50 protein-coding genes and 1 tRNA gene (1 of these 51 only partly in view) are annotated in these 55,953 nt (G+C 70.6%); 20 read left to right on the top strand and 31 right to left on the bottom strand.

What is annotated here, in order from left to right:
• Positions 1-597 carry the 3' portion of an NAD-dependent epimerase/dehydratase family protein gene (locus AX018_RS14660; protein ID WP_111878396.1) on the top strand. Its footprint begins 384 nt before the window's first position, so the window shows 597 of its 981 coding nt (coding positions 385-981); its start codon lies off the left edge, out of view; the stop codon is at positions 595-597.
• Here the strand turns inward: AX018_RS14660 and AX018_RS14655 are convergent.
• The 4 genes from AX018_RS14655 to AX018_RS14640 all read right to left on the bottom strand — a co-directional run bounded on the left by AX018_RS14655 (position 585) and on the right by AX018_RS14640 (position 4,737).
• Positions 585-1,277 (bottom strand): DUF4124 domain-containing protein, encoded by a 693-nt coding sequence (locus AX018_RS14655; protein ID WP_111878393.1) that lies wholly within the window; start codon positions 1,275-1,277, stop codon positions 585-587. The genes AX018_RS14660 and AX018_RS14655 overlap by 13 nt on opposite strands.
• A gap of 22 nt (positions 1,278-1,299) precedes the next feature.
• On the bottom strand, positions 1,300-1,932 hold the full coding sequence (locus tag AX018_RS14650) for a hypothetical protein (protein WP_111878391.1): 633 nt from the start codon (positions 1,930-1,932) through the stop codon (positions 1,300-1,302).
• A 173-nt stretch (positions 1,933-2,105) separates the two neighbouring features.
• Positions 2,106-3,380, bottom strand: a complete 1,275-nt coding sequence (locus AX018_RS14645) for a CaiB/BaiF CoA transferase family protein (RefSeq protein WP_111878388.1) — start codon at positions 3,378-3,380, stop codon at positions 2,106-2,108.
• A 157-nt stretch (positions 3,381-3,537) separates the two neighbouring features.
• Complete coding sequence (locus AX018_RS14640; RefSeq protein WP_111878386.1) at positions 3,538-4,737, bottom strand: acyl-CoA dehydrogenase; 1,200 nt, start codon at positions 4,735-4,737, stop codon at positions 3,538-3,540.
• A gap of 153 nt (positions 4,738-4,890) precedes the next feature.
• On the opposite strand from AX018_RS14640, the gene AX018_RS14635 reads away from it, so the two are divergent.
• The 3 genes from AX018_RS14635 to AX018_RS14625 all read left to right on the top strand — a co-directional run bounded on the left by AX018_RS14635 (position 4,891) and on the right by AX018_RS14625 (position 7,122).
• Entirely contained in the window at positions 4,891-5,790 is a 900-nt protein-coding gene (locus AX018_RS14635; protein ID WP_111878383.1) for a LysR substrate-binding domain-containing protein, read from the top strand.
• A 137-nt stretch (positions 5,791-5,927) separates the two neighbouring features.
• Complete coding sequence (locus AX018_RS14630) at positions 5,928-6,158, top strand: hypothetical protein (RefSeq protein ID WP_111878380.1); 231 nt, start codon at positions 5,928-5,930, stop codon at positions 6,156-6,158.
• 739 nt (positions 6,159-6,897) lie between these two features.
• Positions 6,898-7,122, top strand: coding sequence for a hypothetical protein (locus tag AX018_RS14625; protein ID WP_111878377.1), 225 nt, complete (start codon positions 6,898-6,900; stop codon positions 7,120-7,122).
• Between the two features lie 164 nt (positions 7,123-7,286).
• Here the strand turns inward: AX018_RS14625 and AX018_RS14620 are convergent.
• Positions 7,287-7,371, bottom strand: a tRNA-Leu gene (locus AX018_RS14620).
• Positions 7,372-7,414: 43 nt separating this feature from the next.
• Between AX018_RS14620 and cysM the strand changes: the two genes are divergently transcribed.
• The 3 genes from cysM to AX018_RS14605 all read left to right on the top strand — a co-directional run bounded on the left by cysM (position 7,415) and on the right by AX018_RS14605 (position 9,223).
• On the top strand, positions 7,415-8,326 hold the full coding sequence (gene cysM, locus AX018_RS14615; protein ID WP_111878375.1) for a cysteine synthase CysM: 912 nt from the start codon (positions 7,415-7,417) through the stop codon (positions 8,324-8,326).
• A gap of 88 nt (positions 8,327-8,414) precedes the next feature.
• Positions 8,415-8,963 (top strand): NUDIX hydrolase, encoded by a 549-nt coding sequence (locus AX018_RS14610; RefSeq protein ID WP_111878372.1) that lies wholly within the window; start codon positions 8,415-8,417, stop codon positions 8,961-8,963.
• Between the two features lie 32 nt (positions 8,964-8,995).
• On the top strand, positions 8,996-9,223 hold the full coding sequence (locus tag AX018_RS14605; protein ID WP_111878428.1) for a sulfurtransferase TusA family protein: 228 nt from the start codon (positions 8,996-8,998) through the stop codon (positions 9,221-9,223).
• 90 nt (positions 9,224-9,313) lie between these two features.
• Here AX018_RS14605 and galU read toward each other — a convergent pair whose 3' ends face one another.
• The 7 genes from galU to hemC form a co-directional block, all read right to left on the bottom strand.
• Positions 9,314-10,201, bottom strand: a complete 888-nt coding sequence (gene galU, locus AX018_RS14600; RefSeq protein ID WP_111878370.1) for a UTP--glucose-1-phosphate uridylyltransferase GalU — start codon at positions 10,199-10,201, stop codon at positions 9,314-9,316.
• Between the two features lie 110 nt (positions 10,202-10,311).
• Positions 10,312-13,197: a valine--tRNA ligase gene (locus tag AX018_RS14595; RefSeq protein WP_111878367.1), complete on the bottom strand. Its 2,886-nt coding sequence runs from the start codon at positions 13,195-13,197 to the stop codon at positions 10,312-10,314.
• A gap of 444 nt (positions 13,198-13,641) precedes the next feature.
• On the bottom strand, positions 13,642-14,277 hold the full coding sequence (locus AX018_RS14590) for a VOC family protein (RefSeq protein ID WP_111878425.1): 636 nt from the start codon (positions 14,275-14,277) through the stop codon (positions 13,642-13,644).
• 383 nt (positions 14,278-14,660) lie between these two features.
• The gene (locus AX018_RS14585) at positions 14,661-15,944 is read right to left on the bottom strand and encodes a heme biosynthesis protein HemY (protein WP_111878365.1); all 1,284 of its coding nucleotides are present in this window, start codon (positions 15,942-15,944) and stop codon (positions 14,661-14,663) included.
• A gap of 24 nt (positions 15,945-15,968) precedes the next feature.
• Complete coding sequence (locus AX018_RS14580) at positions 15,969-17,054, bottom strand: uroporphyrinogen-III C-methyltransferase (RefSeq protein WP_111878362.1); 1,086 nt, start codon at positions 17,052-17,054, stop codon at positions 15,969-15,971.
• The gene (locus AX018_RS14575) at positions 17,051-17,824 is read right to left on the bottom strand and encodes a uroporphyrinogen-III synthase (RefSeq protein ID WP_111878423.1); all 774 of its coding nucleotides are present in this window, start codon (positions 17,822-17,824) and stop codon (positions 17,051-17,053) included. Before AX018_RS14575 ends, AX018_RS14580 begins: the two co-directional genes overlap by 4 nt.
• Positions 17,825-17,926: 102 nt before the next feature.
• Positions 17,927-18,880, bottom strand: a complete 954-nt coding sequence (hemC, locus tag AX018_RS14570) for a hydroxymethylbilane synthase (RefSeq protein WP_111878359.1) — start codon at positions 18,878-18,880, stop codon at positions 17,927-17,929.
• A gap of 174 nt (positions 18,881-19,054) precedes the next feature.
• Here hemC and ppc point away from each other — a divergent pair, with 174 nt between their 5' ends.
• Both ppc and yccS read left to right on the top strand, forming a co-directional pair.
• On the top strand, positions 19,055-21,910 hold the full coding sequence (gene ppc / locus AX018_RS14565) for a phosphoenolpyruvate carboxylase (RefSeq protein WP_111878357.1): 2,856 nt from the start codon (positions 19,055-19,057) through the stop codon (positions 21,908-21,910).
• A 91-nt stretch (positions 21,911-22,001) separates the two neighbouring features.
• Positions 22,002-24,287, top strand: a complete 2,286-nt coding sequence (yccS, locus tag AX018_RS14560) for a YccS family putative transporter (protein ID WP_111878354.1) — start codon at positions 22,002-22,004, stop codon at positions 24,285-24,287.
• A gap of 94 nt (positions 24,288-24,381) precedes the next feature.
• On the opposite strand, the gene xopH is transcribed toward yccS, so the two are convergent.
• Together xopH and AX018_RS14550 are read right to left on the bottom strand one after the other, a co-directional pair.
• On the bottom strand, positions 24,382-25,533 hold the full coding sequence (gene xopH, locus AX018_RS14555; RefSeq protein ID WP_211322442.1) for a type III secretion system effector XopH: 1,152 nt from the start codon (positions 25,531-25,533) through the stop codon (positions 24,382-24,384).
• Between the two features lie 239 nt (positions 25,534-25,772).
• Entirely contained in the window at positions 25,773-27,077 is a 1,305-nt protein-coding gene (locus AX018_RS14550) for an AI-2E family transporter (RefSeq protein WP_111878349.1), read from the bottom strand.
• Positions 27,078-27,274: 197 nt separating this feature from the next.
• On the opposite strand from AX018_RS14550, the gene AX018_RS14545 reads away from it, so the two are divergent.
• Together AX018_RS14545 and AX018_RS14540 are read left to right on the top strand one after the other, a co-directional pair.
• Positions 27,275-28,018, top strand: coding sequence for a hypothetical protein (locus AX018_RS14545; protein ID WP_111878346.1), 744 nt, complete (start codon positions 27,275-27,277; stop codon positions 28,016-28,018).
• The gene (locus AX018_RS14540; protein ID WP_111878344.1) at positions 28,015-28,638 is read left to right on the top strand and encodes a FlgO family outer membrane protein; all 624 of its coding nucleotides are present in this window, start codon (positions 28,015-28,017) and stop codon (positions 28,636-28,638) included. Before AX018_RS14545 ends, AX018_RS14540 begins: the two co-directional genes overlap by 4 nt.
• Positions 28,639-28,847: 209 nt before the next feature.
• Here AX018_RS14540 and flhC read toward each other — a convergent pair whose 3' ends face one another.
• The 8 genes from flhC to AX018_RS14500 form a co-directional block, all read right to left on the bottom strand.
• On the bottom strand, positions 28,848-29,396 hold the full coding sequence (flhC, locus tag AX018_RS14535; RefSeq protein ID WP_111878342.1) for a flagellar transcriptional regulator FlhC: 549 nt from the start codon (positions 29,394-29,396) through the stop codon (positions 28,848-28,850).
• A 51-nt stretch (positions 29,397-29,447) separates the two neighbouring features.
• Positions 29,448-29,777, bottom strand: coding sequence for a flagellar transcriptional regulator FlhD (gene flhD / locus AX018_RS14530; RefSeq protein ID WP_013595547.1), 330 nt, complete (start codon positions 29,775-29,777; stop codon positions 29,448-29,450).
• 509 nt (positions 29,778-30,286) lie between these two features.
• Positions 30,287-31,186 (bottom strand): sulfurtransferase, encoded by a 900-nt coding sequence (locus AX018_RS14525; RefSeq protein ID WP_111878339.1) that lies wholly within the window; start codon positions 31,184-31,186, stop codon positions 30,287-30,289.
• 235 nt (positions 31,187-31,421) lie between these two features.
• On the bottom strand, positions 31,422-32,333 hold the full coding sequence (locus tag AX018_RS14520) for a DMT family transporter (protein ID WP_111878336.1): 912 nt from the start codon (positions 32,331-32,333) through the stop codon (positions 31,422-31,424).
• Positions 32,334-32,542: 209 nt separating this feature from the next.
• Positions 32,543-33,826, bottom strand: coding sequence for an APC family permease (locus AX018_RS14515; protein WP_170146266.1), 1,284 nt, complete (start codon positions 33,824-33,826; stop codon positions 32,543-32,545).
• 329 nt (positions 33,827-34,155) lie between these two features.
• Positions 34,156-35,304, bottom strand: a complete 1,149-nt coding sequence (locus AX018_RS14510; protein ID WP_111878331.1) for a serine hydrolase domain-containing protein — start codon at positions 35,302-35,304, stop codon at positions 34,156-34,158.
• A 28-nt stretch (positions 35,305-35,332) separates the two neighbouring features.
• Positions 35,333-36,559: a serine hydrolase domain-containing protein gene (locus tag AX018_RS14505; RefSeq protein ID WP_111878328.1), complete on the bottom strand. Its 1,227-nt coding sequence runs from the start codon at positions 36,557-36,559 to the stop codon at positions 35,333-35,335.
• Between the two features lie 89 nt (positions 36,560-36,648).
• The gene (locus AX018_RS14500; protein WP_111878327.1) at positions 36,649-37,431 is read right to left on the bottom strand and encodes an alpha/beta fold hydrolase; all 783 of its coding nucleotides are present in this window, start codon (positions 37,429-37,431) and stop codon (positions 36,649-36,651) included.
• A gap of 199 nt (positions 37,432-37,630) precedes the next feature.
• Here AX018_RS14500 and AX018_RS14495 point away from each other — a divergent pair, with 199 nt between their 5' ends.
• Positions 37,631-38,284, top strand: a complete 654-nt coding sequence (locus AX018_RS14495; RefSeq protein ID WP_111878325.1) for a response regulator — start codon at positions 37,631-37,633, stop codon at positions 38,282-38,284.
• Complete coding sequence (locus AX018_RS14490) at positions 38,281-39,651, top strand: sensor histidine kinase (RefSeq protein ID WP_146749324.1); 1,371 nt, start codon at positions 38,281-38,283, stop codon at positions 39,649-39,651. The genes AX018_RS14495 and AX018_RS14490 overlap by 4 nt, the downstream gene beginning before the upstream one ends.
• A 77-nt stretch (positions 39,652-39,728) precedes the next feature.
• Here AX018_RS14490 and AX018_RS14485 read toward each other — a convergent pair whose 3' ends face one another.
• Complete coding sequence (locus AX018_RS14485) at positions 39,729-40,868, bottom strand: aromatic ring-hydroxylating oxygenase subunit alpha (protein ID WP_111878320.1); 1,140 nt, start codon at positions 40,866-40,868, stop codon at positions 39,729-39,731.
• A 278-nt stretch (positions 40,869-41,146) separates the two neighbouring features.
• Here AX018_RS14485 and xseB point away from each other — a divergent pair, with 278 nt between their 5' ends.
• From xseB to AX018_RS14465, 4 genes are all read left to right on the top strand, one after another.
• On the top strand, positions 41,147-41,395 hold the full coding sequence (xseB, locus tag AX018_RS14480) for an exodeoxyribonuclease VII small subunit (protein ID WP_111878317.1): 249 nt from the start codon (positions 41,147-41,149) through the stop codon (positions 41,393-41,395).
• Positions 41,395-42,315, top strand: a complete 921-nt coding sequence (locus AX018_RS14475) for a polyprenyl synthetase family protein (RefSeq protein WP_111878315.1) — start codon at positions 41,395-41,397, stop codon at positions 42,313-42,315. Before xseB ends, AX018_RS14475 begins: the two co-directional genes overlap by 1 nt.
• A 151-nt stretch (positions 42,316-42,466) precedes the next feature.
• The gene (dxs, locus tag AX018_RS14470; protein WP_111878312.1) at positions 42,467-44,335 is read left to right on the top strand and encodes a 1-deoxy-D-xylulose-5-phosphate synthase; all 1,869 of its coding nucleotides are present in this window, start codon (positions 42,467-42,469) and stop codon (positions 44,333-44,335) included.
• Positions 44,336-44,538: 203 nt separating this feature from the next.
• Positions 44,539-45,618 (top strand): TRAP transporter substrate-binding protein, encoded by a 1,080-nt coding sequence (locus tag AX018_RS14465; protein WP_111878309.1) that lies wholly within the window; start codon positions 44,539-44,541, stop codon positions 45,616-45,618.
• Between the two features lie 699 nt (positions 45,619-46,317).
• On the opposite strand, the gene AX018_RS14460 is transcribed toward AX018_RS14465, so the two are convergent.
• The 7 genes from AX018_RS14460 to AX018_RS14425 form a co-directional block, all read right to left on the bottom strand.
• Positions 46,318-46,836, bottom strand: a complete 519-nt coding sequence (locus AX018_RS14460; RefSeq protein ID WP_111878306.1) for a hypothetical protein — start codon at positions 46,834-46,836, stop codon at positions 46,318-46,320.
• Positions 46,833-48,413, bottom strand: a complete 1,581-nt coding sequence (locus AX018_RS14455; RefSeq protein WP_111878304.1) for a TRAP transporter large permease — start codon at positions 48,411-48,413, stop codon at positions 46,833-46,835. The genes AX018_RS14460 and AX018_RS14455 overlap by 4 nt, the downstream gene beginning before the upstream one ends.
• Positions 48,414-48,457: 44 nt before the next feature.
• Entirely contained in the window at positions 48,458-48,997 is a 540-nt protein-coding gene (locus AX018_RS14450) for a TRAP transporter small permease subunit (RefSeq protein ID WP_111878301.1), read from the bottom strand.
• Between the two features lie 473 nt (positions 48,998-49,470).
• Positions 49,471-50,589 (bottom strand): molybdenum ABC transporter ATP-binding protein, encoded by a 1,119-nt coding sequence (gene modC / locus AX018_RS14440; protein ID WP_111878298.1) that lies wholly within the window; start codon positions 50,587-50,589, stop codon positions 49,471-49,473.
• Positions 50,586-51,263, bottom strand: a complete 678-nt coding sequence (gene modB / locus AX018_RS14435; RefSeq protein ID WP_111878295.1) for a molybdate ABC transporter permease subunit — start codon at positions 51,261-51,263, stop codon at positions 50,586-50,588. Before modB ends, modC begins: the two co-directional genes overlap by 4 nt.
• A gap of 85 nt (positions 51,264-51,348) precedes the next feature.
• Entirely contained in the window at positions 51,349-52,122 is a 774-nt protein-coding gene (gene modA, locus AX018_RS14430) for a molybdate ABC transporter substrate-binding protein (RefSeq protein WP_111878293.1), read from the bottom strand.
• A 143-nt stretch (positions 52,123-52,265) separates the two neighbouring features.
• Entirely contained in the window at positions 52,266-52,958 is a 693-nt protein-coding gene (locus tag AX018_RS14425) for a hypothetical protein (RefSeq protein WP_111878290.1), read from the bottom strand.
• Between the two features lie 288 nt (positions 52,959-53,246).
• Here AX018_RS14425 and AX018_RS14420 point away from each other — a divergent pair, with 288 nt between their 5' ends.
• Positions 53,247-54,098 carry a TOBE domain-containing protein gene (locus AX018_RS14420; protein ID WP_111878421.1) on the top strand — a complete coding sequence of 284 codons (852 nt, stop codon included), beginning with the start codon at positions 53,247-53,249 and terminating at the stop codon, positions 54,096-54,098.
• A 77-nt stretch (positions 54,099-54,175) separates the two neighbouring features.
• Here the strand turns inward: AX018_RS14420 and AX018_RS14415 are convergent, their stop codons facing one another.
• The gene (locus tag AX018_RS14415) at positions 54,176-54,544 is read right to left on the bottom strand and encodes a hypothetical protein (RefSeq protein ID WP_111878287.1); all 369 of its coding nucleotides are present in this window, start codon (positions 54,542-54,544) and stop codon (positions 54,176-54,178) included.
• Positions 54,545-54,693: 149 nt separating this feature from the next.
• Between AX018_RS14415 and AX018_RS14410 the strand changes: the two genes are divergently transcribed.
• Positions 54,694-55,365, top strand: a complete 672-nt coding sequence (locus AX018_RS14410) for an ABC transporter ATP-binding protein (RefSeq protein ID WP_111878285.1) — start codon at positions 54,694-54,696, stop codon at positions 55,363-55,365.
• Between the two features lie 325 nt (positions 55,366-55,690).
• A partial coding sequence (locus AX018_RS14405; protein WP_146749323.1) for a hypothetical protein occupies positions 55,691-55,953 on the top strand: 263 nt, incomplete at its 3' end.

The following is a 55,953-nucleotide window of genomic DNA, read 5'->3' as shown; positions in this document are numbered from 1 at the left end:
TCCACGAGCGGGGTGTACGGCGACTGCGGCGGCGCGCGGGTCCGTGAGAGCCGGCCCGTCGCGCCCGCCACGCCCCGCGCCTGGCGGCGCGTGCACGCCGAGCACACGGTGCGCCACCTGGGCCGGGCCGGCGTGCGCGCGAGCGTGCTGCGCATCCCCGGCATCTACGCGCCCGACCGCGAGGGCGGCACGCCCGAGGCGCGGCTGCGCCGGGGCACGCCCGCGCTGGTGGCGCAGGAGGATGTGCACACCAACCACATCCACGCGGATGACCTCGCCCGCGCCTGCGTGGCCGCGCTCTGGCGCGGGCGGCCGCAGCGCACCTACCACGTGAGCGATGCGAGCGAACTGAAGATGGGCGACTACTTCGACGCCGCGGCCGACCTCTACGGCCTGCCCCGGCCGCGGCGCATCACGCGCCGGGAGGCGCAGGCCGAGCTGTCGCCGATGCTGCTGAGTTTCATGAGCGAGTCGCGCCGGCTCGATGCCACCCGCCTCGCGCGGGAGCTGCGTGTGCGGCTGCGCTACCCCACGGTGGCCGAGGGCCTGCGGGCGGCCCCGGAAGGGGCGGGTGCCGCCGGCATTCAGCGCGGGTAGATGTTGCCGTTGCGGTCGTAGCAGCGGAACACGTTGCACTGCGTTCCGGGCGGCTTGGTGACGGGCACGGCGGGCTGCACGACCACGGGCCGTTGCGGCACGACGACCACCGGGGGCGTGTAGAGGTCCTGCGTGCCGTAGGAAGAGCCCCCGCCGCGCGCGCGCTCCACGTCGGCATAGCCCGACGAGCCCAGGCAGTCCAGCTCCATCTGGCGCTGCGCGGCCGACAGGCGCGCCTGCGCCTCGTAGGTGCCCTGGCCGGGCTCGGCGGCCACGCGGTCGAGCTGGCGGCGGGAGCGGGCGCACTCGGGCGAGCGGGCCGGGTCGGTGGAGACCTCGCGCCCGGCCCGCGCGCGCGATTCCTGTGCCTCGCGCCGGGCCTGCTGCTGGTCCGCCAGGGCCTCGGTCTGCAGGCGCTGGCGTTTGAGTTCGAGCGCCTCGCGGGCCTGCTCGCGCTCCTGCTGGATCTCCTCGGGCGTCTTGCGCGGCTCCACTTCGCGCGCGGCGGTGCCGCGGTCGCAGTTGCCATCGGTGTAGGTGATCCGGCCCGTGGCCGGGTCGGTGCAGCGCATGACCTGGGCCTGGGCCGAGCCGCCGGCCAGCCACAGCGCCGCGGCGAGGCCGGCGATCGGCAGGACGCGCCATGCCGGGCGGGGGAGGGTGGGGTGGGGTGTGTGCATGGCCGGTGTCCTCTGGAAAGCCTCAGGGCCGGTTCGGATTCTGCTCCTGCCGCCACATCGGCGGGCCGAAGGGGCGGTTGGGCGCTTCCTGGCGTGGGTTGGCGCGGTTCTGCGCCTCCTGCTCCCGGCGCTGGCGCTCCTGTTCCCGCCGCTGCATTTCCTGATCGCGGCGCTGCATCTCTTGGTCCCGGCGCTGGCGGTCCTGGTCGGCGCGCTGGCGTTCGCGCTCCCGCTCGCGATCCCGGGATTCGCGTTCCCGGTCGCGGTCGGCGCGTTCGCGGTCGCGTTCCTGGCGGCGGCCGGCCTCCCAGGCCTCGCGGTCGCGCCGCTCGCGCCAGGCGCGCTCGCGTTCCTCGCGCTCGCGGCGTTCCCGCCATGCGTCGCGCCCCGGGTCGTAGGGGTATCCACCCTGCCAGCCGTAGGCCGGGGGTGGTGGAACCACGACCGGATAGGCGGGCCGGGGCACCCCGTAGACGGGGGGCTGCTCGTAGACCGTGACCGAGCCCGCCGGCGGGTAGGCCGGGCCGGAATAGACCGGCTCGGAGGGATAGCCGGTCGCGCCGCCGTAGTACGGATCGCCCGGCACCACGGCGCAGCCCGCCACCAGTGCCGCCAGGGTGGCGGTGGACAGCAGTTTCAGGAGGAGTGGGGGCATCGCGGGTCTCGCTGGCGTGGCCGGCGCGGGCGGGGCCGCGGGCCGGGTTGGAAGGGGCCGCCCGCCAGGGTGGGCGGAGGCATGTGACGGGTGTGTGACGCTCCGCCCCCCATTTTGGTTGACCCCGCGCCCCCGGCCGTCGGAGAAGCCCCCCCGCCCGGCGGGCCGCGTGTCTACACCACGCCCGCCGCGCGCAGGCGCTGCACGGCCGCCGCGTCCAGGCCCAGCTCGGCCAGCACCTCGTCCGTGTGCTGTCCCAGCGCCGGCGGCGCGCGCCGCAGCACCGGCGGCGTGGCCGAGAGCCGCAGCGGGCTGGCCACGCCGGCGATGGTGGCGATGCCGTCGGGCGCCGGCTGGCCCTGCGGCCAGCGCGGCAGCTCCACCGCCAGGCCGCGCGCGCGCACCTGCGGGTCATCGAACGCCTGGGCCACGGTGTGGATGGGGCCGCAGGGCACGGCCTTGTCTTCCAGCAGCGCGATCCACTGCGCGGTCGAGCGGGCGCGGGTCACTTCCTCCATGAGGGGGATCAGCTCCGCGCGGTGCCGCACGCGCAGCGTGTTGGTGGCAAAGCGCGCGTCCTGGGCCCACTCCGGCCGGCCGGCCGCCGCGCAGAAGCGCGCGAACTGCCCGTCGTTGCCGATCGCGAGCAGCATGGCGCCGTCGGCCGTGGGGAAGTCCTGGTAGGGCACGAGGCTCGGGTGGCTGTTGCCCTGGCGCCGGGGCGATTCGCCGGTGGCGAGGAACCCCGCCGCCTGGTTGGCCAGCACCGCCATGCCGACGTCCAGCAGCGCCATGTCGATGTGCTGGCCCTCGCCCGTGCGCTGGCGCGCGTGCAGCGCGGCGAGGATGGCGTTGCTGGCGTACAGGCCCGTGAAGAGGTCGATCACCGCCACGCCCACGCGCAGCGGCCCGCCGCCGGGCTCGCCGTCGGCGCGGCCGGTGATGTCCATGAGCCCGGTCATCGCCTGCACCATGAGGTCGTAGCCCGCGCGGGCGGCGTAGGGGCCGTCCTGCCCGAAGCCCGTCACCGAGCAGTAGATGAGCCCCGGGTTCGCGGCCCGCAGGCTCTCGTGGTCGAGCCCGTACTGCCGCAGGCCGCCCACCTTGAAGTTCTCCACCACCACGTCGGCCTGCGCGGCCATCGCGCTGACCAGGGCCTGGCCCTCGGGGTGGGCGATGTCGATGGTGACGGAGCGCTTGTTGCGGTTGCAGGCGGTGAAGTAGGCCGCCTGGTCGGTGTCGCGGCCCTCGGCGTCGCGCAGGAAGGGCGGTCCCCAGTGGCGGGTGTCGTCGCCGGTGCCGGGGCGCTCCACCTTGGTCACGTCCGCGCCCAGGTCGGCCAGCACCTGCGTGCACCAGGGGCCGGCGAGCACGCGCGAGAGGTCGAGCACCCGGATGCCCGCGAGGGCGCCCGCCGCTGCCGCGGATGGAGGAAAGGAATCGTTCATGGGCCGTATTTTGCTATCAAATAAATAGCTGTTCGCATAGCGGCAACGCCGACATGGAGCCTGAAAGGCATCCAAATGCATCCATGGGGGCCGTTGCGGGCCCCCGGAGGCCCCTTGCGCAGCCGCGTGCCCCGGCGGCGGGTTCGTGGGGGCCCTTTCAGTTGGCGAAGGCGGCGATGCCCGTCTGGGCGCGGCCGAGGATCAGCGCGTGCACGTCGTGCGTGCCCTCGTAGGTGTTCACCACTTCGAGGTTGACCAGATGGCGGGCCACGCCGAATTCGTCGCTGATGCCGTTGCCGCCCAGCATGTCGCGCGCCAGTCGGGCGATGTCCAGCGCCTTGCCGCAGCTGTTGCGCTTGATGATGGAGGTGGCCTCCACGGCGGCCGTGCCCTCGTCCTTCATGCGGCCCAGGCGCAGGCAGGCCTGCAGGCCGATGGCGATCTCGGTCTGCATGTCGGCCAGCTTCTTCTGGACGAGCTGGTTGGCGGCCAGGGGGCGGCCGAACTGCTGGCGGTCCAGCGTGTACTGGCGGGCCGTGTGCCAGCACGACTCGGCCGCGCCCAAAGCGCCCCAGGCGATGCCGTAGCGCGCGCTGTTGAGGCAGGTGAACGGGCCCTTGAGGCCCTGCACCTCGGGGAAGGCGTTCTCCTCGGGCACGAACACGCCGTCCATCACGATCTCGCCGGTGATCGAGGCGCGCAGGCCCACCTTGCCGTGGATGGCCGGGGCCGTGAGGCCCGGCATGCCTTTTTCGAGCACGAAGCCGCGGATCGGGCCCACCGCGCCGCCCTCGCTCACCTCCTTGGCCCAGACCACGAACACGTCGGCGATGGGGCTGTTGGTGATCCACATCTTGGCGCCCGAGAGCCGGTAGCCGCCCGCCACCTTGTGCGCGCGCGCGGCCATGCTGCCGGGGTCGGAGCCGTGGTCGGGCTCAGTGAGGCCGAAGCAGCCGATCCACTCGCCGCTGGCGAGTCGGGGCAGGTATTTCTGCTTCTGCGCCTCGGTGCCGAATTCATGGATCGGCACCATCACCAGCGAGCTTTGCACGCTGGCCATGGAGCGGTAGCCCGAATCCACGCGCTCGATCTCGCGGGCGATCAGGCCATAGGCCACGTAGTTCAGGCCCGGGCCGCCGTATTGCTCGGGGATGGTGGGCCCCAGCAGGCCCAGTGCGCCCATCTCGCGGAAGATGGTCGCATCGGTCTTCTCGTGGCGGAACTGCTCCAGCACGCGCGGGGCGAGCCGGTCCTGGCAATACGCCGCGGCCGCGTCGCGCACCATGCGCTCGTCGTCGCTCAGTTGCTGGTCGAGAAGGAAGGGGTCGTCCCACTGGAAGGCGGCGGCGCGGGCCATGGTGGTCTCCTGGAATCTTTGCGTGGCGGATGATTTGCCGTATGTGCATGTCATGCGGCAGTGGAGGCATGCTATTGCGCGGTGTTCTCTGTAGGCAAGTGAGAATGTCTCATCCAGAAATGAGTTTGTGGAATACATGGGTACCATCAGGCCATGCGACGCACCCTGCCTTCCACCCAAGCCCTGGCGTGCTTCGAGGCCGCCGCCCGCCACGAGAGCTACACGCGCGCCGCGCAGGAGCTGTTCCTCACGCAGAGCGCCGTTTCGCGCCAGATCCTGGCGCTGGAGGATTTCCTCGGCGTGGCGCTCTTTCGCCGCACGCGCCACGGCGTCGCGCTCACGCCCGCCGGCGTGCACTACGCCCGCCAGGTCGGCCGCTGGCTGGAGGGGCTGGAGCGCGACACGCTGGACGTCATGGCGCACCAGGGGCAGGGCGGCGCCATCACCCTGGCGGCTGTGCCCACGTTCGCCACGCGCTGGCTGATCCCGCGTCTGCCCCGCCTGGCCGAGCGCCACCCCGACGTCGTGGTCCACATCGAAACCCGCGTGCGGCCGTTCCTCTTCGCCGACACGGGCTTCGATGCCGCGCTCTATGCCGGCACGCCCGAGCAGGTGGCCAACTGGCCGGGCACCCAGGCCCTGCGGCTCATGCAGGAAGACGTCGCGCCCGTGTGCAGCCCCGCGCTGCTGCCGCACGGCCGGCCGCTGCCGCCCGAGGCCCTGGCCACCCTGCCGCTGCTGCAGCAGACGACCCGTCCCCACGCCTGGCGGCAGTGGTTCGAAGCCATGGGCGTCCATGCCCCGCAGCACGCCCTGGACGGGCCGCGCTACGAGCTGTTCTCGATGTCGGCCGTGGCCGCCGCGCACGGCCTGGGCGTGGCGCTGGTGCCCCTGATGCTGACCGAGGCCGAGCGCGCGCGCGGCGAACTGGTGCCGGCCTGCGACCAGCCGCCGCGCGGCGGGCGGGGCTATTACCTCGTCACGCCCGCGCAGCCGCAGCCGCCCGTGGTGGCGGCCTTCGCCGCCTGGTTGCAGGACATGGCCGCGACTTGAGCAGGGCGGCACCGCCGCCGATTGCGCCCGCGCGCCGCCCCGGCTAGGCTGATCCGCACCCGCCGTTCCATGATCCGGCCCGTGGCGCCGGCACGGCGGGGGCCTTCCGCCACCGCAAGAAAAAGGAGCATCGCACCATGAACAGCCATACCAACGGCACCTACCGCGCCCCCCATTTCGACCCGACCGTGGACGAACTCGAAGCGCTCAAGCAGATCGAGATCGGCCGCGCCATCAGCGTGCCGCAGGCCCTGCGCCACCACCTTTCCGGGCGGCTCTACGAGCGGGGCTACATCGCCAAGAATGCCGCGGGCGATCTCGCCATCACCGACAGCGGCCGTGCGCTGATCCGCCGCCAGGACTCCTGACGCCGCCCGCCCGCCCCCCGGACCGCCGCCGGGGCGGATCTCTCCCGGCGCCACTTCCGGGCTTCGCGCCGTCCGACAGCGGTTTCGCCTTCGTCCTACACCGCGGAATTTTGTTATTTTCTATACTGGCGTTTGTGCTTTCGTGAGACGGGAATTGATCCCCTCCTCGGCGGGAGCGCTCGAGGAGCCGCAGATGCCGAGGGGCAGCGCACCGGCCTCCGTGTGAAGACGACATGGAGCCGGCCGCATGCATCCCGGGCCGCGTGCACCGGATTCCCGGCAAGGCCGCCACGATGGCGCGGCGCTTGCCGCCGGCCCGAAGCCCTGTCCCCTGCGTTTCCCGACAAATGAATTCCATACCGTGCCGTTTGGGCGCCGATGGCAGCAAAAGACCTGCCATGGCCTGCTTCCGGTAGTCCGTTCTCGTCGAAGGATGAACATGAGAGAGACCTTGACTGTCGTTGCTGGATTCGTGCTGTTTTCCAGCCTGGGAATCGCTTACCTGGCCGCTTCGATGATGAGCGGCTTCTGAGCGCGGCGGCCAGCCACCGTCCGCGGCCTTGGCCATTCACTCCGTCCCATGCTCCGGCTCCACCGCATTCCCGCCGACAAAAGCGATCCGCCCGCGGAGCCCGACGTGCCCGCGCCGCCTCCGGAGCCGGCGGACCAGCCTCCCTATTGCACGTCTGCGCCGGTGCGTAGCCGTTGCTGATCGCACCCCCGACGAGGAGCCGCAACCATGCTGTCCAGACATCCCGCCCCCGCCACGCAAAAGCAGGTGGATGCCGCCGAAAAGCGGGTGGACAAAGTGCTGGAGCAGTTGGAGGCGGAGACGCAAGGCGAGGTGAGCAGGATCGCCCTCGAAGACGTGGTGGGCACGAACCCCGAAACCGGCCGCCCGGAAGTGCAGAAGCACGTGGACATCACCCTGGCGCACAAGCCTGGCCGGCAATGGCCGCGCTGAGCCGGCGCGTGGCATGGGGCGTCAGCCCCATCGGGCATGGCGGGCGCACGAGGGTGGCGCGGTCACTGATGTAGAGGAAAGCCTTGTTCCGAAAGCCTGCGCGGGTCGGCAGGAGCGGGGGGCAAGACCTTTGGCGTCGTGACCATGGGCGGGCCATGGTGCCGTGGTGCCCGGGGCCGGAATCGAACCGGCACGCCTTGCGGCGGGGGATTTTGAGTCCCCTGCGTCTACCAATTTCACCACCCGGGCGACGCAATGAAGTAAGCGGCGGATTATGGCACAGTAGCGCGCTATGCCTACGACGACCTACCCAACCATCGAAGACGCGATCGGCCGCACGCCCCTGGTGGCATTGCAGCGCATCGGCGCCGAGGAAAACACCGCGCGCGGCAATGTCGTGCTGGGCAAGCTGGAGGGCAACAACCCCGCCGGCTCCGTGAAGGACCGGCCCGCGCTGTCCATGATCCGCCGTGCGGAGGAGCGCGGCGACATCCGCCCGGGCGACACCCTGATCGAGGCCACCTCGGGCAACACCGGCATTGCGCTCGCCATGGCCGCCGCCATCAAGGGCTACCGCATGGTGCTGGTGATGCCGGAAGACCTCTCGGTGGAGCGGGCCCAGACCATGAAGGCCTTCGGCGCCGAACTGATCCTGACCCCCAAGAGCGGCGGCATGGAATACGCGCGCGACCTGGCCGACACGATGGTCAAGCAGGGCAAGGGCGTGGTGCTCGACCAGTTCGCCAACCCCGACAACCCCCGCATCCACTACGAGACCACCGGCCCCGAGATCTGGGAGCAGACCGGCGGGCGCATCACCCATTTCGTGAGCGCCATGGGCACCACGGGCACGATCACCGGCGTGTCGCACTTCCTGAAGGAGAAGAACCCCGGCATCCGGATCATCGGCGCGCAGCCCAAGGAAGGCTCGCGCATTCCCGGCATCCGCAAGTGGCCGCAGGAATACCTGCCCAAGATCTACGATCCGAGCGCTGTGGACGAAACCATCAACGTGGGGCAGGACGACGCCGAGGACATGTGCCGCCGCCTCGCGCGCGAGGAGGGCATCTTCGCAGGCATCTCCGCCGCCGGGGCCTGCTGGGCCGCGCAGGAGATTGCCCGCCGCGAGCGCGAGGCGACCGTCGTGTTCGTGGTGTGCGACCGCGGGGACCGCTACCTCTCCACGGGCGTTTTCCCGGCCTGAATGCCGCCCGGACGCAGGGTTGAAGGTCAGATAGGCTCCATGTCGCTGTACCCTGGTCTTTTGTTGCTATTAAAGATATAGCAAACCGATGATTCCAGAACCCCGCTTCTGCCTGCAGTGCGCCACTCCTCTGGCATGGGCCGTGGCGTGGGAGGACGGGGGCGAGCGCCAGCGGCTGCGCTGCCCGGCCTGCGGGTGGACGCACTGGAACAACCCCACGCCGGTGCTTGCCGCCGTGGTGGAGCTGGAGGGGCGCGTGCTCCTGGCCCGCAACGCCGCATGGGAGCACCAGGACGCCTACGCCCTCATCGCCGGCTTCATGGAGGCCGGCGAGACGCCCCGGGACGGCATCGTGCGCGAGATCCGGGAAGAGACCGGCCTGGGGGTGGGCGCGCTGTCGCTGATCGGGGTGTACGACTTCCAGCGCATGAACCAGGTCATCATCGCCTACCACGCGCTGGCCCATGGCACGGTGCGGCTGTCGCCCGAACTGGCGGACTACCGGCTGGTCGCGCCCGAGGCCGTGCGGTGCTGGCCGTCGGGCACGGGGCCGGCGCTGGCCGACTGGCTGCGCGGCCGGGGCATCGAGCCCACGTTCATGGAATGGCCGGCCCGGGGGGCCGCGCCCGCTGCGTAGAATCCACCTTCTTCGCCAGGAAGCAGACGACGATGCACATCCACCAGGAAATCGACACCCGCGGACTCAATTGCCCGCTGCCCATCTTGAAAGCCAAGAAGGCCCTGGCCGCCATGGCCAGCGGCGAGGTGCTGAAGGTGGTGTCCACCGACAACGGCTCGCTGCGCGACTTCCAGGCCTTCGCCAAGCAGACCGGCAACGAGTTGCTGGACCAGACCACGGCGGGTGAGGAATTCATCCACGTGCTGCGCCGCCGCTGAGGGGCGGCCGCCGCGCGGCTTGCGCGGCCCGTGCAAAAAAGAAAAGGCGCCTCCGTCGGGGCGCCTTTTGCGTTGGGGGCTGCGGGGCCGTCAGATTTCCACGGTCTTCAGGTATTCACGGAACGCCGCGCCCACCTGGGGGTGCTGGAGCGCCAGTTCCACCGTGGCTTCCAGGAAGCCTTCCTTGCTACCGCAGTCGTAGCGCTTGCCGTCGTAGCGGAACGCATAGACCGCCTCGCGGCCCATGAGGCGGGCGATGGCGTCGGTGAGCTGGATCTCGCCGCCCACGCCCTGGGGCTGGTTGCGGATCTCGTCGAACACGCCGGGCGTGAGGATGTAGCGGCCGGCCACGCCCATGCGCGAGGGCGCGTCCTGCGGCGCGGGCTTCTCCACGATGCGGTCGATGCGGATCAGCGGGCCGCCGGCGGGCTCGCCCGCGACGATGCCGTAGCGGCGCACATGGTCTTCCGGCACTTCCTGCACGGCCAGCAGCGAGCGGCCCTGCTTGCGGAAGGCGGTCGCCATCTGCGCCATCACGGGCTGGCTGCCGGGCGGGCCGACCATCAGGTCATCGGCGAGCAGCACGGCGAAGGGCTCGCGGCCCACCAGGGGCTCGGCGCACAGCACCGCGTGGCCCAGGCCCAGCGAGCGCGGCTGGCGCACGAAGGCGCAGTCCATGTCGTCGGGCGCGACCGAGCGCACGAGTTGCAGCAGGTCGTTCTTGCCGGCAGCCTCCAGTTCGTTCTCCAGCTCGTAGGCGGTGTCGAAATGGTCCTCGATGGCGCGTTTGCTGCGGCCGGTGACGAAGATCATGTGGCGGATGCCGGCCGCATAGGCCTCTTCGACGGCGTACTGGATCAGCGGCTTGTCCACCACCGGCAGCATCTCCTTCGGGGATGCCTTCGTGGCTGGCAGGAAACGGGTTCCCAGGCCGGCCACGGGGAAGACGGCTTTGCGGATCACGGAGTTGTCGCTCATGAAGTTCCTCGGGTTCAGATGTGGATCGTTATCGAAGGAGGGTGGGGGCGGTGCCGCGGGCCTTCAACCCGCGGAGCATCCCGTTACACACCCGCGCCGGACGCGGCGGCTCAGCCGAGGCGCGCGAGCTGGTCCTGGAGCCGCGAGAGCGTGGCGCCGAAATCCGCCACGCGCTTTTGCTCCTGTTCGATGACGGCGGCCGGCGCCTTGGCCACGAAGGCCTCGTTGCCGAGCTTGCCGCGCGCCTTGGCGATCTCGCCCTCGATGCGGGCGATCTCCTTGGCCAGGCGCGCCTTCTCGGCCGCCACATCGATCTCCATGTGCAGGCACAGGCGCGCCTCGCCCACCACGGCCACGGGGGCGGCCTGCGCGGCGGCGGCCCAGGCGGCCTCGTCGTCGAACACCTTGACCTCGCTGAGCTTGGCCAGCGCCTGCAGCGCGGGCGCGGCGGCGCGCATGAAGTCGGCATCGCCCACGGCATAGAGCGGCAGGCGCGTGGCGGGCGAGACGTTCATCTCGCCGCGCAGGGTGCGGCAGGCATCGACCAGGGCCTTGAGGCGGCCCACGTGGGCGATGGCGGCTTCGTCGATGCGTTCAGGCTGGGCCTGCGGGTAGGGGGCGATGCTGACCGAGGCGCCGGCGCGGCCGGCCACGGGGGCGACCTTCTGCCACAGCGCTTCGGTGATGAACGGGATCAGCGGGTGCGCGAGGCGCAGGATGGTCTCCAGCGTGCGGATCAGCGTGCGGCGCGTGGCGCGCTGCTGGGCCTCGCCGCCGGTCTGGATCTGCACCTTGGCGATTTCCAGGTACCAGTCGCAGAACTCGTTCCAGACGAATTCATAGAGGGCATGGGCCACGTGATCGAGGCGGAATTCGGCGAAGCCCTTTTCCACGTCGGCCTCCACCTGCTGCAGCGCCGAGACGATCCAGCGGTCGGCCTGGCTGAACGCGAGGTATCCGCCGTCGCAGTCGGCCTGCGTGTGCTCGGCCAGGCCGCAATCGTGGCCCTCGCAGTTCATCAGCACGAAGCGGCTGGCGTTCCAGAGCTTGTTGCAGAAGTTGCGGTAGCCCTCGCAGCGCTTGGAGTCGAAGTTGATGCTGCGGCCCAGGCTGGCGAGCGCCGCGAAGGTGAAGCGCAGCGCGTCGGCGCCGTAGGCGGGAATGCCCTCGGGGAATTCCTTCTGCGTGTTCTTGCGCACCTGGGGCGCGGTCTCGGGGCGGCGCAGGCCGGTGGAGCGTTTCTCCAGCAGCGGCTCCAGCGCGATGCCGTCGATGAGGTCCACCGGGTCGAGCACATTGCCCTCGGACTTGCTCATCTTCTTGCCCTGCGCGTCGCGCACGAGGCCGTGGATGTACACGTGCCGGAACGGCACGCGGCCCGTGAAGTGCGTGCTCATCATGATCATCCGGGCGACCCAGAAGAAGATGATGTCGTAGCCCGTGACCAGCACGGAGGAGGGCAGGTAGAGGTCGTAATCCTTGGTGGCGCTGGCGTCGCCCAGCGCGCCGGGCCAGCCCAGCGACGAGAACGGCACGAGGCCGGCCGAATACCACGTGTCCAGCACGTCCGCATCGCGCGAGAGCTTCACGCCCGCGCCGGCCTGCGCCTGGGCCTCGGCCTCGCTGCGCGCCACATAGACGTTGCCCGCGCCGTCGTACCACGCGGGGATCTGGTGGCCCCACCAGAGCTGGCGGCTGATGCACCAGTCCTGGATGTTGTGCATCCACTGGTTGTAGGTGTTGACCCAGTTCTCGGGCACGAACCGCACTTCGCCCGAGGCCACGGCGTCGATGGCCTTCTGGGCGATGCTCTTGCCCGTGGGGTCCTGGTCGCTGACCTTGCTCACGGCGACGAACCACTGGTCGGTGAGCATGGGCTCGATCACCTGGCCGGTGCGCGTGCAGATGGGCACCATGAGCTTGTGCTTCTTCGTCTCGACCAGGGCGCCCGCGGCCTCCAGGTCGGCCACGACGGCCTTGCGGGCCACGAAGCGGTCCAGGCCGCGGTATTTCTCGGGCGCGTTGTCGTTGACCTTGGCCGTGAGCGTGAGCACCACCACCATCGGCAGGCCGTGGCGCTGGCCCACCTGGTAGTCGTTGGGGTCGTGCGCGGGCGTGACCTTGACCACGCCGGTGCCGAATTCCTTGTCCACGTAGGCGTCGGCGATGATGGGGATCTCGCGGCCCACGAGCGGCAGCGTCACGGTCTTGCCGACGAGGTGGGCGTAGCGCTCGTCCTCGGGGTGCACCATCACGGCCACGTCGCCCAGCATGGTCTCGGGGCGGGTGGTGGCCACGGTGAGGTGGCCGCTGCCGTCGGTCAGCGGGTAGGCGATGTGCCAGAGGGAGCCGTCCTTCTCTTCGCTCTCCACCTCCAGGTCGGAGACGGCGGACTGCAGCACCGGGTCCCAGTTGACGAGGCGCTTGCCGCGGTAGATCAGGCCCTGCTCATAGAGGCGCACGAAGGTGTCGGTGACCACCTTCGAGAGCTTGTCGTCCATGGTGAAGTATTCGCGCGTCCAGTCCACGCTGTCGCCCAGGCGGCGCATCTGCGTGGTGATGGTGTCGCCGCTCTTTTCCTTCCATTCCCAGACCTTCTTCACGAAGTTTTCGCGGCCCAGGTCGTGGCGGCTCACGCCCTGCTCCTGCAGTTGCCGCTCGACCACGATCTGCGTGGCGATGCCTGCGTGGTCGGTGCCGGGAACCCAGGCCGTGTTGTAGCCCCGCATGCGGTGGTAGCGCGTGAGGCTGTCCATGATGGTCTGGTTGAAGGCATGCCCCATGTGCAGCGTGCCCGTCACGTTGGGCGGCGGCAGCTGGATGGAGAAGTTCTCCTGGCGGGCGGCGGCGCCCGCATCGGGCGCCGAGGTGCCGCGATAGCCCGCCACGCCGTAGCCCCGGCGTTCCCACTCGGGGCCCCAGTGGGCTTCGAGGGCGGAGGGTTCGAAGGACTTGGAGAGGCTTTCGAGGCCGGGCTGTTGAAGGGGCGAACTCATGGGTGTGGAAAAGAGGAATGCGGCACCCTGGCAGGGCGCGGTGGCAGGAAGGGGGGATTGCGCAGACCGCAGATTCTACGGGCCCGATTCCGCGCGGGCCGGCCGGCGCGGTGGCCAGGGTTCTTGCGGCGCCAGGGGCGGCGCGCGGATGCCGCTATCTTTTTGTTGGCTGACGGGGATGGGCCGCAGGCGCCGCCCTGCCAATCACCCGCCGCTCGCAAGGGCCTGCGGTCTGGGGAGGTCGCTTGCGCGCCATACCGTGCACATAGATCGAGGAGGAAAAGCGCCTGCTGCGGCACCGCACCGCCAACAGATCGCGCTGGCGGGCATGAAGTCCGGGAAGACCCGTTTCAAGGCCGTGATGGGCGAACGCTGGCAGCGCCACCAGGCCATGCGCATGCACCGTGTGCGCTCGATCGGTGCTTGGCCGGGGTCGGCCCTCGTTCAGCCGGCGGCGTGGCCGGGCACGTATTCCGGCCGGTCGTTGGCCTGCGGCTTGAGCGGCTCGGCAGCCCGGCCCTCGGCGCGCTCGCGGCGCCACTGCGCCTTGCGCGCCGTCCAGGCCGCGAGCCGCTCGTGGGCCACGGTGCTGTCCCGGGCCATGTGCTCTTCGTCGGCCAGCTGGGCGGCCAGCTCCAGGCGCACGCCGTTGGGGTCGAAGAAGTAGATGCTCTTGAAGATGTGGTGGTCGGTCACGCCGAGCACCTCGACGCCGTGCGCCTCCAGCCGGGCCTTGGTGTTCGCCAGCTCCTCCACCGTGTCTACCCGGAAGGCGACGTGGTTCACCCACAGCGGGGTGTTGGGCGAGGGCTCGGCCTTGACGTCGTCGCCCAGGTCGAAGAAGGCGATGAACGAGCCGTCCTTGAGGCGGAAGAAGAAGTGCGTGTAGGGGCAGTACTCGCCCGTGCTGGGCACATAGTCGCTCTGGATGATGTGGTAGAGCGGCAGGCCCAGGATGTCCTCGTAGAAGTGGCGGGTCTCCTCGGCGTCGCGCGCCCGGTAGGCGTAGTGGTGCAGCTGCTGCACGGCGGCGGGAGGGGGGAGGGCGGCCAGTGCGGCCTGCGGAAGGGCGGCAGTCATGTGCATGTCTCCTGGGTGTGTTTTGATGTTTCACTAATCGTAATGCATTTACGTTGGTGGAATTCATAACCGCACTCGGGACGTGTGATCTGCGTCACGGGAGCCTGGGGCTGGAAGGGGGAGCGCCGGGGATGGACGATGGCCTACGCCAGGGTGGCACAGGCGTGCGTGTCCGATGCCCCGCAAGTTTGGGGCCGGGGCAGTGCGAGTGGATGCGAGCGAAAGGGACGGGGGCAAGATGCCCGGTGCGGACGGCAGCGGCGGGATCACTGGGCTGTTGCTTCGCCTCGTCGCTTGCCCCCGGCTGCGACCGCGATAGTGGGAGTGCGGGCCGTGCGGGTCATTGGGCCCGGGGTGAAGGCGTGCCGCCTCCCCGGCCCGGGTCAGGAGGCGAGCGCCGCGTTCTTCCAGGCCGAGGCCGCCGCGTCGGCGTCGCCGCGCTGCTCGGCCAGTTCGGCCAGGTGGCGCCACGCGCGGCAGCGCAGGGCATCGTCGTCCAGCTGCTGCGTGGCCTGGGTGAAGAGCTGCTGGGCCTTGCCCCAGAGCTGCCGGCGCAGGCAGGCCATGCCGGAGAGGTACTGCAGCCGCGCATCGCGCGGATTGGCCTGCTGCGCTGCCTCGATGCGCGCGAGCCAGGCGGGGTCGAGGGCATCGAGGCTGCCCTCCAGCACGCGCACCAGCTTGAGCGCGTGGGCATCGGGCAGGCCGCCCTCGGGGCCGTGGCTGGCCATGTGCTCCCACGCCGGCAGCAGCCAGGAGCGGACCTGGACCGGGTCGCCGCCCAGCGTGGCGAGGCGCTGCGCGGCATGGATCGCAAGCTCGGGCATGGCCCGCTCGGCGGGCTCCAGCGACATCCAGGCCTGCTGCAGCTGCGCGGGATCGTGCGCGCCGTTGAGCAGCTCCATGGCCAGCCCGCGCACGATGCTCTGGGCCGCCGCGGGCGAGAACGCGCGGTGCTTGCCCAGCAGGCGCGCGGTTTCGAGCGCCTCCTGGGTCTGGTGCGACTGGCGCGTGGCCTTGAGCCGGGCGCGCAGCGCGAGCGTGCGCCGGGCCGCGCCCTGGGGCAGGGCGGCCAGGTGTTCGAGCGCCGCGGTCGCGTCGCGTTCGTCGAGGGACCAGCGCGCGGCGCGCAGTTGCGCGCCCTCGCGCAGCTCCTGCTCGCTCACCGTGGCGCGCGCGGGGATGTTGTCGAGGGCGTTGCGCAGATGGGCCTCGCGGGTCGCGCGGTCCTGCAGCGCGTGCGAGCTTTCGGCGGCCACGAGGTGGGCCAGCGTGCGCAGCTGGCGCCCGTGCGGCACGGCCTCGCCCGCGGCTTCCAGGGCGCTTTCCTGCGCCAGCGAGGCCATGGCGGCCTTGCGCGAGCGCAGGAAGCGCCCGGCCAGCAGCTGCGAGAGGGCGTCGAGCAGGGCCGCGTGCATCGCGCGCTCCTTCTGCTGGACGCGCCAGCGCCGGGCCTGTCCGGGCAGCTCCAGCAGCGCCGAGAGCGCCCGCAGCGCGGCATAGACCGTGGCGAAGCCGCCGACGAGCAGCAGCAGCACGAAGTTGAGCGAGAGATCGACGCGGTAGGGCGGCCAGAACAGGGTGATGGTGCCCTGGTTGTTGCCCGCGAAGAGGGCCGCCGCGACGGCGACGCCGAAGAGTGCCAGGAACCAGAGGGCTGCGCGCATGGGTCGGTGTGTCTCCTGTGCGCGTCAGCGGCCGGCGGCGGCCGTGGCCAGCGCGGCGAAGGTTTCGTCCAGCGCGGGCAGGGCCGCGCCCTTCAGGTGGGTCTGCGCCTGCTGCAGCACGGTGGCCGCCGACTGGGTGCGGCGGGCGGCGGGGTCGAAATACTTGCTCAGCGCGCCGCTGGAGGCGGCGAGGTCGGCGCGCGCGGAGTCGTACTGCCGCGCCAGCACCGCGAGGCGGGCGTTCATGAGCTGCAGCTTGAGGTTCTCGCGCAGGAAGAAGGCCTGGTCGGGCGCGATGAGGATCGCCTCGGGCCGGTCGATGCGGGTGACGCGCAGTAGCTGCCGCGCCTCGTCGCGCACCACCTCCCAGCCGCGCTGCAGCGTGGCCTGCCACCAGGGCAGGGCCGCGCCGGGGGCGGCCGTGCCGTTCTCGGGGGAGCGGCTGGCGGCGGCCGCGTTCATGCGCCGGGTGGCCGCGGCCTGGGCCACGGCGTTCTGCAGGGGCAGCTCGTCCACCTGCCGCATGAGGTCGTCCAGGCGCGAGAGCAGGCCGGCCGTGTCGGTGACCTGGGCGGCGCCCACGCGGTCGAGGTCGCGGCCGATGGCGCGCGCCACGGGGGCGAGGCGGGGCTGCGCGGAGCGCTCGATGCGCTGGCCGGCGCTCTTGAGGGCGGCCACCACGGGCTCCAGGCTGCCGGTGAGCTGGGCCTGCTGCTGCGCGAGGCGCAGCGCGGATTCGATATCGACGACGAGGTTCTCGTCGCGCGAGCGCGAGAGGCTCTGCATCAGCTCTTCGAGCTGGCTGCGCTGCAGCGCCACTTCGCTCACGCGGGTTTCGTTGACGGCCAGGCGTGCCGCGATGTCGCGCGACATGTCCAGCGACTGGTTGGCGAGGGTGCGGGCCTCGATGGACTGCGCGCCCGCGTCGGCCGACTGGCGCGCAAGCTGCTCCTGGATGCCGGAGAGGCGCTGCCACAGCATCACGCTCGTCGCGAGGCCGGAGATGGCGACCACGCCGAGCAGGAGCAGCACGGCCCGGTGCACGCCGGACGCCGCGCCGGGGGTTGCGGCCGCCGGGGCGGAGGGTGCGAGGGATGGCTCGGAACTCATGGGTGGGATTCTATCGATGCGACCACGTCGTCCAGGGCGGGCCGGCATTGGCGCACGGCCCCGAAACCCGCGTCCTGCGCGGCCTGCGCGATGCGCGGGTGGGTGGCGAGCGCGCGCGCGCCGTGCCAGTCCTGGCCGGGCAGCGCCTCGCGCAGGTGGGCCACGGCCTCGGAGCTGCTGAAGATCCAGAGCGAGCCGTCGGCGGCGGCCGCGCGCGCCAGGGCCTGCTGCGGCGGCGAGAGCTGCGGCGCGGCGCGCTCGTAGGCGGCCACGAACTCGGCGCGCCCGCCCGCCGCGGCGATCTGCTGCGCGAGCCATTCGCGGCCGTGGCCGGCCGAGGCCTCCGCTTCGCCCGTCTCGGCCTGGGCACCGCGCACGATCAGGATGCGGTCGCCCGGCTGCACCTGCGGCGCCACCTGCTGCCAGAGCGATTCGGAGTCGAACTGCGCCGCACCGGGGTCGGGCTGGTCGATGGCCGCGGCCGGCACGCCGGCCTGCCGCAGCGCGCGGGCGGTGCCGGGGCCCGGGGACCATACTCTTGTTTTGATAGCAGACTCTTCAGCAAATTCGGCGACATGGAGCCCCTCGGGCTCGAAGAAATGGTGCGCGGCGTTGCTGCTCACGAACATGACCGCGCGCCATCCGGCCCAGGCCTGCCGCGCCGCGCGCAGCGCCGCACGGGCCTCGGGGTGGGCGCAGGGCCGGATCGCGATCAGCGGCAGCGCCACCGCGTCGATGCCCCGGGCGTGCAGCTGGACCACCCACTGCATGGCATCGCGCTCGGGCCGGGTGACGATGGCGCGCCGGGGCGTGGGGGATGCGTGGGGGGCGTGTTGCACGGCGGAGTCCCGGTGAAGGGGGGCAGGCGCTGTTCAGCCCGCGGCCCGCGCGCCGCCCGCGCGCAGTTGCGCGGCCACGGCGGCGCCCAGGGCCTCGGCCTGGTCGTGCGCGGCCACCGGCGCGTCGGCGCTGGCGCGCACCAGCGGCAGGCGGCCTTCCGGGTCGCCCCAGGCCGCGTCGATGCGCAGGCGGGCGCCGCCTTCGGTCCAGCGCGCGTGGGCGGCCAGGGGCATGGAGCAGCTGCCGCCCATCGCGCGGCTCACGGCCCGCTCGGCGGAGACGGCGAGCCAGGTGGGCGCGTGGGCGAGCGGCGCGAGCGCGTCGATCAGGTCGCGCCGTTCGGCGCGCACTTCCAGGCCCAGGGCGCCCTGGCCGGCGGCCGGCAGCATCTCGTCGGGCCCGAACAGGGCGCGGATGCGCTCCTGCAGGCCCAGGCGCTTGAGCCCGGCGGCCGCGAGCACGATGGCGTCGTACTGGCCTTCGTCGAGCTTGCGCAGGCGGGTGTCGAGGTTGCCGCGCAGCGGCTGGATCACGAGGTCGGGGCGCAGCGCCTGCAGCAGCGCCTGGCGCCGCAGGCTGGAGGTGCCCACCACCGCGCCGTGCGGCAGCCCGGCCAGGTCGGCGTAACGGTTGGAGACGAAGGCATCGCGCGGGTCCTCGCGCTCCATCACGCAGGCGAGCGCGAAGCCCTCGGGCAGCTCCATCGGCACGTCCTTGAGCGAATGCACGGCCACGTGGGCGCGGCCTTCCTGCAGGGCGATCTCCAGCTCCTTCACGAACAGGCCCTTGCCGCCCACCTTGGAGAGCGTGCGGTCCAGGATCTGGTCGCCCTGGGTGGTCATGCCCAGCAGGGCGACGTCGTGGCCGCGTGCGCGCAGCAGGGCCTGCACGTGGCCGGCCTGCCAGAGCGCGAGCCGGCTCTCGCGCGTGGCGATGACGATGGGGGCGAGGGGGGGCGTGGGGGAGGAGGGGACGGGTGGATGCATCGCGGTGTTCGGGGCCCTGCCGGCAGGGGCGCCTGGGGCCCGGGGGATGCTAGCATGCTGCGCCGCAGCAGCCGTCGCCCCGCCCACCCTTCTCCCTTCGGCGCGGGGCCCTGCCGGGCCTGCGGCGCATCCCATGAAAGAACCGCGCGAGCGCTTCCAGGAGACCTCCCCCGCATGAACGCGACGACATCCCGCAAGACCGATCCCGCTCCCGGCGCCGAGCCCGCGCTGCCCCCGGCCCGCCGCGCTGACAAGGACCAGCCGCTGATCCAGGACATCCGCCTGCTGGGCCGCATCCTGGGCGACGTGATCCGCGAGCAGGAGGGCGTGGCGGCCTACGACCTCGTCGAGCAGGTGCGCAAGCTCTCGGTGGCCTTCCGCCGCGATGCCGACCAGGAGGCCGACAAGGCGCTCAAGAAACTGCTCAAGGGCCTCTCGGGCGACCAGACGGTGAGCGTGATCCGCGCTTTCACGTATTTCAGCCACCTCGCCAACCTGGCCGAGGACCGGCACCACATCCGCCGCCGCACCGTGCACGAGCGCGCCGGCAGCGCGCAGGAGGGCAGCATCGAGGTGGCCCTGGCGCGCCTGCGCTGGGCCGGCATCGCGCCGCGCGCGGTGGCGCAGACGCTCGCGCGCAGCTACGTGGCGCCGGTGCTCACCGCCCACCCCACCGAGGTGCAGCGCAAGAGCATCCTGGACGCCGAGCGCGACATCGCCGAGCTGCTGGCCGAGCGCGACGAGATCCAGGCCCGCGCGCAGCTCTACAAGTCCGCGCGCGATGCGCTCACCCCGCGCGAGCTGGCCGCCAACGAGGCGCGCCTGCGCGCCCGGGTGGCGCAGCTCTGGCAGACGCGGCTGCTGCGCTACTCCAAGCTCACCGTGGCCGACGAGATCGAGAACGCGCTCTCCTATTACGAATCGACCTTCCTGCGCGAGATCCCCAAGCTCTACGAGGAGCTGGAGCGCGCCCTGGGCAGCCAGCCCGTGGCGAGCTTCCTGCGCATGGGCCAGTGGATCGGCGGCGACCGCGACGGCAACCCCAACGTGAGCGCCGGCACCCTGTCGCTCGCGCTCAAGCGGCAGGCCGAGGTGGCGCTGCGCCACTACCTCACCGAGGTGCACTACCTGGGGGGCGAGCTGTCGCTTTCGGCGCGGCTGGTGCAGGTCTCGCCCGAGATGCAGCAACTGGCCGAGCGCTCGCCCGACACCAGCGAGCACCGCCAGGACGAGCCCTACCGCCGCGCGCTTACCGGCATCTACGCGCGCCTTGCGGCCACGCTGCGCGACCTCACGGGCGGCGAGGCCGCGCGCCACGCGGTGGCGCCGCAGAACCCGTACGCGGTGGCCGAGGATTTCCTGGCCGACCTGCGCGTGATCGAGGCCTCGCTGCGCTCGCACGGCGGCGCGGCCCTGGCATCGCAGCGGCTGCACCCGCTGGTGCGCGCGGTGGAGGTGTTTGGCTTCCACCTCGCCACGGTGGACCTGCGGCAAAGCTCCGACCAGCACGAGCGCGTGGTGGCCGAGCTGCTCGCCACGGCCCGGCTGGAGGCCGACTACGCGGCCCTGCCCGAAGACGCGCGCCAGGCCCTGCTGGTGCGCCTGCTGTGCGACGCGCGGCCGCTGCGCGTGGTGGGCGCCGAGTATTCCGAGCATGCGCGCGGCGAGATCGCCATCTTCGAGACCGCGCGCCGCATGCGCGAGCAGTACGGCGCCCAGGCCATCCGCCACTACATCATCAGCCACACCGAGACCGTGAGCGACCTGCTGGAGGTGCTGCTGCTGCAAAAGGAGGTGGGCCTGATGCACGGCACGCTGGATGCGCCCGACGCGCGCGCCGACCTCATCGTGGTGCCGCTTTTCGAGACCATCGGCGACCTGCGCAACGCCCAGCCCATCATGCGCGCGCTCTACGAGGTGCCGGGCTTCGCGGGGCTGGTGCAGCGCAGCGGGGCCGAGCAGGACATCATGCTCGGCTACTCCGACAGCAACAAGGACGGCGGCATTTTCACGAGCAACTGGGAGCTGTACCGCGCCGAGATCGCCCTCGTGGAGCTGTTCGACGAGCTGGAGACCCGCCACCACATCCGCCTGCGCCTCTTCCACGGCCGGGGCGGCACCGTGGGGCGCGGTGGCGGGCCCAGCTACCAGGCCATCCTGGCGCAGCCGCCCGGCACCGTGCGCGGGCAGATCCGCCTGACCGAGCAGGGCGAGGTGATCGCCTCCAAGTACGCCAACCCCGAGATCGGCCGGCGCAACCTGGAGACGCTGGTGGCCGCCACGCTGGAGGCCACGCTGCTGCAGCCCACCAAGCCCGCCACGAAGGCCTTCCACGACGCGGCGGCCGAGCTTTCGCGCGCGAGCATGGCGGCCTACCGCGCGCTGGTCTACGAGACGCCGGGCTTCGCCGACTATTTCTTCAACGCCACGCCGATCCGCGAGATCGCGGAGCTGAACATCGGCTCGCGCCCGGCCTCGCGCAAGCCCAGCCAGAAGATCGAGGACCTGCGCGCCATCCCCTGGGGCTTCAGCTGGGGCCAGTGCCGGCTCACGCTGCCCGGCTGGTACGGCTTCGGCTCGGCGGTGGAGGCCTTCGTGAAGGCGCCCGGCGAGAGCCCCAAGGCCCGCATGGCGCTGCTGCAGAAGATGTACCGCCAGTGGCCGTTCTTCCGCACGCTGCTCTCCAACATGGACATGGTGCTGGCCAAGAGCGATCTGGCCCTGGCCTCGCGCTACAGCGAACTCGTGGCCGACGCGCGCCTGCGCCGCAAGGTCTTCGGCGCGATCGAGGCCGAGTGGCAGCGCACCGTCGATGCCCTGGCGCGCATCACCGGCGACCGCCAGCGCCTTGCGCACAACGCGGCGCTGGCGCGCTCGATCCGCCACCGCTTCCCCTACATCGATCCGCTGCACCACCTGCAGGTGGAGCTGGTGCGTCGCTGGCGCGCGGGCGAGGGCAGCGAGCGCGTGCAGACGGGTATCCACATCTGCATCAACGGCATTGCGGCGGGGCTGCGCAACACCGGGTGACCGGCGGTGCGCCGCGCGGGGCTCGCTTCTTGCTTGCCCCGGCGCGCGGCGCCGTGCCGCGCGAGCATGAGGTGGCCTGGAAGGCGGGGTGATGGAAACGACGACAACAACGACGGCGGCAGTGGCTACCGGGCCGGCCGACGGCGGCGCGGGATGGCTGCGCCGGCTCTGGGCCCAGGACGCCTTCGTCTATAGCCTGCGCGTGTTCATCGCGCTCAGCGGCGCGATGGCGCTGTGCTGGTGGCGCGACCAGGTGGCGCTGGTGACGCCGATCTTCCTGGGCATCATCGCGAGCGCGCTCGCCGAGACCGACGACAGCTGGCGCGGCCGGCTGCGCGCGGTGCTGGTGATGCTCGGCTGCTTCGCGCTCGCGGCGTTCTCGGTGCAGATCCTGCTGCCGCGCCCGGCGTGGTTCGTGGCGGGGCTCGCGCTTTCCACCTTCGGCTTCACGATGCTGGGCGCGCTCGGCGAGCGCTACCGCGCCATCGCCTCGGCCACGGTGATCCTGGCGCTCTATGCGGCCATCAGCGCCTCGCCGGGCACGCCCTCGCACGCTCCGGCGGGCGCCTGGCAGGTGCCGCTACTGCTGCTCGCGGGCGCCGCGTGGTATGCGCTGCTGTCGCTCGCCTGGTGCGCGCTCTTCCCGCACCAGCCGGTGCGGCAGAACCTGGCGCGGCTCTATGAGCAGCTGGGCGCTTACCTGCGGCTCAAGGCCAGCCTGTTCGAGCCCGTGCGCGGGGTGGACGTGCAGCGCCGGCGGCTGGCGCTCGCCCAGACCAACGGCCGCGTGGTGGCGGCCCTCAACGCCACCAAGGAGAGCATCTTCAGCCGCCGGGGCGCCGGCGCGCGCGCGCTGCCCACGGGCCGCATGCTGCGCCACCTGAACCTCTACTTCATCGCACAGGACATCCACGAGCGCGCCAGCTCCTCGCACCACCACTACAACGAGTGGGCGGACGTGCTCTTCCACAGCGACGTGCTCTACCGCTGCCAGCGCGTGCTGCAGCTGCAGGGCGTGGAGTGCACGCGGCTCGCGCAGGCGCTGCAGATGCACGCGCCCTTCGTGCGCGACGGGGCCGTGGCGCGCGCCATGGCCGACCTGCGCGATGCGATCGCCTACCTGGAGGCCCAGGCCCGGCCCGGGTGGCACCGGCCGCTTCGCAGCCTGCGGGCGCTGGCGCGCAACCTCGCCACGCTCGATGCCCAGCTCGACGCGGCCGCCCACCCCGAGGGGGGCGAGCGCGCCGGCGACAGCAGCCTGCTGGACCGCTCTCCGCGCTCGCTGGCCGATGCCTGGGGGCGCGTGCGCTCGCAGCTGCACCCGGGCACGCCGCTCTTCCGGCATGCCGCGCGGCTTTCGCTGGCGCTGGCGGCGGGCCACGGCGCGATGCAGCTCATCGACCCGGTGCACGGCTACTGGATTCCGCTGGCCACGCTGTTCGTGTGCCAGCCCACCTACGGCGCCACGCTGGCGCGCGTGTCCCAGCGCGTCGCCGGCACAGCCGTGGGGCTGGTGGTGGGCTGGGCGCTGCTGCGGCTTTTTCCGAGCCTGCCGCTGCAGGCGCTGTTCGCCGTGGCGGCGGGCGTGCTGTTCTTCGTCACCCGCACCACGCGCTACCTCACGGCCACGGCGGCCATCACGCTGCTGGTGCTGATGTGCTTCAACCAGGCCACGGGCGAGGCGCACGCGCTGATCCTGCCGCGGCTGCTGGACACGATGATCGGCAGCGCGATCGCGGCCGTGGCCATGCTGATGGTGCTGCCCGACTGGCAGGGGCGCAGGCTCGCCGCGGTGGCTGCGCAGGCGCTCGCGTCGCACGCCCATTACCTGCGCGAGATCCTCTCGCAGTACGCCACGGGCAAGGCCGACGACCTGGACTACCGCCTCGCGCGGCGCAACGCGCACAACGCCGACGCGGCGCTGTCCACCACGCTCTCGCACATGCTGCAGGAGCCGCGCCACGTGCGCTTGCATTCGCTGGCGGGCATGCGCATGCTGGTGGCCTCGCACACGCTGCTCAGTTACCTCTCGGCCATGGGCGCCCACCGCGCGGAACCGGCAGGGCCTGTTGCGGACCTTGCCCAGGAGGCGGGTGCCCACGCGGCGAACCGGCTGGACGCGTTGGCGGCTGCGTTGCGCCGGCAGGGCGATGCCGTATCGGACGATTCGGGCCGGGCCGAGGCGTTGGCGGCGGCGCTGGAGCAGGCGGCAGACACCCTGGCCCAGACTGATCCCGCTTCTGCTCCGGGCGGGGCGGAGATGTTACGCACCTTGCAGACCCAACTGGCGCTTGTGTGCCGGCAGCTCGGGGCCCTCGAAGCCGCAGCGCGGCAATTGCGGGGCAGCCCTGCGGACACTGCAGCGGCTTTTGCCTGACAGCCTCTTTTTGTTTGGGACGCCGGTCTTGGGTTCGGTTGCGTGGCTTCGCCTTTGCGAGTCATGGCGGGGCTTGTTGAAGGGCGCCCCGCATTTATTGGAGTTCCCGACCTCCGTGGGCAACGCGCTCGGCATCTCCGCTACTTTGTGTGTCCAGCCATTCGGACCACAACTGAGGAGACCCCTTCGGGTTGACCTTCGCGTATTCGTAGAACAGGGTGATGAATTCCAATCGATCATTGCGAAATTCGCCGCGCCCCTCGTGCGTGACGTCTTTCCCGAAGTCCAGCGCGCGTCCGGGATTAAAGGCCAGCTGTCGCGCGATGATGTCGTCAAGCGGCACCTTGGACGCATTGCGCAGCATGTCGTGCATCGCGATAAAAATGCCAGTACGGCCTTGGCCGACCCCACAGTGCACATGGAGCCTTTCGTGGGCAGCCATGGCCCGTTCCATCTTGACGAAGGCATCGACATGTTCGCTGCGCGGCCCGAGGTGGTCCGTCACCGTGAGCCGGACGTAGTCGGCTCCTGCCTTCTTGACCAATTCTTCTTCGCTCATGATCTCCGGCCTGACCAAGGTCACCGAGCGTGGATTTTCGACGCCTTCCTTGGCGTCTTTGCGATGCGATAACTGTATGGTTTCCTGTGATCGCAACTGTTGAATCCTTGCGCGCTCGTCCGCCAGTACTTCGCTGCTGGGCTTTCCGACGTTCCCCCAGTTGTTGGGTGCCCGCCACGTGCCCGGATAGCCGCCGACGATGACGTGAGACTCTTCCCGGACGTCCAGGACGGTCACAGGTCGTTGCGGCGATGGGTCGAGCTTCGCGACTTGGTCCAGCGACGCGATGCTGGCGCTACCCGACACATGCAGTTCGTGCCAGCCTGCTGGATTGCAGCTTTCAGGCAGTTCGAACTCGTCTGAAGAACGGAAGTTTTCCTTTGTCCCCGGGGTTCTGTCGTACTGGAGGACTGGGGTGGAATCCGGCCGCGGCGGCATCGGCAAAGTGCCTCTGAATTTGTGGATGAGTGCGGAACGGCGATCCGTTGTCGGCGGCATCTCGCCGAAGGCACTCGGCTTCGAAGACGCAGTAGGTTCTGCACGGGTCGGCAAGGCATCGAACGAACCGCGAGCAGTTTGCTGGTGCCTGCCCGTGGCACCTTCTGCTGACGAGGGAGGTGGTTCCGAGACAGCCCGGTTGGGGTCCCTATGGCTGATACCGGCATGACCTGAAACGTTCTTGACCATGAGAACTCTCTGTGCAACTTTGGTATGGTCGACAGAGTTTCCGCGCCGATGGCGCCATGCCCTGGCGCATAGCCGAAGCGGTGGCGCCGCTGGCGAAACAGAAGTGCGTGAAAGGTGCCTCAGTCGCCGCGCAGAGATCCCGGCCCCGAAAGGCAACATCAGAAAAACAAGACCCCGCCACGGCGAAAAGACAGCAGACGCCATGGACCGGGCTTCGTCCAGAGGTGACTCCGGGGGCGTCAATCACTCATCAGTTCTCCGATCGGCCGCAAATCCTCCACCCGATCACACACCGCCTTCACCATCATCATCACGGGGATGCCGAGCAGCACTCCCCACAGGCCCCACAGCCAGCCCCACACCAGCACGCTCACGAACACGGCCACCGGGCTCATGCGGCTGGTCTTGCTGGTGAGCCAGGGCGTGAGCAGGTTGCCCACCAGCGTGTGGATCAGCAGCGACGCGCCGCCGATGGCCAGGGCCATGTCCACGGTGCCGAACTGCAGGAAGGCCACGAGCGCCGAGGCGCCCGTGACCACCACCGAGCCGATGTAGGGCGCGAGGTTCAGCACGCCCGCCACCACGCCCCACACGGCCGCGTTCTCCAGGCCCAGCAGCGCGTAGGCCGTGCCGGTGGCCACGCCCACCAGCACACTCGTGGCCACCTGCACGAGCAGGTAGCGCTGGATCTGCGCGGTGATGTCGTCCAGGGCCGCCATGGTGATGTGGCGGCGCTCCAGGCTCTCGCCCGCGATGCGCACCAGCTTGCGGCGGAACAGGTTGCCCGAGGCGAGCGAGAAGAACGTGAGGAACACCACCACGGTGAGCTGGCCGGCGGCCGACATCAGGCCCACGGTGCCGGTCCACACGTAGTCGCGGATGTTGAAGGGCGGGCGCTCGATCACCACGCGCTGCACGCCGCGCCGCGTCTGCGGCGGGATGCTGTCGGTGGCGGCCTGCTCGATCTGGCTGGCGGCTTTCTGCATGGTGTCCAGCGGGCTTGGGCCGCGCACATTCTGGCGCACGGCGTCGCGCACCTTGCGGGCGGCCACGGGCAGCGAATCGACCAACTGGGCCGCGCCGTCCGAGAGCGACCACGCCGCGCCGCCCAGCCCGCCCACGAGGCCCATCAGCAACACGCCGGCGCCCAGCCAGCGCGGCACGCACCAGCGCCGCAGCGCGGTGACGGCCGGCTGCAGCGCGATGGTGAGCAGCAGGCTCAGCATGAGCGGAATGAACACGGCGCTGGCCCAGTGCAGCAGCGCGATGCCGGCGAAAAGGGCGAGCAGCGCCAGCGACAGGTTGCGCACGTCCACCGGCATGTGCAGCAGCACGCGGGGCGAGGCGTCTCCTGCGGGCGGCGGCGTGGCGGGGGCCGGCGGATCGCCGGCCGGAAGCGGATCTGGCGGGGGATCGCCCACGGGGGGCGGGGCGGGCTCGGCCGGCGGGAGGACCGCAGGCGTGTCGGGGGCCGGGGCGTCGGCGGGAGAGGGGGCCGGAGCGGGGGCGGGAGAGGGGGCCGGAGCGGGGGCGGAATGCTGCATGCGCGGATTGTGGCGTGGCGCCCGGCCCCACGCCTGCAGGCGCAGGCCCCGATTGCGGAACGGGCGCGAAACGCCGGGCTGGCCCGGCCGGCCGCGCGGGGCCGAGCAGGGCGGGAAAAGCGCCGCTGTTCGGGCGATGCCGGCGGCGGGCCGCCGCTAGCATCCAGTCCATGCAATCCGAGGAAAGGCGTGCGCGCATGACCCCCGCTGCGGAATCTCCGCCGAACGTTCACCACAGGCCGTGGCGCGGCCTGCTGGCCGCGCTGGGCTGCGCGGCGTGGCTCGCGGGCTGCGCGGCCCCCCCGCCGCCGGACCTGCCCCAGCCCCAGGCCCATGAGCCCTCCACGCAGAAGACCGCCCGCGCGGTGCACCACTGGGACGTGCTGGCCGCCGACGTCGCGGCGCGCACAGCCTCCCGGCTGCGCGACTGGCCGCCGGGCGCGCACCCGATCTACGTGGTGCCGGCCGAGGGCGAGGGCGGCGGCTTCGGCCCCGGGTTCCGGACCCTGCTGGTCACCCATCTGGTGGAGCGCGGCCTCGCGGTGTCCACCCAGCCCTCGGGCGTGCGGCTCGTGGTCGGCGTGCAGCTCGTGCAGCACGTGGCGCTGCCGGCCACGGGCGCGCGCCCCGTGCTGCTGGGCGAAGGCGTGAGCGTGGCGCGCAATGCCTCGATGGAAAACGGCGACTATCTGCTCGCGGCCACGGCCGCGCCCGTGGCGGCTCCGATGGCTGCCGCGTCCCGCCAGGCGCTGGCGCGCGGCCCGGCCCGCACCGAGATCCTGGTGACCACCTCGCTGGAGGGCGAGGACCGCTACCTCGCGCGCACGAGCGACGTGTATTTCATCGACCAGGCCGACGCCGCGCTCTATCTGCCCGCGCCGCCGGCGTCCGTGGGGCCGCCGCCCGTGGCGGTCAAGACCTGGCAGGTGGTGGCGCCATGACGGCCCCCGAGCAACACATCCCGCACCCGGGCCGGCGGGCGCGGCGCGCCTGGCTGCAGGCGGGGCTGGCGGGCGCCGCGGCCCTGCTGCTGCCCGGTTGCGCGCGGTACTACTACGGCAGCGCCGCGCCCGGCGGCGGCAGCGGCCCGCTCGCCGCGCTGGGGCTGGGTTCCCCGGCGGCGGACCTGCTGGAGGCCAACTACCTCGCGGCCGACACGCTCCTGCAGCAGGCGCCGCAGCTCGACCCGAGGCAGCCCGTGCTGGTGGCCACGCTGGTCCACATCGACCGGCTCGATGAATCCTCGCGCCTCGGGCGCCTGTGCTCCGAGCAGATCATGGGGCGGCTGGTGCAGCGCGGCGTGCGGGTGACCGAGCTCAAGATGCGCCAGAGCCTCGCGATGCAGCCCGGGCAGGGCGAACTGCTGCTCTCGCGCGAGGTGCGGGAGGTGAGCCGCGCGCAGTCCGCGCAGGCCGTGGTGGTGGGCACCTACGCCGCCACGGCGCAGTCGGTGTTCGTGAGCCTCAAGCTCGTGAGTCCCGAGGGCAACACGGTCATCGCCGCGCACGACTACGTGCTCCCGGTGGATGACAACGTCCGCATTCTCCTGTCGGTGCGATGAGCCGCGGGCCCGGCCCGGAGAGCGCGGTCCGGGGCGGGAGAACGGGGGCGGGGGGCGCCCGGACGGGGTTCCGGGCGGGGAAGCCGGGCAAAAAAGACCCGGCGCGAGGCCGGGCAAGGGGGAATTGATTTGCTACTGAAAGTATAGCTACTGAATCAGTGTTTTCACCGACATGGCAGCGCCTGGAATGCCCAAATGCTTGATCTGGATCAATGCAGCATCAGTGCGCCGGCCGATTTGCTCTTGCCGGCGCGGGCGGGCGGGTTGCACAGGCCGCAGGTGAAGGTGCGCGCGTTCTCGTACAGCTCGGTCACGAAGCGGCCGCCGCACTGGGTGCATTCGGTGCGCGTGAGCATGCCGGCGTCCACGAACTTGATGAGGCGCCAGGCGCGCGTGAAGGACAGCAGCGGCTCGATCTCGGCCGTGGCCACCTGCTCGCTGTAGAGGCGGTAGGCCTTGGTCAGCAGTTCCACCGAGTCCAGGTCCACGCCCTTGGAGAGGTACTCGTAGATGTTGAGGAACAGCGAGCTGTGGATGTTTTCCTGCCACGTGAGGAACCAGTCGGTGGAGAACGGCAGCTGGCCCTTGGACGGCGACTTGCCCGCGATTTCCTTATAGAGGCGGATCAGCCGCTCATACGACAGCGTAGTCTCCGACTCCAGCACCTGCATGCGTGCGCCCATCTGGATCAGCATGGCGGCGCGTTCGATCTGCTTGGACTCGTTGAGGACGCTCTTGGCGGGTGCGGCTGCGGTCATGGCGGTCTTTCGGAGGCGGGTGGACGGGAGGCGGGAGAGGGCGCGAGGGGCTCAGAGCACCTCGGACACGCGGCTGGCCATCAGGATGTTGGCGTGCAGCGTGTTGGTGGCCTCGTTGCCGACCTTCTTGGGGGTGTTGTGGTTGGTGAGCAGGCTCCAGACGAGGTTGTCGTCCACGCGGAAGCTGCACAGCAGGGTGTTGCGCGAGGCCAGCTTGAGCACCTGCGCGGCCGAGAGGGACGCGAGGATGTCGGCGGCGTCTTCGTTGATGCCCAGGCGGAACACCGCTTCGGCCTTGTCCTGGCGGATCAGGGTCTGGGCCAGCATCAGGTAGGTGAGGTTGGCTTCGCGGATTTCGGCGAGAAGTTGTTCCGAGGTCATGGTGCAATCCTTTCCAGTACCAGATCCCGAGGTTCCTTGCGGTCTGCAGGTTTGTCGCGATCCGTTGAAATGGATTGTGAATTCGGCCCAATCGGAAATTAAGTCGGGGTTTGGATGTGCGTCGTGTCTCGCCGGCACGCCGGGTTTGTAGGAATTTGCCTTACACGTGGGCAGGTGCCCTGGGGGCTGCTCGCCCGGCGCGCTTGCTGCGGCGGGCGGCATGGACCGTATCGGTGATCCACGGCGCCGCGCGCCATCCGCGATGCATGACACCGGCGCTGCGTCCCCGTCCGGTGGCCACGGAGCAGGCCACGCCCGCAACCGCCGTGGAGCGAGCTTGGCTCGGCCACCGGCGGTGTCCCCCTTCCCGCCGAGCGCAGCGCGGCGAGAGAAGGGGCTGAAGGCCGCGGCTCCAGGCCTGCCTGCACAGGCTTGGACGGCCCTGAAGAGCTGCCACCTCTGGCGGTTGCACCGAGGCGCGAAGCGCCACAGGGGGTTGTCGTTTGACTTCAGCCGCGCTCGACCGGGCGGGCCGGGTCGCTGCACCATTCGCTCCAGCTGCCGGCGAAGAGCGTGGTTTTTCCGAGTCCCGCGACCTGCATCGCGAGCAGGTTGGGCACGGCGCTCACGCCGCTGCCGCACTGGTGCACGATGGTGGCGGGCGGGCGGCCCGCGAGCAGGGCCTCGAACTCCGCGCGCAACTGGTCGGCGGGCTTGAATCGGCCGTCGGGCCCCAGGTTCTCGCTGAACGGGCGGTTGAGCGCGCCCGGGATGTGGCCCGCCACAGGGTCCAGCGGCTCCACCTCGCCGCGGTAGCGCGCGGGGGCGCGCGCGTCCACGATGGTCTGGCCGGCCTGGCCCAGCGCGGCCTGCACCTCGGCCGCCGTGGCGAGCCGCTGCAGGGGCTCGCCCAGCGCGAAGTTCGTGCGGAAGTGCGCGGGCTCCTCGCCGCTCGCCACCTCGCCGCCGGCCCCGGTCCAGGCCTGCAGGCCGCCGTCGAGCACCGCCACCGCCCCGTGCCCGGCCCATTGCAGCATCCACCACAGGCGGCCGCAATAGTTGGCGCCGTTGCGGTCGTACACCACGGCCTGCATGCCGTTCGAGAAGCCCACCGACGACAGCCACGCGGCGAAGCGCTCGCGGCGGGGAAGCGGGTGGCGCCCGCCCGAAGCCGGCGCATCGCCCTCGGCCGCGACGATCGTGCCATGTGCGCCGTGCGCTCCATGCTTGGCGCTCAGCGCCTCGTCGAGGTGGGCATATACCGCGCCGGGGATGTGCGATTCGAGGTACTGCTGGGCCCCGCGCGAGGGCTGCGAGAGATCGAAGCTGCAGTCGAAGACCATCAGCGGAGCGCCGCTCGCGCGCAGGGCCTTCAGTTCGGTGGCGGAGATCAGGGTCGTATAGGGCATGGTGCGGATGGAAGAGAAGACAACGGGGGAAAGCGGGAGCGCCGTGCCGCGGCCCGCGCGCCGCCTATTGTGCGGCGCCGGGAAGGGGCCGCCGCGTCGGCGTGGGCCGCATCCGCCGGGCCCGCCCGCTCATACGGTTTCGCAATCAAAAAGATAACTGCGTTGCTTCGCCTTGCCGTGCTACAGCACTGTCTGCGGCTTCGCGCCTTGTTCTCTCTTTGATTGCAAACCCGTATCAATGCTCCTCGGCCGGGGCGCCGGGCGCTGCGCGGGCGCGCAGCACCGTCGCCACGATGCCGCTGGCCACGATCAGCGCCATGCCCGCCCAGCCGATGGGGGGGATGTTGTCCCCGAAGAGCAGCAGGCTGTAGAGGGCGGCGAACACGATGCCCGAATACTGCAGGTTCGCCACCACGAGCGTGCCGCGCTGGGTGAGGGCGCGGGCGTAGGCGCGCGTCATGCAGAGCTGGCCGAGGGCGGCCAGGACGCCGATGGGCAGCAGCCACAGGGCCGGCCAGCCGGGCCAGTCCGAGGTACCGGTGAGCACCATGGCCCCGCCTCCCCCCACGGCCGAGCCCACGGCGAAATAGAACACCGTGCGCGTCTCCGGCTCGCCGATGCGCGAGAGCGCCATCACCTGCATGTACGCGAACGCGGCCGACAGGCCCGAGAGCAGGCCCACGAGGCCGGCGAACATCTGGTGGGCGTCCAGGCTGGGGCGCAGCATCATGACCACGCCCGCGAACCCCGCCAGCACGGCAAGCACCAGCGGCGCCTGCAGCGGCGGCCGCGCCCCGCCCGCCACGGGTCTCCAGGCCAGCAGCGCGCCGCCCACGATGAAGGCCGCGATCCACACGCTGCTCATGTAGTTGAGCGTCATGGCCGTGGCCAGCGGCAGGTGCGCGATGGCGTAGAACCACGCGCCCAGCGACGCCACGCCGATGAGGCTGCGCCAGGCGTGCATGCCCGGGTACCGGGTGCCCAGCGAAACCCCCTGCTGCCGCGCCAGCGCCCAGAGGATCAGCATGCCGATCAGGCCCCGGTAGCACACCAGTTCGGCCGCGTTGAAATAGGCCGACGCGAGCTTCACGCACACCCCCATGGTCGCGAACAGAAAAGCGGCCAGGACCATCCAGAGAGCTTGCATGGGCGTAGAAAAGAGAAGGGAGAAGGGCGACGAGGGAGGAGCGGCGACGCGCGCCGGCCCGGGGCGGGACTGGCGCGCGGTGGACCGATGTTAGGCCAAGCCCGGGCTTCCTCCCGCGAAGGCGGCGCGGGTGCGGGCCATCGCACCCGCGCGCAACGGGCTACGGCCCAGTGGATGGGATGCGCCGCGCCGCGCCGTGGCGCTGCCGTTCACCGCAGGCCCGGTGCGGCGCCGCCCGGCTGCCGGCGCCGCGCGCCGCGGCTTTCATGCCAGGCCAGCCCGGCGAACAGTGCCGCAGCGAGCCCCAGCGACACCAGCATCATTTTGCCCAGCAGGGGCACCAGGCCGATGCTGGCCAGGATGGCGATCCAGGCGCACGCGCGCATGCGCGCCGACTGGAAGACCTTGAGCGCGGCGCCGAAGGCGAACAGGTAGATCAGGATGAAGTTGGCATTGGCGAACTGGATCAGCCATGCCTCCGGGATGTGGAAGACCGAGAGGCACAGGGTGAACAGGCCGTAGATCACGGCCATGGCGGCCAGCGCGTTGCGGGGCGCGCCGTGCGCCGAACTCCAGCGGCCCAGGGCGCCGGGCAGCAGCCCCTTGCGGGCCAGCGAGAAGATTTGCCGCGACGCGCCCATCACCCACGAATTCACCGCCAGGAGCAGCAGCACGACCGCCACCAGGCTGCCGGCGGCGGCCGCGGAATCGCCCAGCACGATGCGCAGGATGGGCGTGAGCACGGTCGGCGCCGCGGCGCGCTCCTGGGCCGGCACGACGGAGACGTAGGTCAGCGCGATCAGGCCGTAGAGCCCGCTCACGATCACCACCGCCCAGGGAATCACGCGCCGGAAGGTGCGCTCCGGATTGCGCACCTCGCCGGCGATGGAGGAGACGTTCTCCCAGCCCAGGAACGCGAAGAAGCACACCACCATCGCCCCGCCGATGGACGAGACGCCCTGCGGCATGAACGGGGTCATGGTCTGCACGCTGCCGTGGGGCAGGGCCACGGCGATCACCGCGATCAGCCCCAGCACCAGCACGAACACCGCGATGGACTGGATTTTTCCGCCGATTTTCATGCCGATGGCATTGAATCCCAGCGCGGCCAGCAAAAATGCATAACCCACCAGCGGAATCCATTGTTTATCGAATTGCAACAGGGCGTGAAGATAATGCGCGGCGGCCAATCCCATGATCGGATCGCTGACCACGATGGACAGCGTGAGCAATAAGGAAAGGGTTTTGCCGAGGCGGGGGTGCAGGGATTTTTCGATGAAGGCCGGCACACCGCCGCTCTCGGGCGCCAGCATGGCCATCTTGGCGAAGCAGACCGCGATCGGCGCGGTGATCAGCGCAAGCAGCATCCAGGCCACGAGCGAGGCAGGGCCTGCGATCTGGGCGGCGATGCCGGGAATGATCAGCACCCCGGCACCGACGACGGACGAGATATAGAAGGCCAGCAGTTCTCGGCTGCCGATATGGCGTTGCATTTGCACAAGGAGCTCCCAAAAAGAACGAGGCTTTTTGTCTCCTGGCGCATGCATGGCAAACGGGCAATGCCATGGGATATGCGGGTATTTTTATTTGATTTTGATTCTAGGTGGCGTTGCCTCGGTATTGGGTTGGGTGGCTATTCGTTTGTTTACTGCGATGCTGTGGTTTGTTTTTATTATGTGCGGGATGGTATTTTTTATGCGAATTTTTTATTGATGCGTAATGTGAATATGGTCCGGGTATTTTGTGCATAACCCCAAGGCCGCGTGGGTGCGGGATGGCACGGTGGTCCCCCCCAGGCCCTCGCGGGGGGCGCAGCGATTCGTCAGAGGCACACGCGCAGGACGTCGCAGAGTGTGTCCAGCACGCCTGCCGTCAGGAAGGGCGACTGAAAGACCTTGTGCTCCCCGGGCAGCGTGGCTTGCACGAGCGGCTCGGCCAGCTTCAGGCCGCCGTCGCTGTTGGTCAACATGACCAGCCCGTCTCCCGAGCCCGGCAGGGCCATCACGAATGCGCGGTAGCCCGGGTTGTTTCCCCATTGCCAGAGGTGCACGCCGGCGGTCGACCGCTCCATGCCCCAGCCCAGTCCCCAGCTCAGATTCAAATGTGGATCGACGTCGACCGGTGATTCGACGGTCTTGGCCAGCAACGCCTCGTCGCGCAACAGCGCGACGAGGAAGCGGGCGTAGTCGCCAACGCTGGTGTAAAGGCTGAAGGCCGCCACGGGCTGTCGCAGCGGTACCTCCTTGCGCGGCGCCCCGTTGGCCTTGGTGCCGGGCAGCAAGTGCTCGCCGACCTGGGGAGTCCAGCGGTAGCTGCTGTGCCCCATGCCGAGCGGGGCGAAGACCTGCTCCTGCATGACCTCGTCCAGCGGTCGCCCCATCACCGTTTCGACGGCCCGCTGCAGCAGCACGTAGCCTTCTCCGGAATAGGCCCAGCGGGTGCCGGGTGTGCTTTCGAAGCGCAGTGGCCCCGAGGCCCAGTTGGGCAGCCCGGCGGTGTGCTGCAACAGCATGCGCACGGTGACCGCTTGGAGCCGAGGGTCGGTGACCTCGTCGGTCTGCGCGGCCGGCCCTGGCTGCAGCGGATCGAAGGCGTGCCGATAGCCTTGCGGCAGGTACTGCAGTACCGGAGCGTCCAGCGCCAGACGGCCCTGTCGCACCAGCTTCAGCACGGCATACGCGAACACCGGTTTGCTCAGTGACGCGGCCTGGAACACGCTGTCGGGTTGCACTTCCAGGGCGGGGTCACAGCCCGACGCGGTCGATACCGTCTGCAACTCGCGCTGCCTGATGACAGCTACCGCGGCGCCGCAGACGTGGTGGCGCTGCGCCAGGTGCTGGAGCTGTTCGGCCGGCGCTGCCGTTCCAGGGGCAGCGTATGGCGGCGATGCGCAGGCCGCCATCAGTACGAGCGCCGCGAGCCCGGCAAAGCGGCCGAAGCCGCGCACAGCAGAAGTCTTGTATCGAATCATGGGGTCAGTTTCAAGGGCATTCGGGAAATCACAGGGAAATGGACTGCTGCTTCAGCACGTCGGCCAGGGCTTGGTCGATACGGCTCAAGACCCAACTGGTGCCATCTTCGGCGAAGTAGCCCGTGTTGCTCTGGCCGAACATGGCGAAGTCGCCGGCCCGATCCAGCACCGCCTCGGCCATGAAGCCGGGGACATGGCCGGTGTGCGTCAGCAGCACGCGGTTCGGCGTGGCCACGCTTTGCCAGCCCCAGACGTACCGATTGCCAGACGCCGCGCGCAGGTCGCGCACATAGGCCAGCGGCAACGGCGTGCGCTCCCCCCGCTGCGCCAGCACATGCCAGTGCAGCCAGCGCGCATAGGCCGCACCCGTACAAGCCCAGTGCCCGGCAGGTGCGAGGATGTCCTGCCAGTTCTTCGTGGCCCGTGATTCTGCCGTGGCCTCGACCACGGCCAGCGCATTGGCCGGGCCCTCGTGCCCCCACAGAACATCCCGTTCGCCAGGCACCTGCGAGCGCCATGCGCCTTCCAGCCCGAGCGGCTGCACCAGCACCTCGTCGAAAATCGCTTCGAAGGTCTTGCCCGTGCGGGCCTCCAGCAGGGCGGCGGCCAGCGCATAGCCGGCGTTCGAGTAGAGGAAGTCGCGCCCCGGCATCACGCCGGCCACGGGCGCCCGGGCCAGCAGCCAGCGGGCGAAATAGGCACGCCGGCCCGCCATCGTGGTCGGCAATGGGTTCGTGTCTGCCCCGACGGCCGCCATGAAGGCGTCCTCCTCCGGGCCGCTGCCGTTGAAGGCCGGCAAGCCGCCACGGTGGTGCAGCAGATCGGCCAGTGTCACCCGGGCGTAGGCGGGGTGGATCTCACGGGCCCATTCGGTGAAGGCTTGCGGCAAGGTCAGCGACAGGGCCGGACCACCGCGCTCGGCCAGCGCCACGGTGGCGGCGCTGGTCATGGCCTTGGTGTTCGAGCCGATGGCAAAGCGGTCCTGCGGCTCCACCGGGGCGCCCTGGCCCAGGCGCCGCTTGCCGGCCACGGCCACGCTGCTGGCCTTGCTTGTCACCTGGCCCAACACCAGCCCCACCAGGCCCGAAGCGACGGCGGCATCGGCCTGGGTCTTGAGCAGGGCCGCGGTTGCGTCCGGGTTGGGTTCGTCCGATCCGCCACCGCAGGCGGCCAGGTTCAGCCCCAGTCCGGTGGACAGGAACAATTGCAGCACCGTGCGGCGGCGCAAGGAGGAATCAGCGGGGCGAATCGACATGCAGGAGCTCCGAAGTGGGGGTGCGAGGCAGTGTGCGAGGCGCCACCCAAAGAGAACCCAAAGCCAGAAGACTCGAAGGCCCTGGCGTTTCAGCGGCGTGGCGGCGCGGCGGCGGCATCCAGCAGGCGGTCGAGCGCCTGCACCACCCGCTCGGGCGCATCGCGATGGAGGTAATGCCCCGAGATCGACACGGTCTCGGCTGGCACCCCCAGGCGTTGCTGCCAGTCCAGGCGCAGCCGCGACAGCGTGTGCTGGTACGCCTGGGTTTCCAGCGGGCCGAAGCGGCCCGAGAAGAGCAGCCTGGCGGGCACGCCGGACGGCCACGGCGGCAGCCCGTCCAGGCATTGCGCCTGGGCGTCGAACTCGGCGCGCATGGTGGGCGTGAACAGCGTGCTGCGCAGGCCCCACAGTGTCGCGGCCGTCTTGGGTGTCTCGCGCTGCAGCGTGGCCCAGTGCTCGGGGTGGGTGGGGTCCAGCAGCAACAGGCCGGCGGTCTCATCCGGGTACAGCCGCGCGAACACGACCTGGTACAAGCCGCCCAGCGAATGGCCCACGAGCAGATACGGCGGCGGGACATGCGCGTCGCGGAGCGCGGCGTGCAGTTCACGGGCCACCTGGCAGGGATCTCGGGGCGCGGATGTCGAAGGGCTGTCACCGTAGCCTGGGCGATCCAGCGCGAAGACGCGGTGCCGCGCGGTCAGGGCGGGCCAGACTGTGTTCCAGGTCGAGCGGCCGTCGCCCAGGCCGCTTTGCAGCACGACGGCGGGGGTCTTTTCCGGGCCGGCCAGGGCGTACGCCATGGCGCCCCCGGCGGTCGATGCATAGCCCTGCCGGGGTACCTGCGCGCAGGCAGTCAGAAGCAGTGCGCCCATGAGTGCGGCCACGCACCGGCAACGCGCAAGGAATGGAGCCGAGTCAAGATGCATGGTGATCGGGTGATGAAGTGTCAGGCGATGGGGCTCGCGCAGGCCGCCCGGGATGCATCGGCAATGGCCTGGCCCCGGCATGGCCCGCAGTGTCGCGTCTGACAGCTTTGGCTTTCCCAAAGGTCGGGGCGCTACAGTGGGCGCCATGCACATCCTGCTGGTCGAAGATGACCTTGATCTGGGCCCTGCGCTGTTGGCCGCCTTGAAAGCCGAGGGCATCAGCGCGCAATGGGTGCGGCGCGCCACGGATGCCCGGGCCGCGCTCGGGCCCGAGGTGGATCTGGTGCTGCTGGATCGCGCGCTGGCCGGCCAGGAAGGGCTGGACCTGTTGCGCCATTGGCGAGCGAAGCGCATCACGACGCCTGTGATCGTCATCACCGCACGATCCGCGCTGACGGACCGGCTCGAAGGCCTGGACGAAGGGGCCGATGACTACCTCGTCAAGCCCTTCGAGATCCCGGAGCTGCTGTCGCGCGTGCGGGCCGTGCACCGCCGCCATCGGCAGCAGGCCAGTGAGTTGTGGGAGCTGGGCGATCTGGCGGTGTCGCCGCGCTCGCACCAGGCCTGGCTGAAGGGCGAGTTGCTGGCCCTGTCGGCGCGCGAATTCCAACTGCTGGTGGCGCTGGCCAAGGACACCGGCACGGTGGTCCCCAAGCAGGTGCTGGGGCAGTTGCTGGAGCCGCTGGGCGATCCGGTGGATGCCGCGACCATCGAGGTGCACCTGTCCAACCTGCGCCGCAAGATCGGCGCCGAGCGCGTCCGCACGGTGCGCGGCGTGGGCTACCAGCTCAGGCCATGAGACGGCAGGCGTCGCTGCAGGGTCGGCTGCTACGGGTGCTGCTCCTGGCCGTGGGGCTGGTCGCCGGCCTGCTGGTGGCCATGGACTATCTGGCGTTCCAGTCCGGCATCGCCGATCGGGTGGCGCAGCGGTCTGCGGCCGAAGGCCTGGGCGAGGCGCTGGCCGACGTGGACGAACCCGTCGCCGCCGCCATCGTGCGGGCCACGGAGCTCCAGTTCAATCGATCGCGGCGTGCCGCCGGCTTGCCGGACATCGAAGACTTGGCCTTCGAGCTCCAGACGATCGAGGGGCGGCAGGTCTATGCGTCCGGCGCCCTGAAGGGCCAGGGGGCGCTGGCGCCGGAGCAGGCGCGCCAGGAGGTCATCCACATGCGCGGGCACGCCTACTGGCCCTACCTGCACGAAACCGCCCGCTGGCGGGTCATCCTGTACGAGCCGGTGGTGCAGGACAGCCTTTTGCTGCGCTGGCTGGGTGGCGGACTGCTGCCGTCGATCCTGGTGGCCGTGCCCCTGCTGATGCTGCCGCTGTGGTGGGCCGTCCGTACCGGGCTCGCGCCGTTGCGCCGGCTGGTCTCCGCATTGGCGAAACGCGATGCCGCCGCGCTGATGCCCCTGGAGGTCGACCTGCGCTATGCGGAGCTTCAGCCCATCGTGAGGGCCATCGACGACCTGCTTGCACGCGCGCGCCAGCATGTGGCGCAGGAGCGTGCGTTGACGAACAACACCGCGCACGAACTGCGCACGCCCCTGGCGGTGATTGCGACCCATGCCCACGCGCTGGCGACCGCGCCCGATGCCGCCTCGGCCGACGTGGCACGCCAGGGCATCCAGCGCGGCGTGCAGCGCACCTCGCACCTGGTGGAGCAGTTGCTGACCTTGGCACGGCTCGAATCCTCCGGGGTGCCGAGGGCCACCGAGTCCGTCGATCTGGTGGCGGTGTGCCGCCAGCACCTGATCGACCTCACGCCGCTGGCGGACGCCCGCGGCATCGAGATGGCCCTGGTGTCGCCGGACCAATGCCAGGCCACGGTGGTTCTGCCGGCCGTGCACTCCGTTGTCGACAACCTGCTGCGCAACGCCTTGAGCCACTGCCCGCCCGGTTCGCACGTGGAGGTGCAACTGCTGCGGCAGGACGGACAGGTCCGGGTCGTGGTGCTGGACGATGGGCCGGGCATGCCGGCCGAGGAGCGCGCGCAGGCGTTCGAGCGTTTCTTCCGCGGACAAGGGGCCGGCCCCGGTTCGGGCCTGGGACTGGCCATCGTGGGCGAGGCGGCACGCCTGCTGGGAGGGCGGGTGTTCCTGGAAGCGCAAGAGGGGGCGGGCCTTCGCGTGACCGTCGAGTGGCGCGACGGCGCAGCGGTGGCCTGATCAATGGCTCTTGCGGTCCCAGGCCCTGGGGATGGTCTTGGGGTGGCCCGGCTGGCAGGGAGCACCGGGCCCGCGGATCAGCGCTGCGGCACGGCCTCGCCCATGGCCTCGCGGTACCACTCGTGGAAGTGCTGCATGCCGTCTTCCATGGGGCTCTGGTAGGGGCCGACCTCGTTGTCGCCGCGCGCCAGCAGGGCCTTGCGGCCGGCGTCCATGCGTTCGCCGATCTCGTCGTCCTCGATGCAGGTCTCCATGTAGGCGGCCTGCTGGGCCTCGACGAATTCGCGCTCGAAGGCGGCGATCTCCTCGGGGTAGTAGAACTCCACCATGTTCAGCGTCCTCGTCGGGCTGATGGGGTGCAGGGTGGACACGGTGAGCACGTGCGGGTACCACTCCACCATGATGTGCGGGTAGTAGGTGAGCCAGATGGCGCCGCGCTCGGGCATGCGGCCCTCGCGGTAGTTCAGCAGCACCTCGTGCCACTTGCGGTACACGTCGGAGCCGGGCTTGCCGAAGGTGGAGGCCACGCCCACGGTCTGCACGGAGTAGTGCTTCTGGAACTCCCAGCGCAGGTCGTCGCAGGTGACGAAGTTGCCCAGCCCCGGGTGGAACGGGCCCACGTGGTAGTCCTCCAGATAGACCTCGATGAAGGTCTTCCAGTTGTAGTTGCACTCGTGCAGCTCGACCTTGTCGAGCACGTAGCCGTCGAAAGAGAGTTCCGAGCGCGGGCCCATGCCGGCGAGGTCGGCCTGGATGTCGCGGCCGTTGTCCTCGAAGAGGAGGCCGTTCCACTCGCGCAGGGCGTAGTTGTTCAGGTTCAGGCACGGGTCGTGCGAGAAATGCGGCGCGCCCAGCAACTCGCCCTGGGGCGAGTAGGTCCAGCGGTGCAGGGGGCAGACGATGTTGCCCGCCGCGTGGCCCTTGCCATGGGTGTGCAGGTTGCCCCGGCCCTGGAGCATCACTGCCTGGCGGTGGCGGCACACGTTGGAGACCAGCTCCACGCCGCCCTGGGCGTTGCGCACCAGGGCGCGGCCCTGGCCTTCCTGCGGCAGCGCGTAGTAATCGCCCGGTTCGGGCACGCTCAGCTGGTGCCCCACGTAGCGGGGCCCGCGCTGAAAGATGGTGTCCAGCTCGCGCCGGAACAGCGCATCGTCGAAATAGCTTGAAACTGGTAGTTGGCTTGCGGCCTGCTGCAGTTGAAGACTTAAATCAGACATGGGTGACCTGACCTAAAGACTCCCCACAGGGAGGGTGCGCGTGCGCACGGGACGTGGAAAAAACGAAACCGGCCGAGCAAAGTACCCACAGCCGGTTCGACGAAAGGAAAGGGATTGTAGCCAATGGGGTTATTTCCGCTCCTCCCGTGCGTGTATTGCCTTTGCGCGGCCCGGGCGCAGGCAGGGGCGGCCCCGTGCGCCGCTGCCGGCAGGGCTTTGGGGGGCTGCGCCTAAAATCGCCGGTTTTACCCGCTCGCCCCGTCCCGGTGCCGCCGTCCATGCCCAAGGCCTCCCCCCCCGTTTCCGCCCCCCCTCCCGCCGAACCCGCCAGCTACGAAGCGGCCCTGGAAGAGCTGGAGCAGCTGGTGGGCCGCATCGAGTCGGGCCAGTTGCCGCTGGAGCAGATGCTGGCGGGCTACCAGCGCGGCGCCGAACTGCTGGCGTTCTGCCGGGGCCGGCTGGAGGCCGTGCAGGACCAGATCAAGGTGCTGGAGGATGGCGCCCTGCAACCGTGGACGCAGGACTGATGGGCGCCCCGCTGTTTTCCCGGCCCGAGGGGGCGGCCGGTTTCGATCTGTCCACCTGGAGCGCTTCGGGCCTGCAGCGCGTGGAGAATGCGCTCTGCGCCTGGGTGCCTGCCGATGCGCCGGGCGGCCTGGGCGATGCCATGCGGTACGCGGTGCTGGGCGCCGGCAAGCGCCTGCGCCCGCTGCTGGTGCTGGCCGCGGCCGAGGCCGTGCAGGGCCATGCCGAGGCCGCCCTGCGCGCGGCCTGCGCGGTGGAGCTGATCCACGCCTATTCCCTGGTGCACGACGACATGCCCTGCATGGACAACGACGTGCTGCGCCGGGGCAAGCCCACGGTGCACGTGCAGTTCGGGCAGGCGCAGGCCCTGCTGGCGGGCGACGCGCTGCAGGCGCTGGCCTTCGAGCTGCTCACGCCCGAGGGCGTGGTGCCGGATGCGGTGCAGGCCTGCCTGTGCCGACTGCTGGCGCGCGCGGCCGGGGGTGACGGCATGGCCGGCGGGCAGGCGATCGACCTGGCGAGCGTGGGGCAGGCCCTGTCCGAGGACGAGCTGCGCCGCATGCACCGCCTCAAGACCGGAGCGCTGCTGCAGGCCAGCGTGCTGATGGGCGCGGCCTGCGGGGCCGTGCCGCCGGCCGCGTGGGAGGCGCTGTCGCGCTATGGTGCCGCCCTGGGGCTGGCCTTCCAGGTGGTGGACGACGTGCTGGACGTGGTGGCCGATTCCGCCACGCTGGGCAAGACCGCCGGCAAGGACGCGGCGTGCGACAAGCCCACCTACGTCTCCCTGCTGGGGCTCGATCGGGCCCGCGCCTATGCGGCCGCGCTGCGCGACGAGGCGCATGCCGCGCTGGGCGTGAGCGGCCTGCCGTGCACCCAGGCATTGGCGGCCCTGGCCGACATGGTGATCGACCGATCGCACTGACACTGGCGGACCTGGGCGGCATGCGGACCGAGACGAGACACCGGCATTTCCGCCCCGCCCGCCGCGCCGCCGAGCCACCGCGCCGCAATCCCACCAATATGGCCCCATGTCGGCGTCGAATCTACGCTGGTAGCTATCAAAAACAGAGCATATGTCCACGACTTCCTTCCCCCTCCTGCAGACCGTGAACGATCCGGCCGACCTGCGCCGCATGTCCCGCGCCCAGCTCAAGGAACTGGCCGTGGAACTGCGCGCCTTCGTGCTGGACAGCGTCTCCAAGACGGGCGGGCACCTCAGCTCCAACCTCGGCACGGTGGAGCTGACCGTGGCGCTGCACGCGGTGTTCGACACGCCGCGCGACCGTCTCGTGTGGGACGTGGGCCACCAGACGTATCCGCACAAGATCCTCACGGGCCGGCGCGACCGCATGCCCACGCTGCGGCAGCTCGGCGGGCTCTCGGGCTTCCCGCTGCGCACCGAGAGCGAGTACGACACCTTCGGCACCGCGCACTCCAGCACCAGCATCTCGGCGGCCCTCGGCATGGCGCTCGCCGCCCGCCAGCGCGGCGAGGACCGGCATGCCGTGGCCATCATCGGCGACGGCGCGATGACGGCCGGCATGGCGTTCGAGGCGCTCAACAACGCGGGCGTGGCCGACGCCAACCTGCTGGTGATCCTGAACGACAACGACATGAGCATCAGCCCGCCCGTGGGCGCGCTCAACCGCTACCTCGCGCAGCTCATGAGCGGGCATTTCTACGCGGCCGCGAAGAACGTCGGCAAGACCGTGCTCAAGCCCGTGCCGCCGCTGCTCGAATTCGCCAAGCGCTTCGAGCAGCAGGCCAAGGGCATGGTGGTGCCGGCCACGCTGTTCGAGAAGTTCGGCTTCAACTACATCGGCCCGATCGACGGGCACGACCTCGACTCCCTCATCCCCACGCTGGAGAACATCAAGGGCCTCAAGGGCCCGCAGTTCCTGCACGTGGTCACGAAGAAGGGGCAGGGCTACAAGCTGGCCGAGGCCGATCCCGTGGCCTACCACGGCCCCGGCAAGTTCGACCCCAGCGTGGGCCTGACCCAGCCCGCCACGCCCCCGAAGCAGACCTTCACGCAGGTCTTCGGCCAGTGGCTCTGCGACATGGCCGCGCAGGACGAGCGCCTCGTGGGCATCACGCCGGCGATGCGCGAGGGCTCGGGCATGGTGGAGTTCGAGAAGCGCTTCCCCGGCCGCTACCACGACGTGGGCATCGCCGAGCAGCACGCCGTCACCTTCGCGGCGGGCATGGCCTGCGAGGGCGTGAAGCCCGTGGTGGCGATCTACTCCACCTTCCTGCAGCGCGCCTACGACCAGCTCATCCACGACGTGGCGCTGCAGAACCTGCCCGTGGTGTTCGCGCTCGACCGCGCCGGCCTCGTGGGCGCGGATGGCGCCACGCACGCCGGCGCCTACGACATCCCCTTCATCCGTTGCGTGCCCAACATGAGCCTGGCCTGCCCCGCCGACGAGCGCGAATGCCGCCAGCTGCTCTCCACCGCCTATGCGCAGGACCATCCCGTGGCCGTGCGCTATCCGCGTGGCAGCGGCGCGGGCGTGGCGCCGCTGGCCGGCCTGGAGGGCCTGCCCTTCGGCAAGGGCGAAGTGCGCCGCACGGGGCGGCGCATCGCCATCCTGGCCTTCGGCACGCTGCTCTACCCGGCCTTGCGGGCAGGCGAAGCGCTGGACGCCACGGTGGCCAACATGCGCTGGGCCAAGCCGCTGGACACTGCGCTGCTGAGCGAGATCGCGGCCAGCCACGATGCGCTGGTGACCGTGGAGGAGGGCGCCGTGATGGGTGGCGCCGGCAGCGCCGTGTGCGAGGCGCTCAACGCGGCCGGCATCCTCAAGCCGGTGCTGCAGCTCGGCCTGCCCGATGCGTTCATCGAGCACGGCGACCCCGCGCGCCTGCTGGCCCTGCAGGGCCTGGACGCGGACGGCATCGCGCGCGCGATCACCGCGCGCTTCGGCCCGGCGGGCGCCTGACCCCCGCAGCCTGCGCAGGCCTGCCGGCGCGCAAGCTTGCAGAAGGCTGAGGCCCTGGCGGCCCCGCCGTTCTTTCGCGGGAAAACCCCCAAGAGCCCCCTGGGGGGCATTCCTACAATCGTTTCCGGCTGAAACTGTCCGGCCGCGCGCCCCGCCCGCCGGGGCCCCGCGGCCCGTTCGCAATCACAACCGGAGACCACCTCATGGATCGTCGTTCCATCCTCAAGCACGCGGGCGTTGCCGGCGTGCTGGCGGCCGGCGCAGCACCCGCCGTGCACGCCCAGGCCAGCATCCGCTGGCGCCTCGCGTCCAGCTTCCCCAAGTCGCTCGACACCATCTACGGCACGGCGGAAGTGTTTTCCAAGAAGGTCCACGACGCCACGGGCGGCAAGTTCCAGATCTCGGTGCATGCCGGCGGCGAGCTGATGCCGGCCTTCGGCGTGGTGGACGGCGTGCAGAACGCCGCCGTCGAGATGGCGCACACGGCGCCCTACTACTTCTACGGCAAGGACCCCACGTTCTGCCTGGGCTGCGCCGTGCCCTTCGGCCTCAACGCCCGCCAGATGAACGCCTGGATGTACGAGGGCAACGGCCTCAAGCTCATGCGCGAGTTCTACGCCAAGTACAACATCATCAACCTGCCCGGCGGCAACACGGGCGCGCAGATGGGCGGCTGGTTCCGCAAGGAGATCAAGTCGGTCGCCGACCTCAAGGGCCTGAAGTTCCGCACCAACCCCTTCGCGGGCAAGGTGCTGGAGCCCTTCGGCGTGATCCCGCAGTCCATCCCCGGCGCCGACCTGTACCCCGCGCTGGAGAAGGGCACCATCGACGCGCTGGAGTGGGTCGGCCCCTACGACGACCAGAAGCTGGGCTTCAACAAGGTCGCGCCGTTCTACTACTACCCCGGCTGGTGGGAAGGCGGCCCGCAGCTCGACTTCTACATCAACACCAAGGCCTGGGAAGGCCTGCCGGCCGAGTACAAGGCCGTGGTGGAGGCCTCGGCCTCGCACGCCAACATCTCCATGCTGGCCAAGTACGACGCGCGCAACCCCGTGGCCATCAAGCAGCTCGTGGGCTCGGGCACCAAGCTGCGCCCGTTCACGCAGGACGTGATGAACGCGGCCTTCAAGTCGGCCCAGCAGATCTATGCGGACCTGAACAACTCCAACCCCGAGTGGAAGAAGGTGTACGCCGACTACTCCAAGTTCCTCGCCGACCAGAACGCCTGGTTCCGCTTCACCGAGGGCACGTTCGACCGCTTCATGCAGGCGCAGAAGCTCTGACGCCGGCCATCAAGGCCCTGGCATCCAGGCCCCGCTGTGTAAACGGCGGGGCTTTTTTCTGGACGGAGGCTGGTGGATGCGCTCCGTGCCGGCGCGGGGGGCGGAAGGGGCGTTCTGAGCATGATGTCGTGCCTTGCCGGGGCACGTGGATTGAAATATGGGTACCGGTATCACCACCCTGTGGGGTGGCAGGTCGCGCTCTGCGTGGGCGCGTGGATTGAAACACCCTTGCCGACGTGCGCAAGCTCCAGCTTGAGACAGTCGCGCCCCGTGTGGGCGCGTGGATTGAAACTCCACGAAAACCCGAGAGAGCCGCAGATGCGCCTCGTCGCGCCCCGTGTGGGCGTGTGGATTGAAACGTTGTCCGATTCCGCAACTAGCTTCTTGTACTTGTCGCGCCCCGTATGGGCGCGTGGATTGAAACTCCCTCATCATCACTGTCATCTCCATCGCTTTGGTGTCGCACCCCGCGCGGGTGCGTGGATTGAAACGGGAGCGAGAGATCCAAGGTTTGAATCTTGATACTGGTCGCGCCCGAGTGGGCGCGTGGATTGAAACACCTTGAAGGCGGTCTGTTCGCCCGGCTTCGTGTTGTCGCGTCCCGTGCGGACGCGTGGATACGAAACCTCGGAAACCCGCACACGTCCATGGCCCGCAGCGCGTTATGCCCGCTGCGGGCCCTTGGCCGTACAGCTCTGCTCAACGCGCGGCAGATTCCCCTGAAGTGCCTCGCTGCCCATCGATCCCCTGCCGCACCACGCATTCCGCGAACCCCGTGAGCAGCGCCGGGTCGGCCGAGTGCACCCAGGTGATGCCGCCGCCGCGCCGCCGCAGGAGGATGCGGGGCGCGATGACGGCCGAGAGGCCGGGCCAGTGCACGATCTTGAAGCTGGCCACGTCGGCGGCGCGCACGTGCTTGTCCCACAGCCACGTCTGCACCAGCGTGCCGTCCGCGGCGAGGAGGCGCGTGCGGCTGAAGACCATCCACCAGCCCACCCAGCCGATGAGCACGGCCGCGAGGGCGAAGGTGGCCAGGCTCGCGAAGGGCCAGTGCGCCCCGCGCAACTCGGGCAGGGAGCGGAGCGCGAAGGCCGCCAGCCCCGCTACGATGACCACGGCGAGCGCGCGCACCAGCGGGGGGTAGGCGGCGCTCTCCAGGGCCGCGGGCACGGCGCCGCCCGCGTCCGGGGGCGCGCCGGGTGCGGGGCCGTCCGTCATCGGGGCGCGCTGGCTGCGCTGCCACCCTCGGGCGCCGGCTCGGGCACGGGCATGGCGGGCTCGGGGGGCTGCGCGCCGGCATCGGGCGTGCTGGCGCCGTCGGCGGGCTTCTCGCCGGTGCCGAAGGGGTCGTCCATGTTGATGGCGGGCTCGGCCGACGGGTCCGCCGGCATTTCGAGCTTGACCTTGTCGAGGTCGATCTCCGGTTCCTTGTCGAGGAAGACGGTCACCGTCTGCGGGAAGAAGATCACGATCGCCACGAGGATCAGCTGCATCACCACCCAGGGGATCGCGCCCATGTAGATGTCGCTGGATTTCACCGGCCGGTCGATGCGTTTTTCCTTGAACAGCGTGTCGGCGATGCCGCGCAGGTAGAACAGCGCGAAGCCGAAGGGCGGGTGCATGAAGCTGGTCTGCATGTTCACGCACAGCAGCACGCCGAACCACACGAGGTCGATGCCGAGCTTGTGCGCCACCGGGCCCAGCAGCGGCAGGATGATGAAGGCGATCTCGAAGAAGTCGAGGAAGAACGCCAGGAAGAAGATGAACAGGTTCACCACGATCAGGAAGCCGATCTGGCCGCCCGGCAGGTCGGAGAGCAGGTGCTCGATCCAGATCGCGCCATCGACGCCCTGGAACACCAGCGAGAACACGCGCGAGCCGATCAGGATGAACACCACCATGGCCGTGAGGCGCATGGTGCCGTTCATGGCCTCCTTGAGCAGCTGCCACGACAGGCGCTTGTGGATGGCTGCCAGGATCAGTGAGCCCACGGCACCCATGGCGCCGGCCTCGGTGGGCGTGGCGATGGCGTGCTCCATGAAGGGCAGGCCGCCCATGGAGCCCAGCACCGCGAAGATCAGGATGGCCGAGGGGATGATGCCGCGCAGGCACTTGCCCCAGAGGGCCCAGCCGTGCAGGGTGCGTGCGGTGCGCGGCAGGCCGGGCACGTACTCGGGGCGGATGCGGCCGAGGATGAAGGTGTAGATCGCGAAGATCAGCACCTGCAGGATGGCCGGGCCCCAGGCGCCTTTGTACATGTCGCCCACCGAGCGGCCGAGCTGGTCGGCCATGACGATGAGCACCAGCGAGGGCGGCACGAGCTGCGTGATGGTGCCCGAGGCCGCCAGCACGCCGGTCGAATAGCGCATGTTGTAGCCGTAGCGCATCATCACCGGCAGCGAGATCATGGCCATGGCGATCACCTGGCCGGCCACGGTGCCGGTGATGGCGCCCAGGATGAAGCCCACGATGATGACCGAGTAGCCCAGGCCGCCGCGCACCGGGCCGAAGAGCTGGCCCATGGAGTCGAGCATGTCCTCGGCGAGGCCGCACTTTTCGAGCACCGCGCCCATCAGCGTGAAGAACGGGATGGCCAGCAGCAGGTCGTTGGAGAGGATGCCGAACATGTTGATCGGCAGGTTGGCCATGAAGTTGGCCGGGAACCAGCCCATCTCGATCGCGAAGAAGCCGCTGAACAGGCCCAGGGCCGCGAGCGAGAACGCGACCGGGAAGCCGATCAGCATGATCACGATCAGCCCCGTGAACATGATCGGGGCGAAGTTTTCCATGTGCATGGGGATGTCGTCCTGGAGAAGTCGGGAAGGCGGGTGGTGGTGCTTTACTGCACCGGCTTCTCGTAGTGGGTGTCCATGCGCTGGTGGCCGGTGAGGTGGGCCACGCGCTTGATGATCTCGGCCACGCCCTGCAGGAAGACGGCGCCGAAGCCCACGGGCAGCAGCAGCGCCGCCGGCCAGCGGATCAGGCCGCCGATGTTGCCCGACATCTCCTTGGTGACGTACATGTTCCAGAAGAAGGGCCAGGTGAGCCAGGTGAGCAGGCCCATCACGGGCAGCAGGAAGAAGACCAGGCCGAACAGGTCCACGAGGACCGGCCCGTGGCCGCGCAGCTTGCCGTAGATGATGTCCACGCGCACGTGCTCGTTGAGCTGCAGCACCAGGGGCGCGCCCAGCATCACGGTGGTGCCGAAGAGGTACCACTGGATCTCGAGCCATGCGTTGGAGCTGAGGTCCAGCCCGTAGCGGATCACGGCGTTGCCCGCGGAAATCAGCGCGGCGGCCAGCACGGCCCATGCGGCGATCTTGCTGAGCCGGGTGGAGATCCAGTCCATGCCCTTGGCCAATTGGAGGAGTCCTGTCACGCTGCTGTCTCCTGTCGTCGTTCGGTGAATGGGTGCGCGCGGCGAAATCCCGGTGCCGCGCCCGCCCGGGATTAAAGCGGATCGTAGGCGCCCGGGCTGAGAAAAGGCTGACACACGGGGGTGGGGTTTTCCCGCGCGCCGCGGGCGTTGCGCGGGTTTCCGCGTTCCGGCCCGCGGGGCGGTGCTCAGAACGTGTTCACGATCTCCCAGGGGTCGCGCAGTGGTGTGTGCGGGTGGGATGCAAGGCGCGGTGCGCCGCCCATAGCCCGGCTATGGGCCAGCGCCGCAACGCCGCAGACCGCCCGCACACGCCACTGCCCGAAGGGTTGGAGCGAAATCGGGCGATTGGACGCCTCGGCTGCTTGCATGGGCATGGGCCCATGTGGCGCATCCGAGGCATCCACTCATCCCGATTGCGCTCCAACGCGACCCCTGCGAGATCGTGAACACGTTCTCAGAAGGTGTTCGCGTTCTCAGCCGAGCAGCGCCACGCCCTTGACCTGGGCGTGCACTGCCAGGCCCGGGGCCAGCGCCAGGGCGCGCGCCGAGCGCAGCGTGATGCGTGCGAGCAGCGGCGTGCCGCCCGCGTCCAGCGCCACCATCACCTGGCCGGGGCTGTCCTCGCGCAGCTCCACCACCCGGGCGGGCAGCACGTTGAGCACGCTGCTGCGCTGCGGGGGATCGAGGGCGAGGCTCACGTCGCGCGCCTGCACGCGCAGCCGCACGGCGGCGCCCGGCGCGGGGGCGTGCGCTGCCGCGATGTGCAGCAGCAGCCCTCCGGGCAGGCGCACCGTGGTGAGGTGGTCGGCCGGGTCGTGGTGCACGGCGATGCCCTCGGCCAGCGTGGCGGCCAGCTCGCCGCGGGCGAGCGGCAGGTCGAGCCGCGCCATCAGGGCCGCGGCGGGCCCGCTGGCCACGGCGGCCCCCTCGCGCAGCAGCACGAGGTGGTCGGCCAGCCGCGCCACCTCGTCGTGCGCGTGGCTCACGTAGAGCACGGGGATGTCCAGCCCGCGCTGCAGGCGCTCCAGGTAGGGCATGACCTCGGCCTTGCGGTCGGCGTCGAGCGCGGCGAGGGGTTCGTCCATGAAAAGCACGCGCGGGCTGGCGGCCAGCGCGCGCGCGATGGCCACGCGCTGGCGCTCGCCGCCCGAGAGGGTGTCGGTCCGCCGTGCCAGCAGGTGGCCGATGCCAAGCAGCTCCACCGCCTGCTCCAGCGGCACGCTGCGGCGCGCGGCGGGGGTGCGCCGCAGGCCGTATTCGAGGTTGCGGCGCACGTCCAGGTGGGCGAACAGGCTGGGCTCCTGGAAGACGTAGCCCAGCGCCCGCAGGTGCGGCGGCCGCCACAGGCCCTGGGCGTCGTCCTGCCAGGTGTCGCCCGGCACCGCCACGCGGCCGCTGGCGCACTCCAGCCCGGCCATCGCGCGCAGCAGGCTGGTCTTGCCGCACCCCGAGGGGCCGAACAGCGCCGTGATGCCCCGGCCCGGAAGGGACAGGTCCACGTCGAGCGTGAAGCGCCCGGGGCGGGGCAAACGCAGGCGCGCCTCGATGCCGGCATGGGCGCCAGTCTGCGCCGCGGGGGCGATCACGGTCATGCGCGCCCCCTCGCGGGCTGCAGCCAGTGGAGCGCCAGCAGCACGGCGAACGAGAACACCACCATGGTGCCCGCGAGCCAGTGCGCCTGCAGGTATTCCATCGCCTCCACGTGGTCGTAGATCTGCACCGAGACGACGCGCGTCACGCCCGGGATGTTGCCGCCCAGCATGAGCACCACGCCGAATTCGCCCACCGTGTGCGCGAAGCTCAGCACGCCCGCCGTGAGGAACCCGGGCCGCGCGAGCGGCAGGGCCACGGTGAAGAAGCGGTCCAGCGGGCCCGCGCCGAGCAGGGCCGCGGCCTCCATCGGCCGCTCGCCGATCGCCTCGAAGGCCCGCTGCAGCGGCTGCACCGCGAACGGCAGCGAGTACACCACCGACCCCACGAGCAGCCCGCCGAAGGTGAAGGGCAGGGCGGCCAGCCCCAGCGACTGCATCAGCCGCCCCACCGCGCCGTGCGGCCCGAGCAGCAGCAGCAGGTAGAAGCCGATCACCGTGGGCGGCAGCACCAGCGGCAGGGCCACGACGGCCGACACCGGCCCGCGCCAGCGCGAGTGCGTGCGCGCCAGCCACCAGGCCAGGGGCGTGCACAGCACGAGCAGCAGCAGCGTGGTGAGGCCCGCGAGCCGCAGGGTGAGGCCGATGGCCGCGAGGTCGTCCGCCGAGAAGGGCATGGGCAGGGGCGCGGAGGGAACTCCGGAAAGAAAGAACGGGAGAACGCCAGGGCGCGGCGGCCGCGCGGGGCCGCCGCCACCCCGGTCACAGCGCGTAGCCGTAGGAGCGGATCACCTCGCGCGCCTTGTCCCCGCGCAGGTACTGCAGCAGGGCCGCCGCGGCAGGATTGTCCTTGCCCGTCGAGAGCAGGATCGCGTCCTGGCGGATGGGCTCGTGCATGCTGGCGGGCACGCGCCAGGCCGAGCCCTTGGCGATGCGCCCGCCCTCCATCACCTGCGAGAGCGCCACGAAGCCGAGCTGGGCATTGCCGCTGGCGACGAACTGGTAGGTCTGCGCGATGTTCTCGCCCGTCACGATGCGGGGCTTGAGCGATTCGGCCAGGCCGAGTTTTTCCAGCGTCTGCAGCGCGGCGAGGCCATAGGGCGCGAGCTTGGGGTTGGCCACGGAGAGATGGGCGAAGTCGCCGGTCTTGAGCACATTGCCCTGCGCGTCCACGTAGTTCTCGCGCGGGCTCCAGAGCACCAGCTGGCCCACGGCGTAGGTGAAGCGCGACCCCTGCACGCCCAGGCCTTCGCGTTCCACGCGCTCGGGCGTGGTGTCGTCGGCCGAGAGGAACACCTGGAACGGTGCGCCGTTGCGGATCTGCGCGTAGAACTTGCCCGTGGCCCCGAAGGAGAGCACGGCCTTGTGGCCCGTGTCCTGCTCGAACGCCGCGGCGATCTTCTGCATCGGCGCCGTGAAGTTGGCGGCGACGGCGACCGAGACTTCCTCCGCCTGGGCGGCGGCAGTGAAGCAGAGGCAGGCCAGCAGCACGGCGGGAGCGGCATGGCGGGCGAAGCGATGGAGTCCTGGGGGCATTGCGCTATTCCTTTGGTGAATAGCGGACGAGTATAGAGGCCTCGTGCCCGGTGGTTCCGTGCGGGCGGATGCGGTGGCCGTGCCGCATCCGCCACGGCGGGCATCGCCGTGGGCAGGACGCCCGCGGCGATGCCCGGAGGCGATCACTGGTACTGGATCGTCAGGTTGGTGCCGGGGGTGCTGGTCACTTCCTGCAGCGGGATGGCGGCGCCGCTCGTACCGAGGCGGTAGGTGGTGGTGTTGACGATGGGGTTACCCAATATCGGCGTGGCGGTGCTGGTGACGGACAGCAGCAGGGTGGAGGCGGTCTCGGCCTGCACCGAGTAGTTCACCGTGGCCGTGCCGACCCGCAGGAACTTGGAGGGGTCGGTAAAGACGTTCATCGCATACCAGGAGCCGGAGTCGCCGGCCTTGGCGGTCGCGGGCAGGGGCGTGCTGCTGCGGGTGACGGCGTAGAGGCCGTCGATGGAGGCGCCCAGCGGAGCGATGTAGTTGCTGTCGAAGTAGGTGAGCGCGGTGCTCTCCGACGTCGAGGTGCCGGAGCTCGTCTGCAGCGTCAGGGAGACCACGGAGCGCTTCTGCAGCGCGGCCTGGCCTTCGAAGGTGACGGGGACGGCCTCGTCGCGGGTCACGGTGCCGGAGCCGGTGCCCGACTGGCCGTTCTGCGTGCCGCTGCCGGAGACGAGCTGCGTGCCCGATTGCGCCAGATAGCTCGACACGGCGGAGGCCAGGGGCAGCGTCAGTGCGGGCACCTCGTCGGCGGCGAAGGCCGTGAGTGCTGTGCACAGGGCGGGAACGCCCAGCCAGAGAGATTTCAGTGCGAACGTGTTTCTCATGTTGCGATCCGAGAGGAATTGAAGGTTGACCGAAAAGGGTGTTGGAGGTGTCGACGCCGTCCCGGAACGGACTATGGCGGCATCCGGGCCGTTGTGCGCATGTGGCGGGGCGCCGCACGTTTCTTCCTGGCATAAGCGGAAATTCCGGTTATGCGATAGGTCAACTTTTGTGAACTTTTTGGGGAGGGTGCGATCGCGGTGCCGGGTGCCGGGTGCCGGGTGCCGGGTGCCGGGTGCCGGGTGCCGGGTGCCGGGTGCCGGGTGCCGGCCTGGGGCATGATCCTGCGCATGACCCGTTTGCGCCCACCGCCCCGCGTGCAGGAACCCCGGCCCGCCGCCGCTCCGCCGATCGCCTTCTCGCACGCGCTGGGCCATGGCCCCGCCGACCGCCGGGTGGCGATTCTGCGCGAGATCGGCGCCGGCGGTTCGATCTCGCAGGCGGCGCGGGTGGTGGGCGTGAGCTACAAGGCCGCGTGGCAGGCGCTGGACACCCTCACCAATCTGGCCGGCGTGCCGCTGGTGGAGCGGGCCGTGGGCGGCGTGGGCGGCGGTGGCGCACGGCTGACCGACGCGGGGCACGCGCTGCTGCGCGCCGCCGGGGCGCTGGAGCAGGCCCGGGGCGACGTGCTGGCCGCTGCCGCGCGGCCCGCAGCGCCACCCCCGCCGCAGGCCGCCACGGCCGCGCGGCTGGCGCTGCGCACCAGCATGCGCAACCAGTGGCCCTGCGCGGTGGCATCGCTGGAGCCGCTGGGCCCCGTGGTGCGCGCGCACCTGCGGGGCGAGGGTGCCGGCGAGCGCCTGCGCCTGGCCGCGCGCATCACGCGCGAGAGCGCGGAACTGCTGGCCCTGCGGCCCGGCCTGCCGGTGCTGGCGCTGTGCAAGGCCACGGCGGTGCGGGTGGCGGCCGGTGCGGGCGTGGGCGATGGCGCCGGGCCCAACGCGTGGCCGGGGCGGGCCACGCGCGTATCGCGGGGGGGCGCCTCGGGAGACGAGGTGTCCGCCGTGCTCGATGCCGGCATGCAGATGGTGGGCTTCGCGCCGCCGGGCTCCGGGCTGCGGGCCGGCCGCCGCGTGGCGCTGGCGGTGGAGGAGTCGGCGATCGTGCTGGCCGTCGTGGAAGATGGTCTGCTATTGATTTAATAGCTGAAGAGGTAACAAAACCGGCGACATGGTGGCTGAAAGACCTGAAAAACCCCTTCCAGGGGCTCCGGGCGGGCCTACGCCGGCTCGAAGCGCTCCCGGAAGGCTTCGCAGAAGTCCGCGTTGCCGCTGACCGAGAACGTGACGGTGTGGCGCGCGGGCGTGGCGGCGCCGGATTCGACCACCAGGCGGCGGGTGGCCTGGTCGAAGCGCAGCGATTGCACGGCGGAGATTTCCTCCACGGCCTGCAGGTCGTAGTCCCAGTCGGCACCGTCCCCGATGCCCCCAGGCTCGTCGCCGAAGGTGGCATGGGCCCAGTCGAGCACGGCGGCGATCTCCGCGTGCAGCGCCGGCAGGTGTTCCGCGGTGACACTGGCCATGGCGTCCCAGGTGCCAGTGCCTTCGCCGTCTTCGCTGTAGTCGAAATCGAGGTAATGCAGGGTCATGGGCCATCCCAGGGCCGCCTGGGCATGCAATGGAATCGAGGCGCGCATTGTCCGCCAGTCCGGGCCCGCGATTGCCACAGAATGTATGCCACGGGCCCCGTGGCCCCCATTTGCCTTCAGGGCCCTGAGCCCCGTGGGCCGCCGATCCGATGCCCGACGCTTCTTTCTCCCGTTTTCCCGCTGCCCCGTTCTCCGGTCCCGCTGCCCCGGCACTGTGGCGGTGCGAGGGGCTGGGCCATCGGTTTCCCGGGGCGGACGGGCCGCTGTTCGAGGGACTGGAGGTCCGCATCGGGCCGGGCGCGACGCTGGTCCGGGGCGGGGATGGGCGCGGCAAGACGACGCTGCTGCGCCTGATCGCGGGCGAGTTGCGCCCGCAGGCCGGCAGCGTGGCGGGCCATGCCGCCCCTGTGTTCTGGGTGGACCCGCGCGCCGCGAACGGCGCCGGTGCGCCGGGCGAGGGCGGCACACCCGCCGCGTGGTGGGCCGGGCAAGCGGCGCGCTGGCCGCGCTGGAGCGAGGCGGCCCTGGCCGCGCACGTGGCCGGCTTCGGGCTCGCGGAGCACGCGGACAAGCGGATGGAGCAACTCTCCACGGGCACACGGCGCAAGGTGCTGATGGCCTGCGGCTTCGCGAGCGGCGCGCCGCTGGTGCTGGTGGACGAGCCCGTCGCGGGGCTGGATCGTGCGTCCGTGGCGTACCTGCGGCAATTGCTGGCCGAGGCGGCGGCCCATGGCCTGGCGCGCGGGCAGGCCGTGGTGGTGGCCCACTACGACACGCTGGGCGGCGTGCCCTGGAGCCACGTGGTCGAACTGGGCGACTGACTGCCCTCCGCAGGGCCTGTCACGGGCGGGAGCCATGCCTTGGGGGCTGGCGTCCCCGATCCTGGAGAAAGAGACCCTCTCACAGCCCTGGGTCGGAGACGGCTCCGAGTGCGGCTGTGCAGCTTCCCGCCCTTTGGCGGGGGCGGCAGTGGCTGTGCCACTGTTTCTTTGGTGCCACGGTGCGGAATGCGGTCACCGTAATTTGGTGACTTTCCGTTAAGCTGCGCGCGCCGATGCACCTGGGAAGGGGAGCAACGGCCCTGGCGCGCTGGATGGCGCGCGTGCCCATAGGCCCTGGCAGCCTTGCCGCGGCCCGAAGAAAAAAATGACAACCAGAATAAAAGCAGTCCTTGCGCTGCTGTTGCTGATCTGCGCCCAGGGGGTGCTCGCGGACAGCGTGCGGTTCGTGGTGGAGCCGAAGTTCTTCTACAACTCGGCGGCCTGGCTGGGCGGAGGCGGAGGGTGGCCGACCCCCATCGTGCAGAAGGCCGAGACCGTGGACGAGGCCTTTGGGCCCGCGGCCGCGCTCTACCACTCCACGAGCTGCCACCCCACGGACGATGGCGGCACGTTCTGCCGCTCGGCCGG

Origin of the sequence: Paracidovorax anthurii (genome assembly GCF_003269065.1) — a bacterium.
Lineage (GTDB): Bacteria > Pseudomonadota > Gammaproteobacteria > Burkholderiales > Burkholderiaceae_C > Paracidovorax > Paracidovorax anthurii.
The sequence above is the reverse complement of the archived record's forward strand: the minus strand, read 5'-3'. Positions and strand labels throughout refer to the sequence as shown.

Bases quoted from the DNA above. Each gene is read 5' to 3' on its own strand.
- AX018_RS14655 (WP_111878393.1), bottom strand. From the start codon at position 1,277: ATGCACACACCCCACCCCACCCTCCCCCGCCCGGCATGGCGCGTCCTG.
- AX018_RS14650 (WP_111878391.1), bottom strand. From the start codon at position 1,932: ATGCCCCCACTCCTCCTGAAACTGCTGTCCACCGCCACCCTGGCGGCA.
- AX018_RS14645 (WP_111878388.1), bottom strand. From the start codon at position 3,380: ATGAACGATTCCTTTCCTCCATCCGCGGCAGCGGCGGGCGCCCTCGCG.
- AX018_RS14640 (WP_111878386.1), bottom strand. From the start codon at position 4,737: ATGGCCCGCGCCGCCGCCTTCCAGTGGGACGACCCCTTCCTTCTCGAC.
- AX018_RS14635 (WP_111878383.1), top strand. From the start codon at position 4,891: ATGCGACGCACCCTGCCTTCCACCCAAGCCCTGGCGTGCTTCGAGGCC.
- AX018_RS14630 (WP_111878380.1), top strand. From the start codon at position 5,928: ATGAACAGCCATACCAACGGCACCTACCGCGCCCCCCATTTCGACCCG.
- AX018_RS14625 (WP_111878377.1), top strand. From the start codon at position 6,898: ATGCTGTCCAGACATCCCGCCCCCGCCACGCAAAAGCAGGTGGATGCC.
- cysM (WP_111878375.1), top strand. From the start codon at position 7,415: ATGCCTACGACGACCTACCCAACCATCGAAGACGCGATCGGCCGCACG.
- AX018_RS14610 (WP_111878372.1), top strand. From the start codon at position 8,415: ATGATTCCAGAACCCCGCTTCTGCCTGCAGTGCGCCACTCCTCTGGCA.
- AX018_RS14605 (WP_111878428.1), top strand. From the start codon at position 8,996: ATGCACATCCACCAGGAAATCGACACCCGCGGACTCAATTGCCCGCTG.
- galU (WP_111878370.1), bottom strand. From the start codon at position 10,201: ATGAGCGACAACTCCGTGATCCGCAAAGCCGTCTTCCCCGTGGCCGGC.
- AX018_RS14595 (WP_111878367.1), bottom strand. From the start codon at position 13,197: ATGAGTTCGCCCCTTCAACAGCCCGGCCTCGAAAGCCTCTCCAAGTCC.
- AX018_RS14590 (WP_111878425.1), bottom strand. From the start codon at position 14,277: ATGACTGCCGCCCTTCCGCAGGCCGCACTGGCCGCCCTCCCCCCTCCC.
- AX018_RS14585 (WP_111878365.1), bottom strand. From the start codon at position 15,944: ATGCGCGCAGCCCTCTGGTTCCTGGCACTCTTCGGCGTCGCCGTCGCG.
- AX018_RS14580 (WP_111878362.1), bottom strand. From the start codon at position 17,054: ATGAGTTCCGAGCCATCCCTCGCACCCTCCGCCCCGGCGGCCGCAACC.
- AX018_RS14575 (WP_111878423.1), bottom strand. From the start codon at position 17,824: ATGCAGTGGGTGGTCCAGCTGCACGCCCGGGGCATCGACGCGGTGGCG.
- hemC (WP_111878359.1), bottom strand. From the start codon at position 18,880: ATGCATCCACCCGTCCCCTCCTCCCCCACGCCCCCCCTCGCCCCCATC.
- ppc (WP_111878357.1), top strand. From the start codon at position 19,055: ATGAACGCGACGACATCCCGCAAGACCGATCCCGCTCCCGGCGCCGAG.
- yccS (WP_111878354.1), top strand. From the start codon at position 22,002: ATGGAAACGACGACAACAACGACGGCGGCAGTGGCTACCGGGCCGGCC.
- xopH (WP_211322442.1), bottom strand. From the start codon at position 25,533: ATGGTCAAGAACGTTTCAGGTCATGCCGGTATCAGCCATAGGGACCCC.
- AX018_RS14550 (WP_111878349.1), bottom strand. From the start codon at position 27,077: ATGCAGCATTCCGCCCCCGCTCCGGCCCCCTCTCCCGCCCCCGCTCCG.
- AX018_RS14545 (WP_111878346.1), top strand. From the start codon at position 27,275: ATGACCCCCGCTGCGGAATCTCCGCCGAACGTTCACCACAGGCCGTGG.
- AX018_RS14540 (WP_111878344.1), top strand. From the start codon at position 28,015: ATGACGGCCCCCGAGCAACACATCCCGCACCCGGGCCGGCGGGCGCGG.
- flhC (WP_111878342.1), bottom strand. From the start codon at position 29,396: ATGACCGCAGCCGCACCCGCCAAGAGCGTCCTCAACGAGTCCAAGCAG.
- flhD (WP_013595547.1), bottom strand. From the start codon at position 29,777: ATGACCTCGGAACAACTTCTCGCCGAAATCCGCGAAGCCAACCTCACC.
- AX018_RS14525 (WP_111878339.1), bottom strand. From the start codon at position 31,186: ATGCCCTATACGACCCTGATCTCCGCCACCGAACTGAAGGCCCTGCGC.
- AX018_RS14520 (WP_111878336.1), bottom strand. From the start codon at position 32,333: ATGCAAGCTCTCTGGATGGTCCTGGCCGCTTTTCTGTTCGCGACCATG.
- AX018_RS14515 (WP_170146266.1), bottom strand. From the start codon at position 33,826: ATGCAACGCCATATCGGCAGCCGAGAACTGCTGGCCTTCTATATCTCG.
- AX018_RS14510 (WP_111878331.1), bottom strand. From the start codon at position 35,304: ATGATTCGATACAAGACTTCTGCTGTGCGCGGCTTCGGCCGCTTTGCC.
- AX018_RS14505 (WP_111878328.1), bottom strand. From the start codon at position 36,559: ATGTCGATTCGCCCCGCTGATTCCTCCTTGCGCCGCCGCACGGTGCTG.
- AX018_RS14500 (WP_111878327.1), bottom strand. From the start codon at position 37,431: ATGGGCGCACTGCTTCTGACTGCCTGCGCGCAGGTACCCCGGCAGGGC.
- AX018_RS14495 (WP_111878325.1), top strand. From the start codon at position 37,631: ATGCACATCCTGCTGGTCGAAGATGACCTTGATCTGGGCCCTGCGCTG.
- AX018_RS14490 (WP_146749324.1), top strand. From the start codon at position 38,281: ATGAGACGGCAGGCGTCGCTGCAGGGTCGGCTGCTACGGGTGCTGCTC.
- AX018_RS14485 (WP_111878320.1), bottom strand. From the start codon at position 40,868: ATGTCTGATTTAAGTCTTCAACTGCAGCAGGCCGCAAGCCAACTACCA.
- xseB (WP_111878317.1), top strand. From the start codon at position 41,147: ATGCCCAAGGCCTCCCCCCCCGTTTCCGCCCCCCCTCCCGCCGAACCC.
- AX018_RS14475 (WP_111878315.1), top strand. From the start codon at position 41,395: ATGGGCGCCCCGCTGTTTTCCCGGCCCGAGGGGGCGGCCGGTTTCGAT.
- dxs (WP_111878312.1), top strand. From the start codon at position 42,467: ATGTCCACGACTTCCTTCCCCCTCCTGCAGACCGTGAACGATCCGGCC.
- AX018_RS14465 (WP_111878309.1), top strand. From the start codon at position 44,539: ATGGATCGTCGTTCCATCCTCAAGCACGCGGGCGTTGCCGGCGTGCTG.
- AX018_RS14460 (WP_111878306.1), bottom strand. From the start codon at position 46,836: ATGACGGACGGCCCCGCACCCGGCGCGCCCCCGGACGCGGGCGGCGCC.
- AX018_RS14455 (WP_111878304.1), bottom strand. From the start codon at position 48,413: ATGCACATGGAAAACTTCGCCCCGATCATGTTCACGGGGCTGATCGTG.
- modC (WP_111878298.1), bottom strand. From the start codon at position 50,589: ATGACCGTGATCGCCCCCGCGGCGCAGACTGGCGCCCATGCCGGCATC.
- modB (WP_111878295.1), bottom strand. From the start codon at position 51,263: ATGCCCTTCTCGGCGGACGACCTCGCGGCCATCGGCCTCACCCTGCGG.
- modA (WP_111878293.1), bottom strand. From the start codon at position 52,122: ATGCCCCCAGGACTCCATCGCTTCGCCCGCCATGCCGCTCCCGCCGTG.
- AX018_RS14425 (WP_111878290.1), bottom strand. From the start codon at position 52,958: ATGAGAAACACGTTCGCACTGAAATCTCTCTGGCTGGGCGTTCCCGCC.
- AX018_RS14420 (WP_111878421.1), top strand. From the start codon at position 53,247: ATGACCCGTTTGCGCCCACCGCCCCGCGTGCAGGAACCCCGGCCCGCC.
- AX018_RS14415 (WP_111878287.1), bottom strand. From the start codon at position 54,544: ATGACCCTGCATTACCTCGATTTCGACTACAGCGAAGACGGCGAAGGC.
- AX018_RS14410 (WP_111878285.1), top strand. From the start codon at position 54,694: ATGCCCGACGCTTCTTTCTCCCGTTTTCCCGCTGCCCCGTTCTCCGGT.